Source organism: Klebsiella sp. K47 (assembly GCF_051858335.1).
Classification (GTDB): Bacteria; Pseudomonadota; Gammaproteobacteria; order Enterobacterales; family Enterobacteriaceae; genus Klebsiella; species Klebsiella pneumoniae.
In genome coordinates this window covers 3973-59742 of the sequence record NZ_JBPYUI010000019.1, presented here as the reverse complement: position 1 = coordinate 59742, position 55770 = coordinate 3973, and the positions used below count along the sequence as shown (strand labels likewise).

Here is a 55770-nt window from a genome sequence, read left to right as displayed (position 1 = left end):
AGACGGCGGACTTCCTCAACCGCGTGGCGCAGCTGGGCATGCCGCTGGTGGGCGTCGATCCGGCGCTGGTGCTCTGCTACCGCGATGAGTACAAGCAGACGCTCGGCGACAAGCGCGGCGATTTCCAGGTGCTGTTAGTCCATGAGTGGTTGCCGAAGGCCCTAACCAGCGACGCCCGTCCCGATCTGGGCGGTGAGCCCTGGTACCTGTTCGGTCACTGTACCGAAGTGACCGCGCTACCGGCGGCGACAAAGCAGTGGGCAGATATTTTTGCCCACTTCGGCGCGAAGCTGGAAAACGTCAGCGTTGGGTGTTGCGGGATGGCTGGCACCTATGGTCATGAAGTGAAAAACCACGCCAACTCGTTGGCCATTTACGCGCTCTCCTGGCAGCAGGCGATGCAGCGGCTGCCGCGAAACCGCTGTCTGGTGACGGGCTACTCCTGCCGCAGTCAGGTGAAGCGTATTGAAGGCAGCGGCGTTCGCCACCCGCTGCAGGCGTTACTGGAGATAATCGGATGATTTGGAAACGTCAGGCCACGCTGGAGCAGCTCAACCGGCTCGGTGAGGGGAACATGGTAGGGCTGCTCGATATTCGCTTTGAGACCGTTACCGACGATACGCTGGAGGCCACTATGCCGGTCGATAGCCGCACACAGCAGCCGTTTGGCCTGCTGCACGGCGGAGCGTCGGTGGTGCTGGCGGAGACCCTGGGGTCGGTGGCAGGCTATCTGTGCAGCGAAGGCGAACAAAAGGTGGTGGGGCTGGAGGTTAACGCCAACCACATCCGTTCGGCGCGCGGGGGCCGGGTGCGCGGCGTCTGCAAAGCGCTGCACGTCGGGACGCGCCATCAGGTCTGGCAAATTGAAATCTTCGACGAACAGTCGCGGTTATGTTGTTCATCACGACTAACCACCGCGGTAATATAAGCCGCATGGCGGGAGGCGAATAGCCTCCCTTTTTTTAAGGTAATAAGCGAGAGCCGGCCTGCCAGAGCCAGAGAGGTTGTCACAAGATCAGCCGGGCGTCGGCAGGGAATTATCTAATATTTATATTATTACCGATCCACTCTCGTTATTTATGCTACTCTTTTCAATACTAAATGCTTAAAGGTAACAAGAGGACGGTTAACCATGGGTATTCTTTCCTGGATCATTTTTGGACTTATTGCCGGTATTTTAGCCAAGTGGATTATGCCGGGAAAAGATGGCGGCGGATTTATCGTGACCGTTATTTTGGGGATCATCGGCGCCGTGGTCGGCGGCTGGATCAGTACCCTGTTTGGTTTTGGCAAGGTCGATGGGTTTAATTTCGGCAGCTTCGTGGTAGCGGTTATCGGTGCGCTGGTGGTACTGTTTATCTACCGGAAAGTGCGTAGCTAATTTTCAGCTGCTCAGCTGTAAATAAGTACATAAAAGCTGCCGCGATATGCGGCAGCTTTTTTATTGCTGACAGATGACAGCGTAGATCTCCCCTGGGCTATTGTCTGTCGGTTCCCTCGCCAACCGGCACCACCTCAACGTGCACTTCGTAGTGTTTCGCCTGGCCGGCGGGGATCAGCGCGGTCAGTTTGTTAATGGTTTCCGCTGGCGTATCGGTTGCTACCGTGGCTGAAAACAGCACCGGTCTGTGCGGCGGAAGCTGCGGCGGGAACGGCGGCAGGGGGCCACGATCCCTCTCCATCGGCGGGCGGACTCCGTTATCGACGACAGGCGCCGGGACGTCGGTTTTATCAGCCGCAAAGGCGCTGGCGGCGGTAACGGTGGCGATAGCGAACAGGGCAAGCAGAGCTTTTTTCATCCGGGATTCCTCAATAAGCAAGTCCCAAAAGAGTAGAGGGTGCCGGCAGGCGGAACAATCCCAGGCGGCGCGAATCCTCTGAATCTTCTTTTTTCCTCGCGAATGTGGAGGTCAGATGAGAGCGAGTGTCATTGCGTTCGGGAGCCTCTTAATTCAGCAGTACGCTCATAATCAGCAGTACGGCCATGCACATCGACATAATACTGATATCAACAATCATTCTGTACGACAAAAGCTCCAGCTAAACGGGTACGGCGGGCAGGTAAAAGCCCATCTTATAGTGGTTAAAGAGTGTACCCTGCCTACATCCATTGAACAAACGTTTATTGACTAATATTGTCGGCCTGCGTCGGCCATCGGCCACCGCCTGGAGCAACATGAGGATGGCTCATGTTGCATTGAATTTAAGTCGCTTTCCCTCCAGCGCTGACTCTGGCAAAAATAGGTTCATTAACGAATCAACAACATTTACCGGTTGAAGCGCGCCCGGCCTGACTCCGCGTCGCCAGGCTGGTGGAGAGTATTCCGCCGGGTTCGCTTTATGCCCGCCATCAGGATGGACAATCGCCATGAATAATAAATTTACCTATACGATTAAGCGCACCCGGTTTGATGAAAACTATAACCCTGCGGAAAATACGCGTATTACCACCAACTTCGCTAATTTAGCCAGAGGGGTGAACCGTGAGGAAAATCTGCGCAATACGTTAATCATGATGAATAACCGTTTTAATAGCCTGGCCCACTGGGATAATCCCCATAACGATCGCTATGCGGTGGAACTGGATATTATTTCTGTCGAGATGAATATTGCTCAGGATAGCGCCAGCTTCCCGGTGATTGAGATCCTGCAAACGCATATTGTCGATAAAAAGAGCGGGGAGCGTCATGCCGGTATCGTCGGCAATAACTTCTCCTCCTATGTGCGGGATTACGATTTTAGCGTACTGCTTCTGGAACATAATAAGGACCAGAGTCGCTTCAGCGTACCGGAAAACTTTGGCGAGCTGCACGGCAATATCTTTAAGGATTTTGTGCAATCCAGCGCCTGGCGCGCCAACTTCAGCAAGGCGCCGGTGATTTGCCTGAGCGTCTCCAGTAAAGATGTTTACCATCGCACCGGTAACGAACATCCGGTCCTCGGCATTGAATATGCTCAGGAAGGCGTCTCGCTGACCGAGCGCTATTTCAGCAAAATGGGTCTGCAGGTACGCTATTTTATGCCAAAAAACAGCGTCGCGCCGTTGGCCTTTTATTTTACCGGCGATCTGCTCAGCGATTACACCAGCCTGGAACTGATCGCCACCATCAGCACGATGGAGACGTTTCAGAAAATATATCGCCCGGAGATCTACAATGCCAACTCCCCGGCGGGGCAATACTATCAGCCCAATCTCAGCCACCTGGATCATTCATTAACAAAAATCGTCTATGACCGGGAAGAGCGCAGCCTGTTGGCGATTGAGCAGGGGAAATTTACACAACAACATTTTATCAACCCGCACAAGACGTTGCTTGAGCAATGGTCTGCTAATTTCGCGCTTTGCTAAACCCATATAAAAGGCTAATGACTATGAAAACATGGCTTCCGACATCGACCGCCGGCAGTTTACCGAAACCTTCCTGGCTGGCGCAGCCAGAGACTCTGTGGTCGCCCTGGAAACTGTCCAGCGAAGAATTACTGGCCGGCAAGCGCGACGCCTTGCGGTTATCCCTCGACGACCAGCTGCGGGCCGGGATCGATATTGTCAGCGACGGCGAGCAAACGCGGCAGCACTTTGTCACCACCTTCATCGAGCACCTCAGCGGGGTGGATTTTGCCAAACGCGAGATCGTGAAAATTCGTAACCGCTATGAGGCCAGTGTTCCAACGGTGGTGGGCGCCGTGGAGCGCCAGAAACCGGTCTTCGTGGAGGACGCTCGCTATCTACGGCAGCTCACCAGTCAGCCGATCAAATGGGCGCTTCCGGGCCCGATGACCATGATCGACACGCTGTATGACAACCACTATAAAAGCCGGGAAAAGCTGGCCTGGGAATTTGCTAAAATCCTCAATCAGGAAGCGAAAGAGTTAGAGGCTGCGGGGGTTGATATTATTCAGTTCGATGAGCCGGCCTTTAACGTCTTCTTCGATGAGGTCAACGACTGGGGGATCGCCGCCTTAGAACGAGCCACCGAAGGGCTGAAGTGTGAGACAGCGGTGCATATCTGCTACGGCTATGGCATCAAGGCCAATACCGACTGGAAAAAGACGCTGGGCTCCGAGTGGCGACAGTATGAAGAGGCTTTCCCGCAGCTGCAGAAATCGTCCCTTGATATTATCTCTCTCGAGTGCCACAACTCGCGCGTGCCGATGGATCTGCTGGAGTTGATCCGCGGTAAAAAGGTGATGGTCGGGGCGATCGATGTCGCCAGCCATGCTATCGAAACCCCGGAAGAGGTGGCTGGAACCCTGCGCAAGGCGCTGGCGTTCGTCGATGCCGACAAACTCTACCCGTCCACCAACTGCGGTATGGCGCCGCTGCCGCGCCATGTCGCGACCGGCAAACTGCACGCCCTGAGCGCCGGCGCCGAGATTATTCGTCGCGAGCTGGCGGCAAAGTAAGGCGGGGCGCGCCCGTTATCTTCCCCAGGCGGTGTACTTTATCGTCGGTTCACTTCCAGAGCGGGCTGTCGCCCGCTCTGCGTCATGTTGCCGCCAGCGGGCGACAGATTGCCCGCAGGGCGACGGCGCTGCACAGCGGAAACAGCGCCAGCAAAAGCCAGGGATAAACCGCCTGCGGCGACGGAATGAGCGCCAGGTCAAGCAAATGACCGAGCAGTAAATTCCCGGCTAACACCGCGCACCCTCCTGCGGTGGCGAGCGCTCCGTAGTGGGCGCCCAGCGTCGACTCCTCGGCGAACAGCGGGATCAGATCCTTGGCTGCGGGCACTAACAGCATCTGGCCGAGGGTGAGCAGCGTGACAAAACCAGCCGCCGGCATTAACCGCAGCCAACCTTCGGCGGGTGGGGCGGCGGCGAATAACGCCACGCTGGCAAAGGAAGCCGACAGCAGCAGAAAGCCCACCGGCAGGATGCGCACGGCGCCCATTCGCCGGGCGAAGCGGGCGAGAGGGAGCTGGAGGGTGATAATCAACAGCGAGGCCAGCATAAAGAGCGGCGCCAGATCCTGCTCGCGGCCGCCGGAACGTTGGATCTCCACCGGCAGGGCGAGGTACAGTTGGTTGTAGCTCAACAGCCATGAGCTGTAGGCGAGAATAAACGCGACAAAGCGCGGCTGGCGCAAAGGCGTCCACCATGGGACTCGTCTGCGCGTTGTTGTCGTGTGCCCGTCGGCGGGCAGACAGAAAAAGAGCACCGCCAGCGCCAGAAGAAATATTCCCGCGCCGGCGAGGGCGATATGCCGAAAGCCGATCCCGCTCAGCACGCCTCCGGCCACCGGGCCGATCACCGCTCCCAGTTCACCGCATACCGCAAACAGCGCAAACCACTCGGCGCGACTGCGTTTCCCGTTGGCCTGGCTGTGGGTACCGGCCCGCGCCAGCAGGGCCTCTATCGACGGGGAGAACAGGGCGCCGCCGACGCCGGTCAGGCAGGCGCCGAGGATAATGGGCCACAGCGACGCCCCGCACGCCAGCAGGAGAAAACCGGCGACGCGAACGACGCAGCCGGCGAGAATGATCGCCTTAGCGCCATAGCGGTCGGCCAGCGTCCCGCCGAGGATAAACATGCCCTGCTGAGAGAAGGTACGCAGCCCGAGGATCAGGCCGATAAGTCCGCCTGAGAGCAGCATGTCGTCGCGCAGGAAGAGGGCGAGGAAAGGAACGACCGCGTAAAAGCCAATATTAAAAACGAACTGGCTTCCCAGTAACACCGGAGGCCAGAGGGTTGCCGCAGGGCGCAGGGAGAAAAGAGGCATATCCGCCCAACCTAAATGATGAAATGAATGTGCTTTTTGCCGTGGTAAGGGGAGATCTCGATTTTGGTTTTCACCCGGAAAACGTCCCACAGCAGCGCTTCGGACAAAATCTCCTCCGGCGTCCCGCTGGCGAGGATCTGCCCCTGCTGCATCACGATCAGCGAATCGCAGAACATCGCGGCATGGTTAAGATCGTGAATGGCCACAATGCTGGTTACCGGCAGCTCGCTGATCAACTGCATTAACTGCATCTGATGGTGTATATCCAGATGGTTGGTCGGCTCATCCAGCAGGATTTCGCTCGGACTCTGCGCCAGCGCGCGGGCGATATGCACCCGCTGCCGCTCGCCGCCGGAGAGGCTTAACCATCCCTGTTCGCTTTTCTCCAGCATCGCTACCCGCTGCAGCGCGGCGGCAATCGCCTCGTCATCCTGAGCGCTCCAGTTTGAGAACGGAGAGTGGTGGGGAATGCGTCCCAGGCGCACGACGTCGCGCACCCGCATATTGGCCTCGGTCATGCCGTGTTGCTCGACGAAAGCCACGCGGCGGGCGAGCTGCTTTTTCGCCATCCGGGCGATATCCTGGCCGTCGAGGGTGACGCGACCTGCATCCGGGCGGCGCAGGCCCGCCAGAACGCGCAGCAGCGAGGATTTGCCGCAGCCGTTGGGCCCCAGCAGTCCGACCGTTTCGCCTCGCGGCACCCGCAGCGAGACATTATTGACGATGACCTTTTTGCCTGCCTTCCAGGTGATATTTTCAGCGCAAATACTCATCACTTATTCCTTGAGCGGTAGATAATCACGGCAAAGAAAGGCACCCCAACCAGGGCGGTTACTACCCCAACGGGCAGACTTTGCGGGGCAATCAGCAGGCGCGACGCAATGTCCGCCAGTACCATCAATATCGCCCCTGCCAGCGCGCTGGCGATCAGCAACGTTCGGTGCAGCGGGCCAAAGAAGAAACGCATCACGTGGGGCACCACCAGGCCAACAAAGCCGATTGAGCCGGCCATGCTGACGATGGTGGCGGTGATCAGCGCCGCAGTGGTGAAGAGGATCAGGCGCACGCGCGGCACAGCAATCCCCAGCGAGGCGGCGGCATCGTCGCCGAAGGTGAACGCGTCCAGCGCCCGGGCATACCACAGGCAGACCGCCAGACCCGCGAGCACCACCACAATGACCAGCTGGAATTCGGGCCAGCGAACGCCGCTGAAGCTGCCCAGCAGCCAGAACATCACATCGCGCGCCTGCTGCGCGCTGGCGGAGGTGCTGATGGTATAGGCCGTGATGGCGTTAAATAACTGCGAGGCGGCAACGCCCGCAAGAATCGTACGCTCATTGCCGCCGCGCGCGCCGTTAGTCAGCAAGGCGACAAAGGCGAAGGCGGCGAAGGCCCCGGCAAAGGCCCCGGCCGAGAGGGAAATTGCGCCAGCGCCAAGGCCCAGCACCACGATCGACACCGCGCCGGTGGAGGCCCCGGCGGAGACGCCGAGGACGTAGGGTTCCGCGAGGGCATTTTTCAGCAGGCTTTGCAGCACGACGCCGCAGATAGCGAGGCCTGCGCCGCAGCAGGCGGCGACCAGCGCGCGGCTGAGGCGGAAATCCCAGATAACGCTCTCATAGATACGGTTGAGAGGCTCAGCGGTTAAGCCGGTTCTGTTGCTGATAGCGTAAAAGACATTCTGCAGCGGGATGGCCAGCTCGCCGACGCTGACGCCCACCGCTATCACCAGCGCCAGCACGATCACGGCCAGTAAACACCAGCCGGTGAGCAGTATGCTGCGGCGCGTCTCAATCGCGGCGACGCTCATCAGTTAAGCCCCATTTTTCTCAGCTGCTCGCCCACCTGTTCCGCGCCGTAAAGCGTGCGAATGGTCGGATTCATCGCCTGACCGTCCATGACCACGATATGGCCTTTTTTCACCGCCTCCAGCTGGCTGACGGCGGGATCGCTTTTGAGGAATTTGATCTTCTCCTCGGCCTTATCCAGCGCCCAGCGGTTACGGTCCAGACTGGCGACCACGATCACATCCGGGTTGGCGGCAATAATGCTCTCCCAGCTCACCGTGGGCCACTCGGTCTCGGAGGTTATCGCATTATGACCGCCCAGCACGCTGGCGATAAAGCCGGAGGCGCTGTTTTTACCGCCGACATAGGCATCGGCCGAAGGCGAGGCGCTGGAGAACCAGAAGACGAAGGAGAGATCTTTTTTGCTTTTACCAAACTCCTGGCGCAGGTCGGCTTCACGTTTTTTGAAATCGGCAATTAGCGCCTGACCACGATCTTCGACGTTGAAAATGCGGGCGAAATCGCTAATCTCCTGATACAGCCAGGTCATATCCCACAGCTTTTGCCGGCTGCCGTACATATCGCCGGTGGCCTTTTTAGTGGCGCACATCCCCGGTGAAACGTAGCTGTTCACGCCGACGGTGGCGAGATCTTCACGCCTGGCGACTTTGCTTTCCGGCCCCAGCAGCAGCGGCAACTGGGCGGGAACGAAATCAGGATTTTGCGCCAGCACCGATTCCAGGCTCGGAATTTCCACCGTCAAGGTTTTAATCTTCGCGTTTTGCTCAGCCAGCTGCGGTAAAACGCTGGTCGGCCAGAAGGCGCTGGCGACCACCTGCTTTTGCAGCCCGAGCAGCAGCAAAATTTCGACCGTATTTTGCCCCAGCGCGACCACGCGCTCCGGCGGCCGGGTGAAGGTCTCCTGATAGCCGCAGTTTTCAATCGTCAGGGGGTAGGTTGTTGCCAGCGCGGAACTGACGGCGGTGAACATCAAGCCTAACGCGCAAAGGACCTTCTTCATTAAACGCTATCCTTGTAAACAGGCGAGTGGATGACCAGCAAATGGGAGTAATGCAAATGAAACTCATTATTGGGGCGGGGTTTTATACAATGCCATATTTACAGTGTCAATGAGTGACTATTTCCGCAGGCAATGAAATGCCCGCGCGATGGGGTGGGTCAGCTCGCCAGTGGGCCACGAATATACGCCTGCAACCCCTGGGCGAGAAAATCAAATACCCGCTTACAGGCAGGGCTGTGGCGCAGATCCTCATGCATTACCAGCCAGGTATCAAGATACAGAGAAAAGTCGGCCGCCAGCACTCGCTGCAGGGGAATAATGCCATCCGCAAGGGGCACCTGGCAGATGCCGATCCCCGCTCCGGCGCGAATCAGGCTCAACTGGGCGAGGTCGCTATCGGTCCGCATCGCGAAGGCCTCACGCTGAAAACGAGGGTAAGCCTGCAGCGCCCGGCGAACAAGTGGGGTGGCGCTATCGAAACCAATCAGCGCGTGGCTGGCCAGATCGTCGAGGGTCGTGGGCAGGCCCTGGCGCGTCAGGTAGGCGGCGGTGGCATGTAACCCAAGCTCAATCCTGCCGAGACGGCGGGCGATAAGCTGCTCCTGCTGCGGGGCGACCATCCGCACCGCGATATCCGCCTCCCGGTGAAGCAGATCCTGAAATCGATTGGAGAGCATCAGTTCGATGACGATATTCGGGCACGCCTGCCTGAGCCGGGCAACCAGCGGCGGCAGCACCTCGGCGCCGACCACCTCGCTGGCGGCCACCCGCACCACGCCACGCAGATCGGCTCTGTCGCGACTAAAGTTGGCCGCCGTGCGTTCCAGCGCCCGGGCGGTGTTGTCCATCGCCTCGGCATGCACCCGCAGCGCCAGCGCCGCGTCGGTCGCCAGCAGGCCGGTTTGCGAGCGGGTAAATAAGGCCTGGCCGAGGGCGGTTTCCAGCCCGGCAATATGGCGCCCCGCCGTCGGCTGAGTGATGTTCAGGGTGCGCGATGCGCCCGATAAAGAGCCTTCCTGCAGGACGGCGAGAAAGGTTCGGTACCACTCCCAGGGAATAGAGGTATTCATACAAATATGTATAGCCGTTCGACGATGGTATGCAATTTCATTTGATATGAGCCGCAGGTAGGCTGTCAAGCATCCATTAGCGAACGGGGAAAGAGGATGAACAGCAGCGGCAAGGTACTTATTCTGGGAGCAAGCGGGGGCATCGGCGGGGAAGTGGCGCGCCGGCTGGTGGCAGACAACTGGCAGGTTCGGGCGCTGAAGCGCGGCGCCCAGATGCGTGATCCCGAAGATGGCATACAGTGGATAGCCGGCGACGCGCTGGATGGCGGCCAGGTCGCGGCGGCGGCTGCCGGTTGCGACGTCATCGTCCATGCGGTGAATCCGCCGGGCTACCGGCACTGGCGGCAACAGGTACTGCCTATGCTGCGCAACACCCTGCAGGCTGCCGAACGGCAGCGGGCGCTTGTAGTCCTGCCCGGCACGGTCTACAACTATGGACCGGATGCCTTTCCGCTGATTGCTGAAGAGGCCGCACAACAGCCGGTGACCCGCAAAGGCGCCATCCGGGTGGCGATGGAGCTGGCGCTGAAGGATTACGTGCAGCGCGGCGGCCGGGCGTTGATTGTTCGGGCGGGCGATTTTTTTGGCCCGCGCGCCGGAAATAACTGGTTTTCTCAGGGGCTGGTCAAGCCTGGTCAGCTTCCCCGCATCATTAGCTACCCGGGGGCGATCGGCGTGGGGCATCAGTGGGCCTGGCTGCCCGACGTGGCCGCCACCATCGCCGCGCTGCTCGCCCGCAGGCGCGAGCTTGAGCCGTTCGCCCGCTTTCATATGCAGGGCCACTGGGACCCGGACGGCAGCGAAATGAGTCAGGCGATCCAGCGGGTGGTCGCCCGCTATGGCGGCAGGGCGGTAGTGAAGTCCTTTCCCTGGTGGCTGGTGAAGCTGGCGGCGCCCTTCAACGCCACCCTGCGCGAAATGGTCGAGATGCACTATCTCTGGCGTCTGCCGGTACGCCTGCGCAACGATAAACTGGTTGATTTTTTAGGCGCGGAACCGCATACCCCGCTCGACAGCGCGGTTTATCAGACGCTGCAAGGCCTGGGTTGTCTGCCCTGCGGCGCGATAAACACCGAGGCGTGACGCGGCGAAGCGGATCGCAAACCGGGGCGTTATTGTGACCAAATCATAATAACGTCACTCGTTGTCAAACGATAACGATCGCATTAAGCTAAACGGATGACGAAAAATACCCCCACCCCTGCAAGCCGTGGTCCCCATGACCACAGCGTTCGGGACCAGATTCTTGACGCGGCCATGGCGCACTTTAGTCGCTATGGCTATGAGAAAACGACGGTCACCGATCTCGCCAAAGCGATAGGCTTTTCCAAAGCCTATATCTATAAATTCTTTGACTCCAAGCAGGCGATTGGCGAGGCGATTTGCGCCAGCCGGCTGGAGAAGATCATGGTGGCCGTCAGCGAGGCCATCGCCGATGCGCCGTCCGCCAGCGAGAAACTGCGCCGCCTGTTCCGGGCGCTGACCGAGGCCGGCAGTGAACTGTTTTTCGAGGATCGCAAACTGTACGACATCGCCGCCGTCGCGGCGCGCGATAAATGGCCTTCAACGGAACAGTATGCCGGTCATCTGCAGCAGCTGATTGGTCAAATTCTTGTCGAAGGCCGCCAGGCGGGTGAGTTCGAGCGCAAAACCCCGCTGGATGAAGCGACCCTGGCGGTGTATATGGTGATGTGTCCTTTCATCAACCCGGTGCAGTTGCAATACAATCTCGACACCGCGCCCACCGCGGCGGTGCTGCTTGCCTCCCTGATCCTGAGAAGTCTCTCCCCCTGATTAGTGACTATTGACTTTATTGGTCACTAGTCTGAGAATGCGGTCACCATCCGGTCTTTTCATTAAGGTGACCCATGCTCAGGCTCAACGCCGTCCATCTTGCCGTCTGCCTCCTGCCGCTGGCCCTCGCGGGCTGCGGCGAACCTGCCGATCATGACGACCCCCGCATCCGGCCGCCGCTGGTCCGGGTGGCGACCGTCGAGCGCGCGGAGGCCGGCTCGCGGGCCTTTACCGGCGTGGTAGTGGCCCGAACCCAAAGCGACCTCGGCTTCAGGGTGGCGGGAAAAGTGCTTGAACGGCGGGTGGAAACCGGGCAGAGCGTCAAGCGCGGTCAGCTGCTGCTGCGCCTGGATCCGGCTGATCTAGCCTTGCAGGCGCAGTCTCAACAGCGGGCCGTGGATGCCGCGCGGGCGCGAGCCAAAAAGGCGGCCAACGATCTGGCCCGCTATCGCGGCCTGGTGGCGAGCGGCGCCATCTCTGCCGCGGAATTCGACCAGATTAACGCGGCAGCAGAGGCGGCGAGAGCCGACCTCAGCGCGGCCCAGGCGCAGGCCAATGTGGCGCAAAACGCCACCGGCTATGCCGGACTGCTGGCGGATGCTGACGGCGTGGTGGTGGAAACCCTCGCTGAGCCGGGGCAGGTGGTCAGCGCCGGGCAGGTGGTGATCCGCCTGGCGCGGGCGGGGCAGCGCGAAGCGCGGGTGCAACTGCCGGAGACGCTGCGCCCGGCGGTCGGCAGCGAGGCGCTGGCGACACGCTATGGCAGCGAATCTCAGCCGGTCACGGCGACCCTGCGCCTGCTTTCGGACGCGGCTGACGCCACCACCCGCTCCTTTGAAGCGCGCTATGTACTGAACGGCGCGCTGGCGAATGCCCCGCTGGGGTCTACCGTGACCCTGCGCATCGGCAACGACCAGGCGCCAGGCCAGGTGCTGGCGGTGCCCCTGGCGTCGGTCTACGATCCGGGTAACGGCCCTGGCGTCTGGCGCATTGCCTCTCGTCCGGCCACCGTCTCCTGGCAACCGGTGACCGTGCTCGGCCTGAATGATGAAACCGCGCGGGTGACCGGCCCGCTGAAGCCCGGCGAGCCGATCGTCGCCCTGGGCGCCCATCTTCTGCACCAGGGCGAGGCGGTGCGTCTGGCGGAACGACGCGAGCATAATGCCGCCGGGAGCCAGCCATGAGCGCCGGGCGTTTTAATCTCTCCGCGCTGGCCGTCCGCGAGCGGTCGGTGACCCTGTTTTTGATTATCCTTATCTCCGTCGCCGGGCTGGTGGCGTTCTTCGGACTCGGGCGAGCGGAAGATCCGCCCTTTACGGTCAAGCAAATGACGGTCATTACCGTCTGGCCCGGCGCCACCGCGCAGGAGATGCAGGATCAGGTCGCCGAGCCGCTGGAAAAACGGCTCCAGGAGCTAAAGTGGTACGATCGCACGGAGACCTATACCCGGCCTGGCATGGCGTTGATCACCCTGTCGCTGCAGGATCAGACCCCGCCTTCCGAGGTGCCGGAGCAGTTTTATCAGGCGCGCAAGAAGCTGGGCGACGAGGCGAAAAATCTGCCTGCCGGCGTCTCCGGCCCGATGATGAATGACGAATTCGCCGACGTCACCTTTGCGCTCTTTGCCCTGAAGGCGCGGGGAGAGCCGCCGCGGCAGCTGGTGCGTGACGCCGAAGCCTTACGCCAGCAGCTGCTGCATGTTCCCGGGGTGAAAAAAGTGAATATTCTCGGCGAACAGGCGGAGCGCATTTATCTCTCCTTTTCTCATGACCGTCTCGCCACTCTGGGTCTCTCGCCGGAGGCGATTTTTGCCGCGCTGAACAGCCAGAATGTGCTGACCGCCGCCGGGGCTATCGAGACCCGGGGCGGGCAGATCTTTATCCGCCTCGATGGGGCATTTGACCGCCTGCAGCAGATCCGCGACACGCCGATTATTGCCGGGGGCAGAACGCTGAAACTGGCCGATGTCGCCACGGTTGAGCGGGGATATGAAGATCCCGCCACCTTCCTGATCCGCCATCAGGGCGAACCGGCGCTGCTGCTGGGCGTGGTGATGCGCGAGGGCTGGAATGGTCTGGCGCTGGGGAAAGCGCTGGACGCCGAAACGACCAGCATCAATCAGAGCCTGCCGCTCGGCATGTCGTTGACCAAAGTGACCGATCAGTCGGTGAATATCAGCGCCGCGGTCGATGAGTTCATGATCAAATTCTTTGTCGCCCTGCTGGTGGTGATGGCGGTGTGCTTTGTCAGCATGGGGTGGCGCGTGGGCGTGGTGGTCGCGGCGGCGGTGCCTTTAACCCTCGCCGTGGTGTTTGTGGTGATGGCGGCGACCGGCAAAAACTTCGACCGCATCACTCTCGGCTCGCTGATCCTCGCCCTGGGGCTGCTGGTGGATGATGCCATCATTGCCATCGAAATGATGGTGGTCAAAATGGAGGAGGGGTATGACCGCCTCAAAGCCTCGGCCTATGCCTGGAGCCATACCGCCGCGCCCATGCTGGCCGGTACCCTGGTGACGGCCGTGGGCTTTATGCCCAATGGATTTGCGCAGTCCACCGCCGGGGAGTACGCCAGCAATGTGTTCTGGATCGTCGGTATCGCGCTGATTGCCTCCTGGATTGTGGCGGTGATTTTTACCCCCTGGCTGGGGGTGCACCTGTTGCCGGACAGAAAGCCCGTGGCGGCCGGCCACGCCGCGCTGTATGACACCCCGCGCTATCAGCGCTTCCGTCGGCTGCTGACCCGGGTTATTGCTCATAAATGGCGCGTGGCCGCCGGAGTGGTGGCGCTGTTTATCGTGGCGATCCTGGGCATGAGCGTGGTGAAAAAGCAGTTTTTCCCCACCTCCGATCGTCCGGAAGTGCTGGTTGAAGTGCAGCTGCCTTACGGGTCGTCGATTAGCCAGACCAGCGCCGCGGCGGCGAAAATTGAGCACTGGCTGCAGCGGCAGCCGGAGGCGAAGATTGTCACCAGCTATATCGGCCAGGGCGCGCCGCGCTTTTACCTGGCGATGGCTCCGGAATTGCCCGATCCCTCCTTCGCCAAACTGGTGGTGTTGACCGACGGGCAGGGTGCCCGCGAGGCGCTCAAGCGGCGGCTGCGGGAGGCGGTGGTCAATGGCCTGGCGCCGGAGGCGCGGGTGCGCGTCACTCAGCTGGTGTTTGGCCCTTATTCGCCTTATCCGGTCGCCTGGCGGGTGATGGGGCCCGATCCGCACGCTCTGCTCGACATCGCCGAGCGGGTTAAATCGGTGCTGCAGGCCAGTCCGCTGATGCGCACCGTCAATACCGACTGGGGTTCGCGGGTACCGGTGATGCATTTCAGCTTCAATCAGGACCGGCTGCAGGCGAGCGGACTCAGCTCCCAGTCCGTCGCCCAGCAGCTGCAGTTCCTGCTGTCAGGGATCCCGATCACCACCGTCCGGGAAGATATTCGCGCCGTGCAGGTGATCGGCCGCGCGGCGGGCGACATCCGTCTGGATCCGGCGAAAATCGCCGACTTCACCCTGGTGGGCAGCGGCGGGCAGCGGGTTCCCTTGTCACAGATTGGCGACGTGTCGATCAGGATGGAGGACCCGCTGCTTCGCCGTCGCGACCGCACGCTGATCATCACCGTCCGCGGAGATGTTGCGGAGAACCTGCAGCCGCCGGATGTCTCCACCGCGCTGATGAAGCCGCTGCAGCCCATTATCGACTCGCTGCCGCCTGGCTATCGCATCGAGACGGCGGGGTCGATTGAGGAATCCGGCAAGGCCACCCGGGCGATGGTGCCGTTATTTCCGATAATGATCGCCCTCACGCTGCTGATCATTATCCTGCAGGTGCGTTCGCTGTCGGCGATGGTCATGGTTTTCCTGACCGCGCCGCTGGGGCTGATTGGCGTGGTCCCGACGCTGCTGCTGTTCAATCAGCCGTTTGGCATCAATGCCCTGGTGGGCCTGATCGCCCTGTCGGGGATCCTGATGCGCAATACGCTGATCCTGATTGGCCAAATCCATCATAACCAACAGGCGGGGCTCGATCCGTTCCACGCGGTGGTGGAGGCGACGGTGCAGCGCGCCCGCCCGGTTCTGCTGACCGCGCTGGCGGCGATCCTGGCGTTCATTCCGCTCACCCAGTCGGTCTTCTGGGGAACGCTCGCCTATACGCTGATTGGCGGGACGCTGGGGGGAACCATCATGACCCTTATCTTCCTGCCGGCCATGTACGCGATCTGGTTCCGCATCCGCCCGGCGAACACGGTACAACAGACAGAGTTGCACCTTCAGAGGTAATTCCACTTTGCCGGACCTGGGCGAGGCACATGGCCAGGCCAGGTCCCGGGCAGCGTCAGGCGGGTAAGGATACCGGCACCGCATGAGTGCGGTGTTGATCCTGTTCGAGGCGATCAAGACAATCGAGGCTGATGGCCGATGGCGAGGTCGCGCCGGTGAGGGTCATGGTAACCTTCATATCCTCGGCAAATAAGCGCAGCAGATGCGCCACGCCCGCTTCGCCCGCCGCGGCCAGGGCATAAATATAGGCCCGACCGAGCAGCACGCCTTTCGCGCCGAGGGCCAGCAGACGTATAACGTCCACGCCGGAGCGCACCCCGGAATCGGCAAGCACTGTCAGATCGTCGCCGACCGCATCCACCACCCTGGGCAGCGCCCGGGCGGTGGGGATGGCGCCATCGAGCTGTCTGCCGCCATGATTCGACACCACAATACCATCGGCGCCCAGCCGCACGGCATTGCGCGCATCGTCGGCATCGAGGATCCCTTTGATGATTAATTTCCCTTGCCAGCTGTCGCGGATCCACTCCAGATCGTGCCAGGCGATGGACGGGTCGAAGTTGTTGCTGATGAACCCCATATAGTCGTCCATGGTCATTTTGTGGCCGGTGTAGGCTTCGATATTACCAAACGACAGGGGTCTGCCCGCCAGCCCGACGTTCATCGCCCAGCGCGGATGGGTGCAAGCCTGGAGATATTGTCGCAGGGTGGCGTGCGGCCCGGACATCCCTGAGCGGTTATCGCGATACCGCGAGCCGGGGATTGGCATATCGACGGTAAATACCAGGGTTTTCATGCCAGCGGCCCAGGCGCGCTCCAGCGCGTTACGCATATAGCCGCGATCTTTCAGTACGTACAGCTGGGACCAGAGCGCGCCGCTGGCGTGGCTCGCCACCTCTTCAATCGAGCAGACCGACACGGTGGATAAGGTGTACGGGATCCCGGCGCGGGAGGCGGCGCGGGCCGCCTGGACTTCGCCGCGGCGGGCGTACATCCCGGTGGCGCCGACGGGCCCCAGCGCCACGGGCATCGCCCATGGGGCATCAAGGATCGTGGTCGCCAGCGTCGGTTCGCCGGCCCCGCACAGTACGCGCTGGCGAAGAGCTACCGAGGCAAGCTCGGCGGCGTTGGCGTTCATGGTGTTTTCCGCCACCGCGCCACCGTCAATATAATCGAAAAGGAAGCGGGGCAGACGACGACGAGCGGCTTCGCGATAATCGCTGGGGGCTGAAACAATCATTATTATGTCCTTATGTTTTTTAACCTTAGTGGATGTTCTGCAGGTAAAAAAACTATAGGCTTCTAAAAACCGGTGGGGAAATGAAATATTAGCATTCCCACTATTCCCTCATGGAATAATCTGCGTTGCACTCTGTGGTTGTTATTTTCTTTTAATGCTAACCGGTAAGGACATTATTTTTTGCGCCGGGCGCGGATTGGGCACAATAAATCAGCCTTGCGCCAGGCCACAGCACTGAAAAGGGGAAGGAGAGATCAGCCCGGCGCCAGGGAATACGCGCGCAGAAAGACGTCCAGGGCGCGCTCAACCCGCTGTTTGATTTCGTCGTCGGACAGCGGAGGTCTTGCGCCAAGTTTTATCGCCAGGCTGGTCATTCCCAACCATAAACCGGCCAGTTCGTCGGCAGCCTCCTGCGGATCGCAGGCTCGTAAAGTACCGGCTTCGATCGCCTCGGCGATGATCGCTTCCAGCATCTGCTGCGCGCGCCCCGGCCCGGCGGCGTAAAAGCGGCCGGGGAGATCGGGGTGACGCACGGCAGCCGAGGCGATCAGTCGGTCCCAGCCGGTCAGTTCCCGCTGGTTGATAAAGCGGACAAAGCGATAGCCAAACGCCGTCAGTACCTCGATCAGTGGCAGATGATGGCGCTGGGCGAAATCATGGTCGCTGATGGTGAGATCCGATTCCTGGCGTAAGACCGCCTCTATCAGATGTTCTTTATCGCTGAAATTGGCATACAGGGTGGCTTTCGCCACCCCGGCTACGCGGGCGATTTCGGCCGTTGTCACCTCCAGGCCCTGTTCCAGAAACAGCTTACGGGCGGCCTGAAGTATCGCCTGCGTTTTCAATGGATCTTTTGGCCGACCTTTCTGACGAGGGGTTTCGCTCATCGCCGATAGCCTGCAAACAGCGCGCTCATAATTAATCCTCCGACCACGGTAATGTGTTCAAGCGCAATATGGAATTCCTCAGTGCGCCGGGGTTCACTGAAGGCCCAGAAGGCGTGTCCCAGCGGAATAGTGAGTAATGTAAACACAATCAGCATCCCCGATCCAATCCAGCCGTAGCCGGCAGGATTAAAAACGATCAGCGCCGAACCCGCCAGCTGGCAAAAAATCGTGCCCGCCGCGAACAAGACCGGCCACGGCAGGCCGACGGTCACCATCTCCTGAACGATCTCCGCGAAATGAAAGACGCCGTAGATGCCTGCCATCCAGAAGAAGAAGGTCACCAGGACGCGAGAGAGACAAAGGGTGATGAAAAACAAGGTCGAATTAGGCATAAGATTTTACGCAATTGATAATAAACAGACTAAGGAGTCTAAAAAATAATTTCAAGACTCACAAGTCTGTTAATTGTCCATTAGTGTTATGCCATTGTAATCAGCCGCTTAGTTTGTTTTTCTCCTGCCAGGTGCCCTGCCGCAGGCTTTGCGTCAGACGTAAAGAAGGTGAATTTGAAATTGAGCAGATGGTATCTTTTGCTAGCCTTTCTGAGGAGGACAGACGGAGCGACACCATGAAAGATAAAGATGAACAAACGGCATTGATTGGCATGGCCATCGGCGCGGCGGTCATTAGCTTAGTGGCTACACAAAAGCAGATTAATCAGGGGAGTATCGTGGATGAACTGGTGAGGCTGGGCAGACAGAAGGGGGACGGGGTAGAGGATGAGGTCTTTGTCCAGGCCGCCCGGCTGGTGAGTAAAGGCACCTAGCCAGCCGGTATCCCGCCTGGCAGCCCCGTTTGCCCGTTTTATTTTGGTTTTTATTTCCCGAACGCGGCCAGGCGAGCGGCGCTTATTCCTTTCCTGAAGCGTTACCGGCGGGCGCTTTCACTACCCGCTTTTTGCTAGCGCATGGCCGGGGCCGCGCCCCGCGCTGGCATGGTCTTTCTGTTACGTTGTCACTTTATGCTCGTCTGCAAAGGATAACCAGCAAGGTGGTCTGCCGCTATTGCATAAATCGGTATTTTCGATACATCTTTGCCATTGCGTGCGGAGATAGAATGATTTCAAAATAACATATTATAAATCAATCGATTAAGTTCTATTTGCACGCCCTGATAATCCCCGGGCGAGGGTCTATGCTTATAAAAAGCACTAAATGAGGCAATACCCCTGCTGCAGAAGGGTTGAAGTGATAATCATTATCACTAACATGGCGGTATGCCTTGATGGCGCCAACCTGGAGGTCTATCGATGGAAGTACAAGCAGGAACTTTTAATCCCGCCGATTTCAGCTGGCAGGGACTGACCATGACGCCGGCCGCTGCCGCGCATATTCGCGATCTGATGCGCAAGCAGCCGGATAAGAAAGGGCTGCGGCTGGGCATTAAAACCAGCGGCTGCGCTGGTTTTGGCTATGTGCTCGAAATGATTGCCGAGCCGGCGCCCGACGATCTGCTCTTTGAATCTGACGGGGCGAAGCTGTTTGCGCCGCTGCAGGCGATGCCGTTCATCGACGGCACCGAGTTGGATTATGTCCGGGAAGGTTTAAATGAAATCTTTAAATTTCATAACCCGAAAGCGCAGCATGAGTGCGGCTGCGGCGAAAGTTTTGGGGTGCAGGCGGAGTAACTATGTCGCGTAATACTGAAGCAACTGACGATGTCAAAACCTGGACCGGCGGCCCGCTCAACTACAAAGAGGGCTTTTTTACTCGCCTGCAAACCGATGAGCTGGCCAAAGGCATTAATGAAGAAGTCGTTCGGGCTATCTCGGCTCGCCGCAATGAGCCGCAGTGGATGTTGGAGTTTCGTCTGAATGCCTACCGGGCGTGGCTGGAAATGGAGGAGCCGCACTGGCTGAAAGCGCATTACGATAAGCTGAATTATCAGGATTACAGCTACTATTCCGCGCCCTCCTGCGGCAACTGCGATGAGACCTGCGCCTCCGAGCCTGGCGCGGTGCAGCAGACCGGGGCCAATACCTTTCTGACCAGCGAGGTGGAAGAAGCCTTTAACCAGCTGGGCGTGCCGGTACGCGAAGGGCGCGAGGTGGCGGTGGACGCGATATTTGACTCGGTGTCGGTGGCGACCACCTACCGAGAAAAGCTGGCCGAGCAGGGGATCATCTTCTGTTCTTTCGGCGAGGCGATCCACGACCATCCGGAACTGGTGAAAAAGTATCTGGGCACCGTAGTGCCGGGGAATGACAACTTCTTTGCCGCGCTGAACGCCGCGGTGGCTTCGGACGGCACCTTTATCTATGTGCCGAAGGGCGTCCGCTGCCCGATGGAGCTGTCGACCTATTTCCGCATCAACGCCGAAAAGACCGGGCAGTTTGAACGCACCATTCTGGTGGCCGATGAAGGCAGCTACGTCAGCTATATTGAAGGCTGCTCGGCGCCGGTGCGCGACAGCTATCAGCTGCATGCCGCGGTCGTTGAAGTCATCATCCATAAAGACGCGGAAGTGAAATACTCCACGGTGCAGAACTGGTTCCCCGGCGATAACAACACCGGCGGGATCCTCAACTTCGTCACCAAGCGCGCCCTGTGTGAAGGGGAGAACAGCAAAATGTCATGGACCCAGTCGGAAACCGGCTCGGCCATCACCTGGAAATACCCCAGCTGCATCCTGCGCGGCGATAACTCGATCGGCGAATTCTTTTCGGTGGCGCTGACCAGCGGCCATCAGCAGGCGGACACCGGCACCAAAATGATCCATATCGGCAAGAACACCCGCTCGACCATCATCTCGAAAGGGATCTCCGCCGGACACAGTCAGAACAGCTATCGCGGGCTGGTCAAAATCATGCCGACCGCCACCAACGCCCGCAACTATACCCAGTGCGATTCGATGCTGATCGGCCCGGACTGCGGGGCGCATACCTTCCCGTATGTTGAATGCCGCAACAACAGCGCCCAGCTGGAGCACGAGGCGACCACCTCGCGGATTGGCGAAGATCAATTGTTCTACTGCCTGCAGCGCGGGATCAGCGAAGACGATGCCATCTCGATGATCGTCAACGGTTTCTGTAAAGACGTCTTCTCCGAGCTGCCGCTGGAGTTCGCTGTAGAGGCGCAAAAATTGCTGGCCATTAGCCTTGAACATAGCGTCGGCTGATAATTAAGGAAAAAAGATGTTAAGTATTCAAGATTTACACGTCGCCGTCGAAGATAAAGCGATCCTGCGCGGGCTGAACCTAGAGGTGCGCCCGGGAGAGGTCCACGCCATTATGGGGCCGAACGGCTCAGGCAAAAGTACGCTTTCGGCCACCCTGGCCGGGCGTGAAGATTATGAGGTGACTGGCGGTCGCGTCGAATTTAAGGGCAAAAACCTGCTCGAACTCGCTGCGGAAGATCGCGCCGGGGAAGGTATCTTTATGGCCTTCCAGTATCCGGTAGAGATCCCCGGCGTCAGCAACCAGTTTTTCCTGCAGACTGCGCTGAATGCCGTGCGCAACTATCGTGGCCAGGAGGCGCTGGATCGTTTCGATTTCCAGGACTTAATGGAAGAAAAGATCAAGCTGCTGCAGATGCCGGAAGATCTCCTGACCCGCTCGGTGAACGTTGGCTTCTCCGGCGGTGAGAAAAAGCGCAACGATATTTTGCAAATGGCGGTGCTTGAGCCGGAGCTGTGCATTCTCGATGAATCGGATTCGGGGTTGGATATCGATGCCCTGAAAATCGTCTCGCAGGGAGTGAATGCCCTGCGCGACGGCAAACGCGCCTTTATCATTGTCACCCACTATCAGCGCATCCTTGACTATATCAAGCCGGACTATGTCCATGTGCTCTATCAGGGACGGATTGTGAAGTCGGGCGATTTCTCTCTGGTCAAACAGCTGGAGGAGCAGGGCTATGGCTGGCTTACCGAACAGCAGTAACGCGCTGCAGCAGTGGCACCATCTGTTTGAAGCGCAGGGCGGCCCGCGTACCCCGGAGGCCAGTCAGCATCTGCAGCAGCTGCTGCGCCTTGGGCTGCCGACGCGCAAGCACGAGGACTGGAAATACACTCCGCTGGATGCCCTACTTAACGGTCGCTTTGTCGCCGATGAGGGGGCCTCTCTCAGCGCTGAACAGCGTGATGCGCTGGCGCTGCCGCTGGACGCCTGGCGGCTGGTGTTTATCGATGGCCGCTATCATCCTCAGCTGAGCGACGATCTTGCCGCCAGCGGCGTGGAGGTCAGTGTCGATAATCAGCGCCAGCATCTGCCGGATGCCCTGCAGCCGGAGGTGTTTCTCCATCTGACCGAAAGCCTGGCCCAGACGGTGACCCGCATTCGCGTGCCGCGCAACCGCCGCCTGGATAAACCGCTGCTGCTGATGCATATCACCAGTGGCCTGGCCGGCGATGCGCTGAATACCGCCCACTATCGCCATCACCTGGCGCTGGAGAGCGGGGCGGAGGCGACGATTGTCGAGCATTACCTGAGCCTCAATGAGCAGCCGCATTTCACCGGCGGGCGATTGACCATGACGGTGGCCGATAACGCGCACCTCCAGCATATCAAGCTGGCATTTGAGAATGCCCGCAGCTATCACTTCGCCCATAACGACCTGCTGCTGGGCCGCGACGCCTCGGCCTTCAGCAGCAGTTTCCTGCTTGGCGGCCAGGTGCTGCGTCACCAGACCAGCACCCGCCTGGGCGGCGAAAACAGCAACCTGCGCCTCAATTCGCTGGCGATGCCGGTGAAAAATGAGGTCTGCGATAGCCGCACCTGGCTCGACCATCAGGTCGGCTACTGCACCAGCCGCCAGCTGCACAAAACCATCGTCAGCGATAAGGGGCGGGCGGTGTTTAACGGGCTGATCAACGTCGCGCCGCTCGCGCTGAAAACCGACGGTCAGATGACCAACAATAATCTGCTGCTCGGGCGGCTGGCGGAGGTCGACACCAAACCGCAGCTGGAAATTTACGCCGATGACGTGAAATGCAGCCACGGGGCGACGGTGGGGCGCATTGACGAAGAGCAGCTGTTCTATCTGCGCTCGCGCGGTATCGAACAGCAGGCGGCGCAGCAGATGATCCTCTACGCCTTCGCCGCCGAGCTCACCGAGGCTATCCGCAGCGACGCGCTCAGAGAGCAGGTGCTGGCGCGTATTGGACAGCGTTTGCCGGGAGGCACAGTATGACATTTTCAGTAGAACAGGTTCGCGCCGATTTTCCGGTACTGAACCGGGAGGTCAACGGTCAGCCGCTGGTCTATCTCGACAGCGCCGCCAGCGCCCAGAAGCCGGAGGCAGTGATCGGCGCAGAAGCGGAATTCTATCGCCACGGCTACGCGGCGGTGCACCGCGGCATCCATACCCTCAGCGCGGAAGCCACCGCGCGGATGGAAGCCGTGCGTCAGCAGGCGGCCACCTTCCTTAACGCCGGATCGGCGGAGGAAGTGGTGTTCGTCCGCGGCACCACCGAGGGTATCAACCTGGTGGCCAACAGCTGGGGAAACGCCAACGTCGGCGCCGGGGATAACATCATCATCAGCGAAATGGAGCACCACGCCAATATTGTGCCGTGGCAGATGCTCTGCGCCCGCGTCGGGGCTGAGCTGCGGGTGATCCCCCTGAACCCGGACGGTACGCTGCAACTGGATGTTGTCCCGGGACTGTTTGACCCGCGCACCCGCCTGCTGGCGATAACCGAGGTCTCCAACGTGCTGGGGACGGAAAACCCGCTGGCGGCGCTGATTGCTCTTGCGCATCAGCATGGCGCGAAAGTGCTGGTGGATGGCGCCCAGGCGGTGATGCACCACCCGGTGGACGTCCAGGCGCTGGGCTGCGATTTTTATGTTTTCTCCGCCCACAAGCTGTATGGGCCGACCGGGATCGGCGTGCTCTACGCCCGGTCCGAGCTGCTGCAGACGATGGCGCCTTGGGAAGGGGGCGGGTCGATGATCGCCACCGTCAGCCTGACGGAGGGCACCACCTGGAATCAGGCGCCGTGGCGCTTTGAGGCCGGCACGCCGAATACCGGGGGGATCATCGGCCTCGGCGCGGCGCTGACCTACGTCAGCCAGCTGGGACTGACGCAGATTGCCGAGTATGAGCAGACGCTGATGCGCTACGCGCTCGATGCCCTGCGCGCGGTACCGGATCTGATCCTTTACGGCCCGGCGCAGCGTAAAGGGGTAATTGCTTTCAACCTCGGTCAGCATCACGCCTATGACGTCGGCAGCTTCCTCGATAACTACGGGATCGCCGTGCGGACCGGACACCACTGCGCGATGCCGTTGATGGCCCGGTATCAGGTACCGGCTATGTGTCGGGCATCGCTGGCGATGTACAATACCACGGAAGAGGTGGACCGCCTGGTGGCCGGCCTCCAGCGGATCCGCAAACTGTTAGGGTAAAGGATGGGACAATGGCGGCACTACCGGACAAAGACAAACTGTTGCGTAACTTTAGCCGTTGCGCCAACTGGGAAGAGAAGTATCTCTATATCATCGAGCTTGGCCAGCGTCTGGCGCCGCTAAGCCCGGAAGAACATAGCGTGCAGAACATTATTCAGGGCTGTCAAAGCCAGGTCTGGATCGTGATGGACCAGGATCCCACAGGCGTGATCACCCTGCGCGGCGATAGCGATGCGGCGATCGTCAAGGGTCTGATAGCGGTGGTGTTTATCCTCTATGACCGGATGACCGCTCAGGACATCACCGAGTTCGACGTGCGTCCGTGGTTTGAAAAAATGGCGCTCACCCAGCATCTCACCCCCTCCCGCTCGCAAGGCCTCGAAGCCATGATCCGCGCGATACGCGCGAAAGCGGCAAATATTAGCTAGAATAAACAGGTAGATTTCATTCTGTTACGTCCGGCAGGGCGCTGACCCTGCCGCCGTTCAGTCTCCTGGCGTTTTATCAGCGAAAGAAGGAATCTCAGTATGAAACGCAAAATGATGATCACCTTAGCCCTTCTCAGCGCCCTTGGCGCCTCCTCGGCCGCCTGGGCCGTTGATTATCCGCTTCCTCCCGCCAACAGTCGGCTGATTGGTCAGAATCAGTACTGGACGGTCCAGGAGGGAGATCGCAACCTGCAGGCGATTGCGCGCCATTTCGATACCGCGGCGATGCTGATCCTCGAAGCCAACGATACGATTGCGCCGGTGCAGCCGAAGCCCGGCACTCAGGTCCTTATCCCTTCTCAGATGCTGCTGCCCGACGTGCCGAGGGAGGGCATTGTCGTCAACCTCGCCGAACTGCGGCTGTATTACTTCCCGCCGGGAGAGAATCAGGTGCAGGTCTATCCGCTGGGCATTGGCCAGTTAGGTCTGGAAACGCCGGAGATGACCACCCGCGTGGGGCAGAAGATCCCTAACCCTACCTGGACGCCTACCGCCGGCATCCGCGCGCGCTCGCTGGAGAAAGGGGTGACGCTGCCAGCGGTGGTCCCGGCCGGACCGAACAATCCCCTGGGCCGCTATGCGCTGCGTCTGGCCTACGGTAACGGTGAATATCTCATCCACGGAACTAACGCCCCAGACAGCGTTGGTCTGCGCGTCAGCTCGGGCTGTATGCGGATGAACGCTGATGACATCAAAGCGCTGTTCAGCCAGGTGAAAACCGGGACGCCGGTACGGATTATCAATCAGCCGGTGAAGTTTGCCGTCGAGCCGGATGGTAAACGCTATGTCGAAGTCCACAGGCCGCTTTCGCAGACCGAAGGGGAAAACACCCGGACCATCGCTTACACGCTGCCAGCGGCGTTTCACGCCTTCGCAGAGGATAAAGCAGTGGATGACCTGCAGTTGAAAAAAGCGATGTCGAGAAGGGCGGGGTATCCGGTGGTGGTGTCGGCTGGGGCAGGTAGCACGGCGACGTCGCTGTCGGCGCAGAATAGTTCGTCTGACAACGGTCTGCTTACCCAATAGCCCTCATGCTGAGGGCAAAAAAAATGGCGCACAGAGTGCGCCATTTTTATTACCAGAACTCTTACTTACGGTAAGAGTGAGCCTGGTTGTCCAGACGCTGGTTAGCGCGAGCTGCGTCGTCTTTAGCAGCCTGAACGTCGGAACGCATTGCGTTCACGTCGTTGCTCAGCTGGTCAACTTTAGCGTTCAGAGTCTGAACGTCAGAAGACAGCTGATCGATTTTAGCATTGCTGGAGCAACCAGCCAGCAGAGTAGAACCCAGGATTACCGCGCCCAGTACCAGTTTAGTACGATTCATTATTAATACCCTCTAGATTGAGTTAATCTCCATGTAGCGTTACAAGTATTACACAAAGTTTTTTGGGATGAGAATATTTTTTTTACCTGAACGCACTTATTTTTGATCGTTCGCTCAAAGAAGCATCGAATTGCTCAGAATCGCTGAAAAAGGCGAGTGAAAACAGCGCGCTTCCATCGGATTCATCTTAGATAATCCCTTATTAAATAGTAAATTCCGATTTGCATTTTTAATAGGAAGAGCTAATCAATGAATAAAAAAAAGCGCCCCGCGAGGCGCTTTATTAAAAAAAACCAATTAACCTGTAAATTATTACAGCACGTGTACGGAAGCGGTATTAGTCGTGCCGCTCGGCACTAATGCGCCGGAAACCATCACCACTACGTCGCCTTTACGCGCGAGGCCGCTCTTCAGCGCCAGGTCTTTGCCCAGATGATAGAAATCATCGGTAGAGGCAATCTCTTCCACCAGCTGCGGTACCACGCCTTTGCTCAGCACCAGCTGACGAGCGGTGGTTTCGTTGGTGGTCAGCGCCAGGATGGTGGCATCCGGGAAGTATTTGCGCACAGCGCGTGCGGATTTACCGCCCTGGGTGGCGACCACGATCAGCGGCGCTTCCAGTTTCTCAGCGGTTTCTACCGCGCCGCGGCACACCGCTTCGGTGATGCGCAGTTTACGGTTGTCGTTGTTGAAGTCCAGGCGGCTGGTCATCACGCGGTCGGTACGTTCGCAAATGGTCGCCATGATGGTGACCGCTTCCAGCGGGTATTTACCTTTCGCGGATTCGCCGGACAGCATCACCGCATCGGTGCCGTCGAGGATGGCGTTAGCCACGTCGCCGGCTTCAGCGCGGGTCGGACGCGGGTTCTTGATCATGGAGTCCAGCATCTGGGTGGCGGTGATAACCACTTTACGCGCGCGGATACATTTTTCGATGATCATTTTCTGGGCGAAGATAACTTCTTCAACCGGGATCTCCACGCCCATGTCGCCACGCGCAACCATGATGCCGTCAGACGCTTCGAGGATTTCGTCGAAGTTGTTCAGGCCTTCCTGGTTTTCGATTTTGGAGATGATCTGGATGTTTTCGCCGCCGTGGGCTTTCAGGTGCTCACGGATCTCGACGACGTCGGAACGTTTACGGATGAAGGAGGCCGCGACGAAGTCCACGCCCTGTTCGCAACCGAAGATCAGATCCTGTTTGTCTTTCTCAGCCAGCGCCGGCAGGGCGATGGAGACGCCCGGCAGGTTAACGCCTTTGTTCTCGCCAAGATCGCCATTGTTCAGCACTTTACAGATAACTTTGTTGCCTTCGATAGCCGTGACTTCCATGCCGATCAGGCCATCGTCCACCAGGACGGTGTTGCCGACGGCGAGGTCGGAGGTGAAGCCTTCATAGGTTACCGCAACGATTTCGTTGTTGCCGATGACGGATTTATCGGTAGTGAAGGTGAAGGTCTGGCCTGCTTTCAGGGAGACGTCGTTGCCGCCTTCCAGCTTGATGGTACGAATTTCCGGCCCTTTGGTGTCCAGCAGAATAGCGGCTTTCTTACCGGTTTTGCTCATCACATTGCGCAGGTTCTGGATGCGCTGACCGTGTTCCGCATAGTCACCGTGGGAGAAGTTCAGACGCATCACATTCATGCCGGCTTCCAGCATTTTGGTCAGCATCTCTTCAGATTCGGTTTTCGGACCGATGGTGCAAACAATTTTGGTCTTTTTCATGACAGTTTTAGTCTTTAAGTTGTGAAGGATATGGAATTCTCGCTCCGCGGGCGCACTGCCGGGGAGCCAAACCTGTATTACGAAAGTTGCTAAGCCACGCCCTAAGGATAGGTGACAACCCTGAAGCGTGCAGAAGAATGTGTGCTGGCGGTTCAGCCCATGAAATGTGGCAAGGTGTTATGCGTTTTATCATGCAGTCCAATGCGCTGAAACCATTCAAGAAAGAATCGAAGCGCATTATACGCTGCCGAAATCAAAAAGGAAAATAAAAACCTCGTTTCAAATTATGGACAAAACGCGTAACAAAACCGGCACGTTATGCAAAAATCTACGCAACACACTTTTTCGTCACCGGCTATGAAAAAGAGTAAAAGAAATGGATTATTTCGCCATCATGAGCCGGTAAAATGCGTCATTGAACCTTTAAAGTGGCGATGGTTTGCGTTGTGCGGGAAATCTATCAATAATGATTTGATTGATAATGATAAAATACGAGCTAAATTCTATGGGAAATAAAGCGAAAGACGACGACCTGTACCAGGAAATGTGCCGCGTGGTGGGTAAAGTCGTGCTGGAAATGCGTGACCTGGGTCAGGAGCCGAAACACATTGTCATTGCCGGTGTGCTGCGCACCTCGCTGGCGAACCGCAAAATTCAGCGTTCGCCGCTCACCGTGGAGGCTATGGAGAAAGTCATTCATGCGCTTTCCGGGCACTGATCCCTTACGCCGGCGGGTCAGGAAATCACGAAGCGGATCACCGCCCTGACGGCAATGTCACAATGGTGAGCCACCATCGCTTCATCGTCGATGGCGGGTAGCGGATCGTCAAGATACAGGCTGCTGAAGGTGTAGAAGTTCGACACCTGATAAAAGCTGAAGCTGCTGATTAACCGGTGGACATCGCGCGCGTCGAGCCCCGCCTGAAAGACGCCCTGCTGCTGGCCGCGCAGTAAAATGTCTTCCAGAATCGACAGGGCGGTACGATTCAGCGGCTTCAGTTCACCCGAGCTTTTTAACCACTTGCCGCGCTGCATATTCTCCATGCAAATGACGCGCATATAGTCCGCATGGGTGGCGTGATAGCGCACGCTCCAGCGCACCAGCCGCACCAGCGCCTCCACCGGCGGCACATTCTCCAGCCCCAGCTGCTGCTCGGTTTCGCGGATCCGCGCATACACATGCTGCAGCACCTCCTGATAGAGCTGTTCTTTGCTTTTGAAGTAGTAAACCACCATGCGTTTGGTGGTCTGCGCCTCGGTGGCGATCTGCTCCATGCGGGCGCCTGACAGCCCGTGTTCAGCAAAGACAGCGATAGCGGCGCTGAAGATCCGCGCCTTCAGGGATTGTGCTTCATCATGGGCAACGACGGTCATGGCAACTCCTTTTTCTTGGGTGACAAAAAATACACATAATGATCACAATTTAGCAACCCGGTATGGCGCAAATGAACCAAATGATACATATTCAAGGCTTACGTCAGCTGTTGACCCGAGGACCTTATGCTGCGCTCTATCGCCACCGTTTCGATTTCCGGCACCCTGCCTGAGAAGCTGCACGCTATTGCGGCGGCGGGGTATCAGGGGGTGGAAATTTTCGAGAACGATCTGCTCTATTATACGGGGACGCCGGCGGAAATCCGCCAGCTTGCCGCCGATTTAGGGTTAAAAATCACGCTTTTTCAACCCTTTCGCGATTTTGAAGGCGCCAGTCGGGCGCAGTTTGCGGCGAATATGGCCCGCGCTCGGCGCAAGTTTGCTCTGATGCGCGAGCTGGGCTGCGAGACGCTGCTGTTGTGCAGCAATGTACAGTCGGACTGCTCGGCGGATAGCGAATTGCAGGTCGCGGACCTGCGGGCGCTGGCCACGCTGGCGGAAGAGGAGGGGATCGCTATCGGCTATGAGGCCCTGGCCTGGGGAACCCATGTGAACCGCTGGCAGCAGGCCTGGGAGCGGGTGCGGCGGGTGGACAGCCCGGCGTTGGGCCTGGTGCTAGACAGCTTCCATATTCTGGCCCGCGGCGACACGCTGGACGCGCTACCGTCGGTGCCGGTGGAGAAAATCACCTTTGTACAGCTCGCCGATGCGCCGTATATGAAAATGGATTTGCTGGAGTGGAGCCGCCACTTCCGCTGCTTTCCCGGACAGGGGGAGCTGCCGCTGGAGGTGTTTGCCGAGCAGATCACCCGCTGCGGCTACCGCGGCCCCTGGTCGCTGGAGATCTTTAATGACGGTTTTCGCGCCTCGCCGAACGGCGCGACGGCCAAAGATGGTTATCGTTCGCTGCTGTGGCTGGAGGAGCAAACCCGCCGTCGGCTCCCGACGTGCGATGCCGATCTGTTTTCACCGCCGCCGCTGCCGGTCTACCAGGGACTGGAGTTTATCGAATTCGCCGCCAGCGCCGCCGAGGCGCAGCGCCTGGGGCAACATCTGCAGGCGCTGGGTTTTCAGCACGAGGGAAGCCACCGCTCCAGACAGGTGACGCTGTGGCGCAACGGCGGGGCGCGGATCGTCATCAACCATCAGCCGCACAGCTGGGCCGACCATTTTTATCAACGCCACGGGGTATCGCTCTGCGCGATGGCGCTGCGGGTCGAGCACAGCGCGTCGCTTGTCGCCCGCGCCCGCGCGCTGGGGTATGCCACCTGGCAGGGCGACGCCGGGCCGAACGAAACGCCGATCCCGGCGATCTGCGCCCCCGACGGCAGCCTTATCTATCTCATCGACGCCGGGGAGGCTATCTACGAGCGCGATTTTCATCTGCGTGATGGCGTGACGGTGCGCGAGGATTATCTCGGTATCGATCATCTGGCGCTGGGAATGGAGGCCGACAGCCGCGATAACTGGGTGATGTTCTTCCGTACGGTGTTTGGTTTTTCCCTTGAGCATGAGCAGACGCTGCCGGACCCGTATGGACTGGTGCGCAGCCTGGCGGTGCGCAGCCCGCAGGGCGATATCCGTCTGGCGCTGAATATTTCGCAGAGCCGGGCGACGCAGATCGCCCGCTCCGTCGCTTGCTACCAGGGGGCGGGGCTGCAGCATGCCGCCTTTGCCTGCCGCGATCTGCCGGCCGCCTGCGACCAGCTTGCCGAGGTTGCCCGCCATACGCTGCCGATCCCGGCCAATTATTATGACGATCTGCTGGCGCGCTTTGGCGGCGAGCTGGACGTCGGGCAGCTTCAGCGCCAGCAGCTCCTCTATGACCGCGATCCGCAGGGGGGAGATTTCCTGCATCTTTACACCCGGCCGTTTACCGCCGGCCGCTTTTTCTTTGAGTTAACCGAGCGCCGGGCTGGCTATGCGCTCTATGGCGCAGCGAATGCGGCCGTCCGTCTGGCGGCGATGCAGTATTGTTAGCCTGAATCAAATGGTTCATTATGCGTTAAACACAATAACAACACCCTCTGTACCCGAGACAGGAACCGACTATGAGCTCATATAGCCCTAACCCGACGGCTGCCGCCCAGCCAGCCGTCACCGTGCGCCGCTCCCGGCGGCGTATCGGCATTCTTGCGCTGTTGGCCATTGGCACCATGATCAACTATCTCGATCGCACCGTACTGGGGATCGCCGCCCCAAAGCTCACCGCTGAGCTGGGGATCGACCCGGCGATCATGGGAATCCTCTTCTCCGCCTTCGCCTGGACCTATGCTCTGGCGCAGATCCCCGGCGGACTGTTTCTCGACCGCTTTGGCAACAAAGTGACCTACTTTTTGTCACTGACCCTGTGGTCGCTGTTTACCCTGTTCCACGGCATGGCGGTGGGGCTGAAGACGCTGCTGCTGTGCCGCTTCGGGCTCGGCATTAGCGAAGCGCCGTGCTTTCCGGTCAACAGCCGGGTGGTCAGCGCCTGGTTCCCACAGCAGGAGCGGGCGAAGGCCACGGCGGTGTACACCGTGGGGGAGTATCTCGGGCTGGCCTGCTTTGCGCCGCTGCTGTTCTGGATCATGGACGGTTTCGGCTGGCGGGTGCTGTTCGTCAGCGTTGGCGCCGTCGGCATTCTGTTTGCCCTGGTGTGGTGGCGCTGCTACCGCGAACCGCATGAAGATCCGCGCCTTAGCCAGCAGGAGCGCGAGCATATCGAAAACGGCGGCGGCCTCAGCGCCCCGACCGACCAGCAGGTGGCGTTCAGCTGGCCGCTGGTCCGCCAGCTGCTGAGCAAACGGCAGATCATCGGCGCCAGCATCGGCCAGTTTGCCGGCAATACCGTGCTGGTGTTTTTTCTCACCTGGTTCCCCACCTGGCTGGCCACCGAGCGGCATATGCCCTGGCTGAAGGTCGGCTTTTTCTCCATCCTGCCGTTTGTCGCCGCCGCCGGCGGGGTGATGTTTGGCGGCTGGCTCTCCGACAAGCTGCTGAAAGCCACCGGGTCAGCCAACCTCGGTCGTAAGCTGCCGATCGTTGCCGGCCTGCTGATGGCCAGCTGCATCATCACCGCCAACTGGCTGGAGAGCGACCTGGCGGTGATCCTGGTGATGTCGTTTGCCTTTTTTGGCCAGGGGATGGTGGGCCTCGGCTGGACGCTGATCTCCGATATCGCTCCGAAGGGGCTGGGCGGTCTGACCGGCGGCCTGTTTAACTTCTGCGCCAACCTCGCGGGGATCCTCACCCCGCTGGTGATCGGCTTTATCGTTGCCGGGTTCGGCAATTTCTTCTACGCCTTGATCTACATCGGCGGCGCCGCGCTGCTGGGCGTGGTGGCCTATCTGTTTATCCTCGGCGACGTCAAACGTATCGAGTTATCGCAGTAAGCAAAGGAGCAAGGCATGGTGATTAGTGGGAATACGCGGCTGATAGCGCACCTTGGCTATCCGACCGCCAGTTTTAAGGCGCCGATGATCTACAACCCGTGGTTCGTTGACCAGCAGGTGGACGTGAAGGTGGTGCCGATGGGGGTCAGGCCGGAGGACTACGCCGCGTTTATTCCGCCGCTGTTTACGATGACCAACATCATCGGCGCGCTGGTGACGATGCCGCATAAAATCGCCACCTGCGATCTGGTGCAGCGCCTGAGCCCGACGGCGGCCATCGCTGGCGCCTGCAATGCCATCCGCCGCGAGGCTGACGGTAGCCTGAGCGGAGACATGTTCGATGGCGAGGGATTTGTGCTGGGCCTGCGTCGTAAAGGGTTTAACCCGCAGGGGACGCGGGCGCTGGTGGTTGGCAGCGGCGGGGTGGGATCGGCTATCGCCGCCTCCCTCGCGGCGGCGGGGGTCAGCGCCCTGACCCTGTACGATACCCGGCCCGAGGTGGCGTACGCCCTCGCCGGGCGGCTGCATCAGCACTATCCGCAGCTCGATATCACCCTGATGCAGCCCGATCCTGCCGGACACGAGCTGGTGGTCAATGCCACCCCGCTGGGGATGAAGGCCAGCGATCCGCTGCCGCTGGACGTTGACCGTCTGGCGCCAGGCGCCTGGGTGGGGGAAGTCGTCATGACTCAGGAGTACACCCCGCTGCTGAGGGCCGCTCAGGCACGACAGTGCCACATCCAGCGCGGGACCGACATGCTGTTTGAAATGATCCCTGCCTATCTGCGCTTTTTTGACCTACCGGTAGCCACCCCCGAGCAGCTGCGGACCCTGGCAGAAATTCGCTACTGACGCGACGGCAAACCGGGTAATATAGCGCTATATTATCCGGTTTATAGCGACCTCTTATGACAAACACCACTCTCACGCTGCTGGCGGCGGGAAGCCTGAGAAGCGCTTTCCTGCCGCTGGTGGCGCACTTTCGGCAGCACACTGGCCTGGCGGTCGATGCGCAGTTTGGCCCTGCCGGCCTGCTGCGCGAGCGGATCGAAGCCGGGTCGCCGTGCGCGGTTTTTGCTTCCGCCAACGCGGCGCACCCGCAGGCGCTGCTGCAGGCGGGTCTGGCGCAGGAATGCCAGGGATTTGCCAGCAACCAGCTGATGCTGACCGCCCGGCGGTCGCCGGATAACGATGGCCTGGACTGGCTGGCGCTGCTCAGCACGACCCGCCTGCGGTTGGCGACCTCCACGCCGGGCTGCGATCCGTCGGGAGATTATACCTGGCAGCTGTTCGCCCGAATTGAGGCACGCTATCCAGGGTTGGGCAACGCGATGGCCGGGCGGGCGCAGCAGCTGGTCGGCGGCAGAGACTCACTGAGCGTGCCGCCGGGAGAGATAGCCGGCGCGTGGCTTATTCGCCAGAATCTGGCGGATCTGTTTATCGGCTATGCGCACTATGGCCCCGCGCTGGCCACCTGCGACGATCTGCGTACCCTGACCATCCCGGCGCCGTGGAATATTCGCTGCGATTACCAGCTGGCGCGTCTCAGGGCCGACCCCGCCGCGCTGGCCCTGTATCGCTTTATCCTCGGCGACGTTGGTCAGGGGTATCTCCGGCAGGCGGGTTTTATGCCGTTCAGCGACGCAGCGTAAACCCCGGCGCCAGCAGAGGGAACGCGGAGGCGGCATGGCGGATCAGGCGTACCGGCAGGCCGTACGCTTGCCGGAGATGCGTTTCGCTCAGCACGTCGGCGGTCTCACCCGCCAGCCACCGGCCCTCCGGCAGCAGAAGCAGCGTATGGCTGGCCACCTGTAGGGCGTGGTTGGGATCATGGGTGGTGAACAGGACGGTGCGCGCCTGGCGGTGGGCGAGGTCGCCGATCAGCTGCAGCACCACCTGCTGGTTACCGAGGTCCAGCGCCGAGCAGGGCTCATCCAGCAGGATATTCTGGCTGGCGCTGACCAGCGCGCGGGCAATCAGCACCAGCTGCTGCTGGCCGCCGGAGAGGGCGCCGAAGTCATCTTCGGCCAGGGCGGCAATCCCCAGCTGCGCCAGCGCCTGCTCAACCCGCCGGGCATCCTCCTCGTCCGGCTGGGCAAAGAGATCCACGTGCCGGGCCCGGCCCATCAGCACCACATCGCTCACGCGCCAGCGAAAAGCTGGACGAAACGACTGCGGAACCAGGGCCACGCCGCCCTCGCACTGCATCTCGCCGCCCAGCGGCGGCAACACGCCGGTCAGGGTATCCAGCAGGGTACTTTTTCCCCGGCCATTGGCGCCCAGCACCGCCCAGATCTCACCGGGCCGGCAGGCCAGCGTGAGCGGGGCGAAGAGCGGCTGACGGTGGCCATAGCGTAGCGATTGCAGCGATAATGAGCTGTTCATCGGGTCGTACTCCGGCGTCGGGATTGCACCAGCAACACGGTAAACAGCGGCGCCCCGAGCAGGGCGGTGATGATCCCGATCGGGATCTCCGCCTGGGTCAGCGTGCGCGCCAGATCGTCCACCACCAGCATCAGCGCGGCGCCGAGCCAGAAGGCGGTGGGCAGCAGGCGACGATGGTCAGCCCCTACCAGCAGACGGGCGAGGTGCGGGACCACCAGACCCATCCAGGCGATGCTGCCGCTGACCGCCACCTGGGCTGCCACCAGCACCGCGCAGCAAACCAGCACGCCGCGACGCAGCGCGGCCACCGGAACGCCAAGACTGCGGGCATCCCGTTCCTCCAGGGCCAGCAGGTTGATACGCCAGCGCAGCTTCCACAGCGCCCCGGCAGCCATCGCCAGGGGCAGAGACATAAGCAGTACCTTATGCCAGCTGGCGGTCGCGAAGCTGCCGAGCAGCCAGAAAACGATGTTCGGTAACGTCTCTTCGCTGTCGGCGAGGTACTGCATCAGGCTGACCAGCGCGGCGAAGAAGCCGCTGAGAATGATCCCGGACAGAATCAGCCCCAGCGTGCTGTCCCGCCCCTGGAGGGCGGCGAGGGCGTAAATCAGCCCCAGCGCGACGAGGCCGAAGAAAAAGGTCGAGGCCATCATCAGCAGACTGCCGACGCCCAACAGGATCGCCAGCGTGCCGCCGAAGGCGGAGCCGGCGGTCACCCCGATGATGTGCGGATCCACCAGCGGGTTCTGGAACACGCCCTGCAAGGTGGCGCCGCACAGCCCCAGCGCGCCCCCGACCAGCAGGGCCATCACCACGCGCGGCAGGCGAACCGACCAGACGATCTGCCCGATCACCCCTTCACCTGGCGGCAGATGGACCAGGGTGTGGCCAACGGCGCTCAGGCTTAACGGGTACTGGCCGAAACAGAGCGAGGCGACCGCGATCGCCAGCGTCGCCAGCGCCAGGCTTCCCTGCACCAGCCAGGGCTGAGAGTTAGCGGGCATCTGGCATCCACGCCACGCGGTAAAAACGCTGATAATAATCCCTGGCTTTACTGTCCACATCGATGCTCTGGTAGCGCGCGGGATAGAGTTTTTTCGCCATCCACAGCTCACCCAGCGCCAGGGCCTCTGGCATCGGGTAACCCCAGGCTTTGGCATACTCCGGCATCAGCCACACGCGGTGATGTTTCACCGCATCGATCGTCTGCCACTGCGGGTCGTTCTCTATCTGTTTGACCACCTGCGGATAACGGTCCTGGACGAAGATCACCTGGGGGTTCCACTCCAGCACCTGCTCCAGCGACACCTGGCGGGCGCCTTTTACGCTGGCGGCCGCCACGTTCAGCGCCCCGGCGTGCGCCATCATCAGCCCGGTGTATTTGCCAGCGCCATAGGTATTCAGATCGGGGTTGACCATGTACACCCGCACCCGCTGGTTCGGTGGAATATCGGCCACCGGCGCATTGGCTTGCTTGCGCGCCTCGAAGGTGTAGTGAATCAGCGCCTCGGCCTCGGGCTGGCGCTCGACCACCTCGCCGATAAGGCGGATCCCCTCCATCAGCCCGGCGTTATAGGCCTGCTCTTCGTCAGCCATGGTGGGGTTCATTTTATTTTTTTCCCCGGCGGCATCGTGACGCAGCGAGATGGCCACCACCGGGATCCCGGCCTGTTGGATCTGCGCGATCATTGCCGGCGGCGCATAGTTGGCGACGAAAACCACCTGCGGACGCAGCGCCAGCAGGCTTTCAATATTGACCTGGGTGAGATCGCCCGGGGTCGCCAGTTGCCCGATCTCGGGCATAAAGCGGGCGAACTGCGGCCCGAGCTGTTTCTTCCAGCTGCTTAAGACGCCGACGATATCCTCGGCGGCATGCAGTTGTACCAGCAGGTTGAGCGTCTGATGCTGCAGAACCACAACGCGGGTGACGTGGTCGGGGAGGGTGACCTGGCGACCCAGCTGGTCGGTGACGGTGCGGTCGGCGAAGGTCTGGCCGGTGAACAGGCTGGCGCTGAGCAGCGTCAGGCCCAGCAGTAAGGGGTGTTTTGACATGGTGTGGCCCGAATGGCGTGAAAATTCGTTGTGTATTAAATTATATAACGAAGCCGGGCGCAATGGTTGATCGCATTTATCCTCATCACGATCAGGGCTTTTCGTACCACACTTCTTCATCCTCCATGCGGGCTTCTATCTGCCTCGCCACCCTCTGCAGCGCAGGGAGATGCTTCTGCGCCGCCTGCTCAATGGTCATTGCGCTGGCGATATAGACCAGGTTCAGGCAGCCGATAACCCGCTGCTGACTGCAGACCGGCACGGCGATCGAGGCGATTTTCTCCTCCTGCCGCCAGCCGCGGAAGTTTTCGCCATAGCCGTTCTGGCGGGTGCGGGCGAGGATCGCCGCCAGCCGTTCCGGTTCGCGGGCCAACTGATACTCAGCTTCCGGACGGGCGGCCAGCATGCTGACGATGGCGTCGCGTTCCGCGTCGGGGGCAAAGGCCAGCCACGTCAGTCCGGAGGCGGTGAGCAGCAGCGGCAGCCGCCGTCCGACCATCGCGCGGTGAAACGACAGTCGGCTGAAGCGGTGGGTAGTCTCGCGCACCACCATGGCGTCGACGTCGAGGGTGGTGATGTCCGTTGGCCACTGCACCTCGCGCAGCAGCTCGCCGAGCAGCGGCGTGGCGAGGGCAGAAATCCAATGTTCGTCACGAAATCCATCGCTCAGTTGGCGGACGTTAATGGTCAACCGGAAGCTGTCATCGGAGCGGCTGCGGCGGACAAAACCCTCCTCCTGTAGCGTCTCCAGCAGCCGGCGCACGGTGGTGCGATGCAGGCCGCTAAACTCCGCCAGCAGGCCCGGCGTCGCGCCGCCGTCGAATTTATTTAACAATTTTAATAACAATAAACCCCGGCTTAATCCGCGCACCGTTTTGTACGCTGCGGACTCATCGTCACGCATAAATCCTCCATTAAAATGCTTTAAAAACAGCGTTGTGCACCTGGTGCACATTCGATGATGTTTTGATTGTAGCCGAAAACCCCCGCCCTATACTCAGCCCATTATAAAAATACGTTTACACATGATTAACAAATTGCCTGTCAGCCGGGCAGTTTCCGAGTCGTGAGGTCGCTGAGAATGACAACATCTACACCCGATATTCAACCCGCCGTGCAGCATACCGCTCAGGTCGCCATCGTTGGCGCCGGTCCGGTTGGTCTGATGATGGCCAACTACCTTGGCCAGATGGGCATCAGCGTGCTGGTGGTGGAAAAGCTCGCCACACTGATCGATTACCCGCGGGCCATCGGCATTGACGATGAATCCCTGCGGGCGATGCAGGCGGTGGGGCTGGTGAATGACGTGCTGCCGCATACCACGCCGTGGCACGCCATGCGTTTTCTCACCCCAAAAGGCCGCTGCTTTGCCGATATCCAGCCGATGACCGATGAGTTTGGCTGGTCGCGGCGCAACGCCTTCATTCAGCCGCAGGTCGATGCGGTGATGTATCACGGTCTGCAGCGTTTCCCGCAGGTCCGCTGCCTCTTCTCCCGCGAAGTGGAAGCCTTTAGCCAGACCGGTGACGGTGTCACGTTAAATCTTAAAGGACCGGACGGCGAGCGGGAGACGGTGCGCGCGGACTGGCTGGTGGCCTGCGACGGCGGCGCCAGCTTTATTCGCCGTACGCTGAACATCCCCTTCGAAGGTAAAACCGCGCCGAATCAGTGGATCGTCATCGATATCGCTAACGACCCGCTGGCCACCCCGCACGTTTACCTGTGCTGCGACCCGGTGCGACCCTACGTTTCCGCCGCGCTGCCCCACGGCGTGCGCCGCTTTGAATTTATGGTGATGCCCGGCGAAACCGAAGCTCAGCTCAGCGAACCGCACAATATGCGCCGCCTGCTGAGCAAAGTGCTGCCGGACCCGGATCGCGTCGAGCTGATCCGCCAGCGGGTCTATACGCATAACGCCCGCCTTGCCGAGCGCTTTCGCATCGACCGCGTGCTGCTGGCCGGCGATGCGGCGCACATCATGCCGGTCTGGCAGGGGCAGGGATATAACAGCGGCATGCGCGACGCCTTCAACCTGGCGTGGAAGCTGGCGCTGGTGGTCAATGGCAAAGCGGGAGAGACGCTGCTCGACAGCTACCAGCAGGAGCGCCGCGACCACGCGAAAGCGATGATTGACCTGTCGGTTACCGCCGGCCATGTGCTGGCCCCGCCGAAGCGCTGGCAGGGGGCCGCGCGCGACGGCCTCTCCTGGCTGCTGAACTACCTGCCGCCGGTGAAGCGCTACTTCCTCGAAATGCGCTTTAAGCCGATGCCGCAATACCGCGAGGGGGCGCTGCTGACCGACGGCGCCAGCAAAACCTCGCCGGTGGGCAAAATGTTTATTCAACCGCAGGTGACGCTGGAGAGCGGCGAGAGCGTGCTGCTCGACGACGTCATCGGCGCGAATTTCGCCATTATCGGCTGGGGCTGCAACCCGCAGTGGGGGCTCGACGCCGGGCAGATCGCCCGCTGGCGCGCGATTGGCGTGCGCTTTATCCAGGTGGTGCCCGAGGTGCAGATCCATCGCGAGCAGGATAACGCCCCCGGCACGCTGCGGGTGGGCGACAGGCAAAATCGCCTGAAGAGCTGGTTTGCTCAGCATAACACCGCCATCGCCGTGGTCAGACCGGACCGCTTTGTCGCCGCTCTCGCCATCCCGCAGACCCTCGGCGCGCAGCTGACCGCTCTGGCGGAAAAAATGGCCCTCGCAACCGGGGATACCGCCCACGCTGAAGAGAAGGTGGCCTGATATGCATGCCTATTTGCACTGTCTCTCCCACACCCCGCTGGTGGGATTCGTGGACCCGGAGCAGGCGGTCCTCGATGAAGTGAACGGGGTGATTGCCGACGCCCGGCGGCGGATCGCTGAATTCGATCCAGAGCTGGTGGTGCTCTTCGCCCCCGATCACTACAACGGTTTTTTCTATGACGTGATGCCGCCGTTCTGCCTCGGGGTCGGCGCCACCGCGATTGGCGACTTCGCCAGCGCCGCCGGCGACCTGCCGGTGCCCGCCGAGCTGGCGGAAGCCTGCGCCCACGCCATCCTCAACAGCGGTATCGACCTGGCGGTGTCGTACAACATGCAGGTGGACCATGGCTTCGCCCAGCCGCTGGAGTTTCTGCTGGGTGGCCTGGACAGCGTGCCGGTGCTGCCGGTGTTTATTAACGGCGTCGCCGCGCCGCTGCCGGGTTTTCAACGCACCCGGCTGCTGGGCGAGGCGATGGGCCGCTTTCTCAATACCCTCAATAAGCGGGTGCTGATCCTCGGCTCGGGCGGACTCTCGCACCAGCCGCCGGTGCCGGAGCTGGCGAAGGCCGACGCCCATCTGCGCGATCGCCTGCTCGGCGGCGGAAAACAGCTGCCGCCGGACGAACGCGAACGGCGCCAACAGCGGGTGATCAATGCCGCCCGACGGTTTACCGAAGACCCCCACTCGCTCCATCCCCTCAACCCGGTCTGGGACAACCGCTTTATGAGCCTGCTGGAGCAGGGGCGGCTGAGCGAACTGGACGCGATCGGCAATGACGAGCTGTCGGCGATGGCCGGCAAATCGACGCACGAAATTAAGACCTGGGTGGCCGCTTTTGCCGCGCTATCCGCTTTTGGCCGCTGGCGCAGTGAAGGCCGCTATTACCGGCCGATCCCCGAGTGGATCGCCGGATTCGGCTCGCTGAGCGCCACCACCGAGATTTGATTAACCGGGAGACTAACATGAGCTATCAACCGCAAACTGAAGCCGCCACCAGCCGATTCCTCAATGTCGACGAGGGGGGCCGCACGCTGCGTATCCATATCAATGACTGCGGCGACGGGAAAGAGACCGTGGTCATGCTGCACGGCTCCGGGCCGGGGGCCACCGGCTGGGCCAACTTCAGCCGCAATATTGACCCGCTGGTCGAGGCGGGCTATCGCGTGCTGCTCCTCGACTGTCCGGGGTGGGGCAAAAGCGATGCTATCGTCAACAGCGGCTCGCGTTCGGACCTCAACGCCCGCATTCTGAAAAGCGTGGTCGATCAGCTGGGGATCGATAAAGTCCATCTGCTGGGCAACTCGATGGGCGGCCATAGCGCGGTGGCCTTCACCCTGAGCTGGCCGGAGCGGGTGGCTAAGCTGGTGCTGATGGGCGGGGGGACCGGCGGCATGAGCCTGTTCACGCCGATGCCGACCGAGGGCATCAAGTTGCTGAACGCCCTGTACCGCGAGCCGACCATTGAAAACCTCAAAAAGATGATGAGCATCTTCGTCTTCGACACCCGCGACCTCACCGAGGCGCTGTTCGAGGCGCGTCTCAACAATATGCTGTCGCGTCGCGATCATCTGGACAACTTCGTCAAAAGCCTCGAAGCCAACCCGAAGCAGTTTCCTGACTTTGGCCCGCGGCTGGGCGAAATCACCGCGCCAACCCTGATCGTCTGGGGACGCAATGACCGCTTCGTGCCGATGGACGCCGGGTTGCGCCTGCTCGCCGGGATCGCCGGTTCGGAACTGCATATTTACCGCGACTGCGGCCACTGGGCGCAGTGGGAACATGCCGACAGTTTTAATCAGCTGGTGCTCAATTTCCTCGCACGGGCTTAAGGAGTAAATGATGACTTTTTCTCTTGACGCGCTGGCCCGGCAGCTCCGCGACGCGGAACAGAGCGGCCAGGCGATCGCCCCGCTGCGCGATATTCTCGGCGTCGACAATGCCGACGCCGCCTATGCCATCCAGCGTCTGAACGTCCAGCACCACGTGGCCCATGGCCGGCGGGTGGTGGGCCGCAAAGTGGGCCTGACCCATCCCAAAGTGCAGCAGCAGCTGGGCGTCAATCAGCCGGACTTCGGCACCCTGTTTGCCGACATGTGCTACGGCGACAACGCCGAGGTGCCGTTTGGCCGCGTGCTGCAGCCCAAGGTGGAGGCCGAGATCGCCCTGGTGCTGAAGCAGGATCTGCCGCATGCCGATACCACTTTTGATGAACTGTATAACGCCATCGAATGGGTATTGCCGGCGCTGGAGGTGGTGGGCAGCCGGATTCGCGACTGGTCAATCGGCTTTGTCGACACCGTCGCCGATAACGCCTCCTGCGGCCTGTACGTCATTGGCGGCCCGGCGCAGCGTCCGGCGGGACTGGATCTGAAGCAGTGCGCCATGCACATGACCCGCAACCAGGAGCTGGTCTCCAGCGGCCGCGGCAGCGAGTGTTTGGGGCATCCGCTGAACGCCGCAGTCTGGCTGGCGCGCAAGCTGGCGAGTCTCGGCGAACCGCTGCGGGCGGGGGATATCGTGCTGACCGGGGCGTTAGGCCCGATGGTGACGATTAACGAGGGGGACAGCTTTGTCGCCCATATCGAAGGTATTGGCTCAGTCGCGGCACGCTTCGTTGCCGCCGGAGAAGGAGATCGTGATGCGTAAACGTAAAGTCGCCATTATCGGCTCCGGGAATATCGGCACCGATTTAATGATTAAAATCCTGCGCCACGGCCAGCATCTGGAGATGGCGGTGATGGTCGGCATCGACCCGCAGTCGGATGGCCTGGCCCGCGCCCGGCGCCTGGGCGTTGCGACCACTCACGAAGGGGTGGGCGGCCTGATGCAGATGGCGGAATTTGCCGACATCGATTTTGTTTTTGACGCCACCAGCGCCGGGGCGCACATCAAAAACGATGCCGCGCTGCGCGAAGCGAAGCCGGGGATCCGCGTTATCGACCTGACGCCGGCGGCGATTGGCCCGTACTGCGTACCGGTGGTCAACCTCGCGGACAATCTCCATCAGGGCAACGTCAATATGGTGACCTGCGGCGGGCAAGCGACCATCCCGATGATCGCCGCGGTCTCGCGAGTGGCGAAGGTGCATTACGCGGAGATTGTGGCCTCGATCGCCAGTCAATCCGCCGGGCCGGGCACGCGGGCCAATATTGACGAATTCACCGAAACCACCTCGCAGGCGATTGAAAAAGTCGGCGGGGCGGGCAAGGGCAAAGCGATTATTGTACTGAACCCTGCGGAGCCGCCGCTGATGATGCGCGATACCGTCTACGTCCTGAGCGAGCTGGCGTCGCAGGAGGCCATTGCCGCCTCGATCGTCGAAATGGCGGCGGCAGTGCAGGCTTACGTCCCAGGCTACCGGCTGAAGCAGCAGGTGCAGTTTGAGGTTATCCCCGAGGACAGGCCGGTCAACCTGCCCGGCGTCGGCTGTTTTTCCGGCCTGAAAACCGCGGTGTACCTCGAAGTGGAAGGGGCGGCGCACTATCTGCCAGCGTACGCGGGCAACCTCGATATTATGACCTCGGCGGCGCTGGCGACGGCGGAGCAAATGGCCGGGGCAATGCACAGCGCGGCGGGAGCGACAGCATGAACGGTAAAAAACTTTATATCTCGGACGTGACGCTGCGCGATGGTATGCACGCCATTCGTCACCAGTATTCCCTGGCGCAGGTGCAGCAGATCGCCAGCGCGCTGGATAAGGCCGGGGTCGACTCCATCGAAGTGGCCCATGGCGATGGCCTGCAGGGATCCAGCTTCAACTATGGCTTTGGCGCCCACAGCGACATCGCCTGGATTGAAGCGGCAGCGGATGTCGTGAGCCAGGCGAAAATCGCCACCTTACTGCTGCCGGGCATCGGCACGCTGCACGATCTGAAAGCAGCGTATCAGGCCGGGGCGCGGGTGGTGCGGGTCGCCACCCACTGCAGCGAAGCGGACGTCGCCGCGCAGCATATTGCCTTTGCCCGCGAGCTGGGGATGGACACCGTCGGTTTTCTGATGATGAGCCATATGATCTCCCCGCAGGCGCTGGCGCAGCAGGCGCTGAAGATGGAATCTTATGGCGCGACCTGTATCTATGTGGTGGATTCCGGCGGGGCGATGAACATGAACGACATTCGCGACCGCTTCCGCGCCCTGAAGGCGGTGCTGAAGCCGGAGACCGCCACCGGGATGCATGCCCATCATAATCTGAGCCTCGGGGTGGCGAACTCGATCGTCGCGGTGGAAGAGGGGTGCGATCGCATTGACGCCAGCCTGGCCGGGATGGGGGCGGGGGCGGGCAATGCGCCGCTGGAGGTGTTTATTGCCGCCGCCGACAAGCTCGGCTGGCAGCATGGCACCGATCTCTACGCCCTGATGAACGCGGCCGATGAGCTGGTGCGGCCGCTGCAGGATCGCCCGGTGCGTGTCGACCGCGAAACGCTGGCGCTGGGCTACGCCGGAGTCTACTCCAGCTTCCTGCGCCACAGCGAAGCGGCGGCCAAGCGCTATGGCCTCAGCGCGGTGGATATTCTCGTCGAGCTGGGCAAGCGGCGGATGGTCGGCGGCCAGGAGGATATGATCGTCGACGTCGCGCTGGATCTGCTTAACCGCAATAAATAACTAAGAACGTGCGGCTGACAAAGCATCAGCCGCCAGTCACCTGCTCCGTTTGTTCGGCTATCGCCAAGGTACCCTATGACCAAGATAACGACTGCAACCCCCTCGCGCCTGGTGGTCACCATCGGGCTCTGTTTTATGGTGGCCCTGATGGAAGGGCTGGATCTGCAGGCGGCGGGGATCGCCGCCGTCGGCATGGCGCAGGCCTTTGCGCTGGATAAAATGCAGATGGGCTGGATCTTCAGCGCCGGGATCCTCGGCCTGCTGCCCGGCGCGCTGGTGGGCGGCATGCTGGCGGACCGCCACGGGCGTAAGCGCATTCTGTTGGGGTCGGTGCTGCTGTTTGGCCTGTTCTCGCTGGCCACCGCGCTGGCATGGAGCTTCCCGACGCTGCTGCTGGCGCGCCTGCTCACCGGCGTCGGGCTCGGGGCGGCATTGCCGAACCTGATTGCCTTAACCTCGGAAGCCGCTGGCTCACGTTTCCGCGGCCGGGCGGTAAGCCTGATGTACTGCGGCGTACCCATTGGCGCCGCGCTGGCGGCAGCGCTGGGCTTTTCCGGTCTCGCCGCGGCCTGGCAGATTATTTTCTGGATTGGCGGCGTGGTCCCGCTGCTGCTGATCCCGTTGCTGATGCGCTGGCTGCCGGAGTCGCAGGCGTTTCAGCGCGCGGAGGCCAGCGTGCCGCTGCGCACCCTGTTTGCCCCGGGCCAGGCCGCCGCTACGCTGCTGTTGTGGCTGGGTTATTTTTTCACCCTGCTGGTGGTCTATATGCTGATCAACTGGCTGCCGATGCTGCTGGTGGGCCAGGGATTCCGCGCCAGCCAGGCGGCGGGGGTGATGTTCTCTCTGCAGATCGGCGCCGCCTGCGGCACGCTGCTGCTGGGGGCGCTAATGGATAAGCTCACCCCGCTGCGGATGTCGCTCCTGATCTACAGCGGCATTCTGGCGTCGCTGCTGGCGCTGGGCAGCGCGTCGTCGCTGACTGGCATGCTGCTGGCGGGGTTTGTCGCCGGGCTGTTCGCCACCGGCGGACAAAGTGTGCTTTACGCTCTGGCGCCGCTTTTTTATCCCGCGGCCATCCGCGCCACCGGGGTGGGCACCGCCGTGGCGGTGGGGCGTCTTGGGGCGATGAGCGGCCCGCTGCTGGCCGGCAAGATGCTGGCCCTCGGCACCGGCACCGTCGGGGTGATGGCGGCCTCGGCGCCGGGCATTGTGCTGGCCGGCGTGGCGGTGTTCTGGCTGATGCATCGCCAGCAGCGCGCGGCCATGGTCTGATATGCATCCGGCGGTCTGGTAAAAAAATGCCGGGCCGCCGCCTTGCCTGTCCGCGTCCCCTGGCCTAAGGTAAGACATCATTCCCTGACGCTTATCGTCCCTATGGCTTACACCTCCCGTTTGCTCAATGCGATCCCTGGCATCCGCCACGCTTTTCTTGATGTCCATGAAACCGCCGCCTTTCCCTATGCCGAGCTGGCTCCGGTGAAGCTGGTGCATGGTAATGAGGTTCATCATTATCAGCAGCCGCTGCCGACGCGCCCGCACGCCGACGCGGTGTTTACCGCGGTAGCCGGGCAAAAGGTGGGGGTGGTGACCGCCGACTGTGTGCCGCTGCTGATCGCCTCGCGCGACGGTCGCTACGTCTGCAGCGTGCATGCCGGCTGGCAGGGGCTGGTCAGCGGTATTGTCGACAACAGTCTGGCCTGTTTTCGCCAGCAGGGGGTGGCATTGGCCGATCTGGTCATCGCCGTGGGGCCGCATATTCACCCCTGCTGTTACGAAGTCTCCGCCGGATTCTATCAGCAACTGCTGGACCAGCCCGGCGGTGACCGGGTGGCCCGCCATCGCCAGCGGCTGTTCCATTCCCGTTCGGGCCCGGTCAGCGATCCGCTCAAAGCCGCCGCACGCGGCAGCGATAATCTGTGGTTTGATCTGCGCGCCTTTGCCGAAGCGATCTTCGCAGAGGCGGGGGTGGCGCCGGCGAGCGTTGAATGGCTGGGGAGTTGTACCTACTGCACCCCGCAGTCGCTGGGCTCCTACCGGCGCCGGACCCATTTTCCGGCGCCGAAGAGCTTTCAGTATTCGTGGATCATGCGCGAAGCCTGAGGCGGGCTCGCGCTAGAGCACCCGAAAACCGTGGGTGCCGTCGCGGGCCAGCTGATCCACCAGGCCATACTCCCACTCCAGATAGGCCTGCATGGCCTCGGCGGAATTATCGGTTCCTTCGTACGGACGACGATAGCGGTCACGGCGCTCGACGGCGAGGCCGCTGTCGCCATGCGCCAGCGGCAGACCGGCGGCGATCCACGCCAGCGTCCCGCCGGTAAGCAACTGCACCGGTTTACCGGTCAAGGCCGCCACCTCCGGCACCGCGTAGCGGGCCAGCAGACTGCTGCCGCAGGTCACCACGTAACGTTGGGCGGGAGGGATCACGTCCAGGGCCTGGCGCAGCTGCGAGCGCGTTAGCCACCACGCGCCGGGGATATGGCGAGCGACAAAGTTGGCGCTGGTGGTAAAATCGAGCACCACCGTACCGGGTTCTTCCAGCTGTTGCGCCAGCTGCGCCGGGCTTATCTCCTCCGCCTGCGGGCCGGGCGGCACCTCGGCGGCTGGCACCCCGCGTTCGCTCAACTGGCTGGTCGACAGCGCGCTCAGCCGCGCCGTCTCCCAGCCCATCTGCGCCAGCCACGAGCCGGTTATCGCCGCCCGGATGCCATCGTCATCCAGCAGCACAATGCGCGCACCTCGAACGCTGGCGAAGTGGTCGGTCTCCTGCACCAGCTGGCCGCCTGGCGCGCTCAGGCTGCCGGGATAGTGACCCGCCGCGTACTCTTCGGGGCTGCGGACATCAAACAGGAAGGTGGTGCGGTCGTTCTGCTGCAGCCAGCGTTGCAGCGTGGCCTCATCGATGACCGCCACCCCGGCCCGTTCGGCAAAATGCGCCACCTCAGCGGCCCGGGCGCCGGAGGCGCGGGCGGCGGGATCGTATTGCCGCTGTTGCTGGTGCGCCAGCGTCTGGCCGGCCAGCGTCCAGCCGATAGTGCCATTGCGCAGGGCATGGACCGGGTTTGGCACGCCGGCGTTGATCAGCGACTGGGTGCCGATGATGCTGCGGGTGCGTCCGGCGCAGTTGACGATAACCGGCGTCTGCGGGGAGGGCGTCAGGCTCTCTACCCGCAGGGCCAGCTCGCCGCCGGGCACGCTGATGCTGCCGGGGATGCTCATGGTCTGGTACTCATCGAAGCGCCGGGCGTCGACGATCACCACCTCCTGCCGGCTGTCGATGAGCGCCTGAACCTCCTGGGCGCTGAGCGACGGTGTGTGACGCACGCTTTCCACCAGCTCGCCAAAGGCTTTACTGGCGGAGTTGACGTCCTGAAACAGCTCGCCGCCGCTGCGGCGCCAGCCGGCGAGACCCTCGGCCAGCAGGGCCACATCCTGATAGCCCCAGGACCGCAGCCGTTCGACGGCGATCTCCGCCAGACCCTCGCCGTTGTCGTAGACGGTGAGCGGGGTGGTGAAGCGCGGTATCCGCCGGCGGACCTCGAGCTCCAGTTTGCTGAGCGGCAGATTGACGGCAAACAGCGGATGAGCGGTGGCGAAATCGGCCTCTTCACGGACGTCGATCAGCGCCAGTTCACGACGGTCGAGCAGCGCCTGGCGGATCCCGGCGGCCTGGCGATAAGCGTAGGTGGACATAGTGGTTATCCTTGATGTTCGCGGGAGGAATCCCAGATATTGGGTAAATGGCGGTTAGAGTAGCCGGAGATAAACGGTTTCTGCTGCCCTTCCGGGGTATACACGGCGCGCTTCACCGCGCCGATATTGCCGCCGTAGACATGAATGCTGATGGAGACGCGATCCGCCAGCGCATTGCTGACGCGATGAATATCGCCATCGTCAGCGGAGACTTTCTCCACCTGGCCTGCTTCCAGAAGCGTGGCGGCGCCCAGCGCGCGCGGTATGCCATCGGCATCCAGCTGGTAGCGCTGGTTTTCCTCCGCGCCGCGCAGCATCCCAATGGCCCCCCACACCCGGTGATCATGGATCGGCGTCGCTTGCCCCGGTCCCCAGACGAAGCTGACAATCGAGAAGCGCTCCCCGGAGTCGGCATGCAGCAGATACTGCTGATAATGGTGCGGATGCGGCAGGGTGTACTCTTCCGGCAGCCAGTCGTCGTAACGCACCAGCGCCGCCAGCCGCTGCGCCACGGCGTCAAGCAGCGGGGCGGTCTGGTGGTGTTCGCGGTGCAGGCGGTCTACCTCATGAATGAAATGGCGTAATTTTTCCAGTCGTGGTGCAGTCATGTGTGGTTCCTGTCAGAGGGACTGGTCAAAACGCTAACAGAGGCGTTAATATTATTTAAATGCAATTTACGCATATATTAATATGCAAATTTAACATAAGGATCCTATGCGCATTGACGATATCGACGCTTTGCTGGCCACGGTGCAGTTTTCCTCCCTCAATCAGGCCGCGGAATATCTGGGGATCACCCAGTCGGCCATCACCCGGCGCCTGCAGCGTCTGGAACAGGAGCTGAACGTCACGCTGTTAGTGCGCCAGACCCGCCCGCTGACCCTGACCGCCGCCGGACACCGGGTGTACGAGCAGTGTCTGAGCATTAAGCGTGAGACGAAAAAACTCTACAGCCTGTTGGATCCGGAAGGCGAGCCGCGCGGCGCGCTGCGTCTCGGCGTGCCACAGAGTCTCAGCGAGATTGCCCTGCCGGCGGCGCTGTCGGCGCTGAGCCAGCAGTTTCCCGGACTGTCGCCGCAGATCACCTGCGGCTGGAGCGGACAGCTGCAGCGCCGGCTGGAAAACGGCGAGCTGGACGGCATGCTGGCGATGGGGCCCGCCCAGCAAAGCTTCGCCGAGGGCTACAGCGGGCGCCTGCTATGTCCCCTGGAGGTGGTGCCGATCGTCGGCCGGCGTTTGAATTTGCGCGCGTCATCCCTGCGGGAGTGCGCCGAACGGGGCTGGATCCTTAACCCCGACGGCTGTGGCCTGCGCGCCGGGCTCATTCGCGAGCTGCAGAGCCAGGGATTGCGGTTGACGCTCAACGTCGAGAGCGCGGGCGCGCAGCTGCAGATAGCGCTGGTGGCGCAGGGGCTGGGGCTGGGTCTGGTGCCGAGGGCGGCGCTGGCCAGCAGCCCGTGGCGGGACGAGGTCGCGGTCCTCAGCCTCAGCGATTTTCAGCCTGCGGTCTCACTGTGGCTGATCCACGCCCAGTATCTGGCGAACCTGCAGCCGCCGCTGACCTTTTTTGCCAGCAAAGTGATGCAGCAGCTGACCGTATCCGACTGAAAGCAAAATGCATTTTTGTTTAATGCTAATTAAGCATATTAAGATATGATAAAAATGCATTTTGCTCATTAACACGCTCTGTATAGGGTAATGACCAGCGCCGCTGTCGCGGCCACTCCATTACCCTGACGCAAGGAGTTGTTCATGAGCATTCAGTTTCTCGGCATGATTGGCCACCGCCTCTCTTCCGAAACGATTGCCCCGGTGGGGCCGATCTTTGACCGCGACTATATCGTTCGCTTTGCGCAAACCCATGAAGCCGCCGGGTTTGATCGTCTGCTGGTCGGCCACTGGTCCGATCAACCCGACGGCTTTCTGGTGACGGCCCTGGCCGGACTGTCGACGCAGAAAATTCAGTACCTGCTGGCCCATCGTCCCGGTTTTGTTTCCCCAACCCTTGCCGCGCGCAAATTCGCTACCCTTGAGCACCTGCTGGGGGGCCGCTTGGCGGTGCATATCATCAGCGGCGGCAACGATGCCGAACAGCGCCGGGATGGCGACTATCTCGACCACGACCAGCGCTACGCCCGCACCGACGCCTTCCTCGACACCGTGCGCCAGGTGTGGACCAGCGAGCAGCCGGTGGATATTCACAACGATTTCTATCAGGCCGAGCAGGCCTGGTCCGCCATTCGCCCGCTGCAAAAGCCGCATCTTCCCATCTACTTCGGCGGCTCGTCGGAAGCGGCCATCACCGTCGCCGGCAAACATGCCGACGTCTTCGCGCTGTGGGGCGAGTCGCTGGCGCAAACCGGCGAGACCATCCAGCGGGTGCGCGCCGAAGCGGCGAAACACCAGCGTGATATCGGCTTCAGCGTCTCGTTCCGGCCGATTATCGCCGACAGCGAAGCCGAAGCCTGGGAGAAAGCCGAGCATATCCTGCACGTCGCCACCGAGCAGGCGGCGCAGCGCGGGGGCGGGTTCAAAGCCAAACCGGACAGCATCGGCGCCCAGCGGCTGCGGGCTACTGCGGCGCAGGGCAGAGTGGTGGACAAACGCCTGTGGACCGGCATCGCCCAGCTGGTGGGCGGCGGACATAACTCCACCGCGCTGGTGGGCACCCCGGAGCAGGTGGCGGATGCGCTGCTCGACTACTACGACCTCGGGGTGCGTAACTTCCTGATCCGCGGCTTCGATCCGCTGAACGACGCGGCCGACTATGGCCGGGCGCTGCTGCCGATCGCCCGGGAAAAAGCCGCGCGGCGTGCGGTGGCGGAGCGCGCATCGTGATCCATCCTGAGCGCGACGACTGGGCCCGGCAGCTGACGGCGCTTCGCCAGCAGATGGCGGAGCAGGCGGCCAGCCTTGACGCCAGCGGCGAGTTTCCCTGGCGTAATATCGACCATCTGCGTGCGGGGGGCTGGTTAAGTCTCGCCGTGCCGCCATCCTGCGGCGGCGCGGGCGCCAGTCTGGCCCAGCTGCAGCAGGTCATCGCCGCCATCGCCTGGGGAGAGCCGGCGACAGCGCTGATCGTCTGCATGCAGTATCTCCACCATTTGCGGCTGGCGGAAAACGACGCCTGGCACGCGCCGCTGCGCCAGCAGGTTTTTCACGATGCTGTCGAACACGGTGGCCTCATCAACAGCCTGCGCGTCGAGCCGGAGCTGGGCTCCCCGGCGCGGGGCGGCCTGCCGGACACCGTGGCGACCCGTCGCGCGGAGGGCTGGGACATCAGCGGCCATAAAATTTATACCACCGGCATTGAAGGGCTGCGCTGGCTGGCGGTGTGGGCCAGAAGCGATGATAACCCGCCGCTGGTGGGTACCTGGCTGGTGCCTGGCGACAGCCCGGGTATCACGGTGGTGAAGAGCTGGGATCACGCCGGGATGCGGGCCACCGGCAGCCATGAAGTTATTTTTAACCACGTGCGGGTGGCGGCAGAGCACGCGGTGGATGTCTGGCCGACCGATGCGCCACCCGCCGCCCAGGCCGAACCGTTTCGCCTGTTCGCCAACCGGCAGACGGCGCTGCTGGCGGCGATCTATGACAGCATTGCCCACGCCGCTTACGACTGGCTGGTGAGATGGCTGGCGGGGCGGGTGCCCGCCGGTCTCGGCCATCCGCTCTCTCGTCTGCCACGGGTGCAGGAGAAAGTCGGGCAGATCGCCGGGCTGCTGCTGGTCAACCGCAGCCTGCTGGAGCAGGCCGCCGCGCTGCGCTTTTCCGCCATCGAGGCCAATCTGGCGAAAGTCACCATCACCGACAACGCCATTCAGGCGGTGAATATCGCGCTCGAGCTGACCGGCAATCATGGTCTCAGCCGACAAAACCCGCTGGAACGCCACTACCGCAATGTGCTCTGCGGACGGGTACATACCCCACAGAGCGACAGCGCCTGGCTGGCAGCTGGCAACTTCGTCTTTCAATCACAAGGATAATCACGATGCGTCTATCATTTTCAGGCCGGGTGGCGGCCGCGCTGATGCTGCTGGCGCTGGGCGGCTACGCGACAGCGCAGGAGCGGCTTACCCTGCGTATCGCCGATCAAAAAGGCGGCATGCGTTCGCAGCTGGAGGCGGCCAACGCCCTGCAAAATCTCCCTTACGACATTAAGTGGGCCGAGTTCCCGGCCGCCGCGCCGCTGGCGGAAGCCCTCAACGCGGGCGCCGTGGACGCGGGGATCATCGGCGGTGCGCCGTTGCTCTTCGCCCTGGCCAACGGTGCGCCGGTCAAAGCTATTGCCGTGGATAAAAGCAACCCGGCGGGGACCGCGGTGCTGGTATCACCCGGCAGCACGTTAAAAAGCGGCGCTGATTTAAAAGGCAAACGCATCGCCACCGGTAAAGGGTCGATTGGTCATTTCGTGGCGCTGAAAGCGCTGGAGCAGGCGGGGATTTCACCGAAGGAGGTGCAGTGGGTGTTCCTCGGCCCGGTGGACGCCAAAGTGGCGTTGCTAAACGGTTCGGTGGATGCCTGGGCGACCTGGGAGCCCTACACCACCCAAATGGTGAAGACCAACGAGGGGCAGATCCTGATGAGCGGCAAAGGGCTGCTGCCGGGGAATACCTTCCTCGCGGCAACGGATTCCGCGCTTAACGATCCGCAAAAACGCGCCGCGCTGCAGGATTATCTCCAGCGCCTGGCCGGCGCCGAGCGCTGGGCCTACGCCAATCTCGACAGCTACGGCAAAACGTTGGGGGAGATCATCCGCTTCCCGGCGGAGATCGCCCGCGCGCAGTTTGCCAACCGCCAGTCGCAGTGGCAGCCGCTGGCCGAGGAAACAGTGGCCCAGCAGCAGGCAACGGCGGACTTTTATCTCGCCAACGGCCTGATCCGCACCCGGCTGGACGTGAAGCCGACCTTTGACCGCCGTTTTAGCGTGCCCGCCGCCGAGGTGACGCCATGACCAGAACCACTTTTTCCCGCCGCCGTTTTTTACAGCTCAGCGGCGGCCTGGCGCTGGCCGGGGTCTCTCTGCCGCTGTGGGCTCATGATATGGCGGACATGGCCGGCGGCGATGCCCATCCGGCGCTGCGCCTGCCAGAGCCCTACAAGATCAAGCTGGCGATCAACAAAAGCGCGGTATGCCTCGCGCCGGTCGCCGTCGCCGAGCAGCAGAAGATATTCAGTAAATACAACCTCGACGTTGAGTTTGTTAACTTCGGCAGCTCCACCGATGTGCTGCTGGAGGCGATCGCCACCGGTAAGGCCGACGCCGGGGTGGGGATGGCGCTGCGCTGGCTGAAGGCGCTGGAGCAGGGCTTTGACGTCAAGCTCACCGCCGGGACCCACGGCGGCTGTCTGAACCTGCTGACGGCTAAAGACTCGCCGTTCGGCGGCCTCGAGAGCCTGAAGGGTCAAACCATCGGCGTCACCGACATGGCCGGACCGGATAAAAACTTCTTCGCCATTCTGCTTAAGCGCCACGGTATCGACCCGATCAGCGACGTGCAGTGGAAAGTCTACCCGGCGGATCTGCTCAGCGTGGCGCTGGACAAGCGCGAAATCGCCGCCATCAGCGGCAGCGAGCCGTTCAGCTATCGTCTGCTGGAGACCGGTAAGTATCAGCTGATCGCCAGCAATATGACCGGGGATTATGCCAACCTCAGCTGCTGCGTGCTGGGGGTGAGCGGGAGCCTGGCGCGGGACCATAAACCGGCCGCCGCGGCGCTCACCCAGGCGATCCTTGAGGCGCACAGCTATGCCGCTGCGCATCCGGAAAGCGTGGCGCAATCCTTCCTCGCCCATGCCCTGAATACCAGTGAAGCGGAGGTGAGCGGCATCCTCCACGGGCAGGGCCACGGCCATCACGCGGTGGGCGAAGCGTTCGTGAAAGAGCTGACGCAGTATGCGGTCGACCTGCAGCGGGTGCAGGTGATCAAGCCGGGTACCGATCCCCATCAGTTCGCGGAGAGTATCTATGCCAACGTATTCGCCTGAGCAGGCTCTGGCGCGCCCCACCGGCCGCGCGCCGCTGTGGGGAGAAGGGCTGCTGGCCGCCACGCTGTGGCTGCTGGGCGGTCTGTTTACTCTGACCTGGCCCGACGCCGGGCGGCGCTGGCCGTTTAGCGAAGGCTGGGCGCTGGCGCAATTCACCCTCGGCGGCGGCTTGCTGCTGCTGGCGCTGAGCTATCGCTACTGGCGGGCGCGCGGCGCGCGTGTGCTGCATGCCGGCAAGTGGCTGGCGCTGCTGCCGGTGCTGTTTGCTGTCTGGGAAGGGCTGACCGCCAAAACTGCCGTGTTGCCGGTACCATTCTTCGCGCCGCCGCAGGCGCTGATCGAGGTGCTGCACGACGACTGGCCGCGCCTGCTCGACAGCCTGCTGCACTCCCTGGGGCTGCTGGGGCTCGGTGTGCTGCTGGGTACCAGCAGCGGGTTCATCACCGGTCTGGCCATCGGCTGGTCGCAACGGATTGGCTACTGGGTGCATCCGGTGTTACGTCTGCTGGGGCCGGTGCCCTCCACCGCGCTACTGCCGCTGTGCCTGTTTATTTTTCCCTCGAGCTTCGGCGCCAGCGTGTTTTTGATCGCGCTGAGCACCTGGTTCCCGGTCACGGTGCTGACCTGGTCCGGAGTGATGGGCATTGATAAGGCGTGGTACGACGTGGCGCGGACCCTCGGCGCCAGCCAGCGTTTCCTGATCCTGCGGGTGGCGATCCCCGCCGCGTTGCCGAACGTCTTTGTCGGCCTGTTTATGGGGCTCGGCGCGTCGTTTTCGGTGCTGATTGTCGCCGAAATGGTCGGGGTGAAGTCGGGGATCGGCTTTTACCTCCAGTGGGCCCAGGGCTGGGCGGCCTATCCTAATATGTATGCCGCGCTGCTGGTGATGGCCTTGTTATGTTCCGGCCTGATAAGCGGATTATTTATGCTGCGTGACCGTCTGCTGAGCTGGCAGCGAGGAGGGATGCAATGGTAACCGAGACGATAGCGCGCGGCGCGGCGGTATCCATCAGCCATCTTCATCATGCGTTTACGCTTGGCAAACAGACGGTACCGGTGCTGGAGAATATTAGCCTGCAGCTGCGCCCGGGGGAAAGCGTGGCGCTGCTGGGCCCTTCCGGCTGCGGTAAATCAACCCTGCTGCGGCTGCTGGCGGGGCTGGAAGCGCCGCAGAGCGGACAGATGCAGATCGACGGCGCGGCGCTCGGCGCCCCGGGGCCGGAGCGAATTCTGGTGTTTCAGGATCCGACGCTCTATCCGTGGCTGACGGTGCGGCAGAACGTGCTGCTGGGCCCGCAGGCGCAGGGGAAAAAGGGGCTGGAGGCGAAGGCAGACGCGTTGATTGACCGCATCGGGCTGCAGGCCTTCAGCGAGGCGTGGCCGCGGCAGCTGTCCGGAGGGATGGCACAGCGTGCGGCGCTGGCGCGCGCCTTGTTGAACGAACCGCGTCTGCTGCTGCTCGACGAGCCGTTGGGCAAACTCGATTCGCTGACCCGCATCAGTATGCAGCGGGAGCTGATCGCCCTCTGGCAGCAGCAGGGGTATACCAGCCTGCTGGTGACCCACGATATCGAAGAGGCGCTGCTGCTGTGCGAGCGGGTGCTGGTGATGTCGCCGCGTCCAGGGCGGATTATCGCCGAGTTTGCGCTGCCGCTGGCTTTTCCCCGTCATCGCGATAACCCGCAGCTGCTGCAGCATCGTCAGGATATATTGCGCATCCTCGGCCAGGAGGCGGATTGGTAAGCTGAACGCATTCCCCGGTGGCGCTGCGACAAATGTCACGGAAACGTAGGCCGGCGCAAGCGCAGCGCCGCCCGGCAA

At 61.5% G+C, this 55770-nt stretch carries 58 protein-coding genes and 1 pseudogene (1 of these 59 only partly in view); 39 read left to right on the top strand and 20 right to left on the bottom strand.

What is annotated here, in order from left to right; translation table 11 throughout:
- The 3 genes from ydiJ to RRF55_RS18255 all read left to right on the top strand — a co-directional run.
- Positions 1-521, top strand: partial view of a D-2-hydroxyglutarate dehydrogenase YdiJ gene (gene ydiJ / locus RRF55_RS18265; RefSeq protein ID WP_004175614.1) — the final stretch only. 2536 nt of this gene lie to the left of the window's left edge; only the last 521 of its 3057 coding nucleotides appear in the window; its start codon lies beyond the left edge, outside the window; the stop codon is at positions 519-521.
- Positions 518-928, top strand: coding sequence for a 1,4-dihydroxy-2-naphthoyl-CoA hydrolase (gene menI, locus RRF55_RS18260; protein WP_002909015.1), 411 nt, complete (start codon positions 518-520; stop codon positions 926-928). Before ydiJ ends, menI begins: the two co-directional genes overlap by 4 nt.
- A gap of 204 nt (positions 929-1132) precedes the next feature.
- A complete protein-coding gene (locus RRF55_RS18255) occupies positions 1133-1381 on the top strand; it encodes a GlsB/YeaQ/YmgE family stress response membrane protein (protein ID WP_002909014.1) in 249 nt (82 codons plus the stop codon).
- A 97-nt stretch (positions 1382-1478) separates the two neighbouring features.
- Here RRF55_RS18255 and RRF55_RS18250 read toward each other — a convergent pair whose 3' ends face one another.
- Positions 1479-1799 carry a hypothetical protein gene (locus tag RRF55_RS18250; protein WP_004184563.1) on the bottom strand — a complete coding sequence of 107 codons (321 nt, stop codon included), beginning with the start codon at positions 1797-1799 and terminating at the stop codon, positions 1479-1481.
- 569 nt (positions 1800-2368) lie between these two features.
- On the opposite strand from RRF55_RS18250, the gene RRF55_RS18245 reads away from it, so the two are divergent.
- Together RRF55_RS18245 and RRF55_RS18240 are read left to right on the top strand one after the other, a co-directional pair.
- Complete coding sequence (locus RRF55_RS18245) at positions 2369-3349, top strand: DUF1852 domain-containing protein (RefSeq protein WP_002909008.1); 981 nt, start codon at positions 2369-2371, stop codon at positions 3347-3349.
- Positions 3350-3372: 23 nt separating this feature from the next.
- Positions 3373-4404 (top strand): methionine synthase, encoded by a 1032-nt coding sequence (locus tag RRF55_RS18240; RefSeq protein ID WP_002909005.1) that lies wholly within the window; start codon positions 3373-3375, stop codon positions 4402-4404.
- Positions 4405-4486: 82 nt separating this feature from the next.
- On the opposite strand, the gene RRF55_RS18235 is transcribed toward RRF55_RS18240, so the two are convergent.
- The 5 genes from RRF55_RS18235 to RRF55_RS18215 all read right to left on the bottom strand — a co-directional run bounded on the left by RRF55_RS18235 (position 4487) and on the right by RRF55_RS18215 (position 9597).
- On the bottom strand, positions 4487-5674 hold the full coding sequence (locus RRF55_RS18235; protein WP_014343176.1) for an MFS transporter: 1188 nt from the start codon (positions 5672-5674) through the stop codon (positions 4487-4489).
- Between the two features lie 56 nt (positions 5675-5730).
- Complete coding sequence (locus RRF55_RS18230; RefSeq protein ID WP_048993261.1) at positions 5731-6492, bottom strand: ABC transporter ATP-binding protein; 762 nt, start codon at positions 6490-6492, stop codon at positions 5731-5733.
- On the bottom strand, positions 6492-7529 hold the full coding sequence (locus RRF55_RS18225; protein ID WP_064153497.1) for a FecCD family ABC transporter permease: 1038 nt from the start codon (positions 7527-7529) through the stop codon (positions 6492-6494). The genes RRF55_RS18230 and RRF55_RS18225 overlap by 1 nt, the downstream gene beginning before the upstream one ends.
- Positions 7529-8527, bottom strand: a complete 999-nt coding sequence (locus RRF55_RS18220) for an ABC transporter substrate-binding protein (protein ID WP_004200258.1) — start codon at positions 8525-8527, stop codon at positions 7529-7531. The genes RRF55_RS18225 and RRF55_RS18220 overlap by 1 nt, the downstream gene beginning before the upstream one ends.
- 158 nt (positions 8528-8685) lie before the next feature.
- Entirely contained in the window at positions 8686-9597 is a 912-nt protein-coding gene (locus tag RRF55_RS18215; protein WP_004200256.1) for a LysR family transcriptional regulator, read from the bottom strand.
- Between the two features lie 96 nt (positions 9598-9693).
- Here RRF55_RS18215 and RRF55_RS18210 point away from each other — a divergent pair, with 96 nt between their 5' ends.
- The 4 genes from RRF55_RS18210 to RRF55_RS18195 all read left to right on the top strand — a co-directional run bounded on the left by RRF55_RS18210 (position 9694) and on the right by RRF55_RS18195 (position 15664).
- Positions 9694-10680 (top strand): NAD-dependent epimerase/dehydratase family protein, encoded by a 987-nt coding sequence (locus RRF55_RS18210; protein ID WP_130974812.1) that lies wholly within the window; start codon positions 9694-9696, stop codon positions 10678-10680.
- A 96-nt stretch (positions 10681-10776) separates the two neighbouring features.
- Positions 10777-11391, top strand: a complete 615-nt coding sequence (locus RRF55_RS18205) for a TetR/AcrR family transcriptional regulator (RefSeq protein ID WP_002908963.1) — start codon at positions 10777-10779, stop codon at positions 11389-11391.
- 74 nt (positions 11392-11465) lie between these two features.
- On the top strand, positions 11466-12575 hold the full coding sequence (locus RRF55_RS18200) for an efflux RND transporter periplasmic adaptor subunit (protein WP_439419152.1): 1110 nt from the start codon (positions 11466-11468) through the stop codon (positions 12573-12575).
- Positions 12572-15664 (top strand): efflux RND transporter permease subunit, encoded by a 3093-nt coding sequence (locus RRF55_RS18195; protein WP_087791390.1) that lies wholly within the window; start codon positions 12572-12574, stop codon positions 15662-15664. Before RRF55_RS18200 ends, RRF55_RS18195 begins: the two co-directional genes overlap by 4 nt.
- 55 nt (positions 15665-15719) lie before the next feature.
- Here RRF55_RS18195 and lldD read toward each other — a convergent pair whose 3' ends face one another.
- The 4 genes from lldD to RRF55_RS18175 form a co-directional block, all read right to left on the bottom strand.
- Complete coding sequence (gene lldD, locus RRF55_RS18190) at positions 15720-16904, bottom strand: FMN-dependent L-lactate dehydrogenase LldD (protein WP_004151846.1); 1185 nt, start codon at positions 16902-16904, stop codon at positions 15720-15722.
- 254 nt (positions 16905-17158) lie between these two features.
- A complete protein-coding gene (locus RRF55_RS18185; protein WP_002908882.1) occupies positions 17159-17791 on the bottom strand; it encodes a TetR/AcrR family transcriptional regulator in 633 nt (210 codons plus the stop codon).
- The gene (locus tag RRF55_RS18180) at positions 17788-18183 is read right to left on the bottom strand and encodes a DoxX family protein (protein ID WP_004143228.1); all 396 of its coding nucleotides are present in this window, start codon (positions 18181-18183) and stop codon (positions 17788-17790) included. The genes RRF55_RS18185 and RRF55_RS18180 overlap by 4 nt, the downstream gene beginning before the upstream one ends.
- Positions 18184-18283: 100 nt before the next feature.
- Positions 18284-18421 (bottom strand): hypothetical protein, encoded by a 138-nt coding sequence (locus RRF55_RS18175; RefSeq protein WP_014343173.1) that lies wholly within the window; start codon positions 18419-18421, stop codon positions 18284-18286.
- Between RRF55_RS18175 and RRF55_RS18170 the strand changes: the two genes are divergently transcribed.
- The 8 genes from RRF55_RS18170 (at position 18420) to ldtE (ending at position 25711) form a co-directional block, all read left to right on the top strand.
- On the top strand, positions 18420-18617 hold the full coding sequence (locus RRF55_RS18170) for a hypothetical protein (RefSeq protein ID WP_002908880.1): 198 nt from the start codon (positions 18420-18422) through the stop codon (positions 18615-18617). The genes RRF55_RS18175 and RRF55_RS18170 overlap by 2 nt on opposite strands.
- Positions 18618-19100: 483 nt before the next feature.
- Positions 19101-19478, top strand: coding sequence for a Fe-S cluster assembly scaffold SufA (gene sufA / locus RRF55_RS18165; RefSeq protein WP_004143232.1), 378 nt, complete (start codon positions 19101-19103; stop codon positions 19476-19478).
- 2 nt (positions 19479-19480) lie between these two features.
- Positions 19481-20968, top strand: a complete 1488-nt coding sequence (gene sufB / locus RRF55_RS18160; protein WP_002908877.1) for a Fe-S cluster assembly protein SufB — start codon at positions 19481-19483, stop codon at positions 20966-20968.
- 16 nt (positions 20969-20984) lie between these two features.
- On the top strand, positions 20985-21731 hold the full coding sequence (gene sufC, locus RRF55_RS18155; RefSeq protein WP_002908876.1) for a Fe-S cluster assembly ATPase SufC: 747 nt from the start codon (positions 20985-20987) through the stop codon (positions 21729-21731).
- Entirely contained in the window at positions 21706-22980 is a 1275-nt protein-coding gene (gene sufD / locus RRF55_RS18150; RefSeq protein ID WP_002908869.1) for a Fe-S cluster assembly protein SufD, read from the top strand. Before sufC ends, sufD begins: the two co-directional genes overlap by 26 nt.
- Complete coding sequence (sufS, locus tag RRF55_RS18145; RefSeq protein WP_002908867.1) at positions 22977-24197, top strand: cysteine desulfurase SufS; 1221 nt, start codon at positions 22977-22979, stop codon at positions 24195-24197. Before sufD ends, sufS begins: the two co-directional genes overlap by 4 nt.
- An 11-nt stretch (positions 24198-24208) precedes the next feature.
- On the top strand, positions 24209-24625 hold the full coding sequence (gene sufE / locus RRF55_RS18140) for a cysteine desulfuration protein SufE (protein ID WP_002908865.1): 417 nt from the start codon (positions 24209-24211) through the stop codon (positions 24623-24625).
- 99 nt (positions 24626-24724) lie between these two features.
- Positions 24725-25711 carry a L,D-transpeptidase LdtE gene (ldtE, locus tag RRF55_RS18135; RefSeq protein ID WP_032103915.1) on the top strand — a complete coding sequence of 329 codons (987 nt, stop codon included), beginning with the start codon at positions 24725-24727 and terminating at the stop codon, positions 25709-25711.
- Between the two features lie 61 nt (positions 25712-25772).
- Here ldtE and RRF55_RS18130 read toward each other — a convergent pair whose 3' ends face one another.
- From RRF55_RS18130 to ynhH, 3 genes are all read right to left on the bottom strand, one after another.
- A complete protein-coding gene (locus RRF55_RS18130; RefSeq protein ID WP_002908860.1) occupies positions 25773-26009 on the bottom strand; it encodes a major outer membrane lipoprotein in 237 nt (78 codons plus the stop codon).
- Between the two features lie 312 nt (positions 26010-26321).
- Complete coding sequence (pykF, locus tag RRF55_RS18125; protein WP_002908859.1) at positions 26322-27734, bottom strand: pyruvate kinase PykF; 1413 nt, start codon at positions 27732-27734, stop codon at positions 26322-26324.
- A 7-nt stretch (positions 27735-27741) separates the two neighbouring features.
- On the bottom strand, positions 27742-27927 hold the full coding sequence (gene ynhH / locus RRF55_RS18120; RefSeq protein WP_418133804.1) for a protein YnhH: 186 nt from the start codon (positions 27925-27927) through the stop codon (positions 27742-27744).
- On the opposite strand from ynhH, the gene RRF55_RS18115 reads away from it, so the two are divergent.
- From RRF55_RS18115 to fumD, 3 genes are all read left to right on the top strand, one after another.
- Complete coding sequence (locus tag RRF55_RS18115) at positions 27872-28003, top strand: hypothetical protein (protein WP_004217210.1); 132 nt, start codon at positions 27872-27874, stop codon at positions 28001-28003. The genes ynhH and RRF55_RS18115 overlap by 56 nt on opposite strands.
- 88 nt (positions 28004-28091) lie before the next feature.
- A complete protein-coding gene (locus RRF55_RS18110) occupies positions 28092-28250 on the top strand; it encodes a hypothetical protein (protein ID WP_014343172.1) in 159 nt (52 codons plus the stop codon).
- Positions 28240-28452, top strand: a complete 213-nt coding sequence (fumD, locus tag RRF55_RS18105; RefSeq protein WP_004180357.1) for a fumarate hydratase FumD — start codon at positions 28240-28242, stop codon at positions 28450-28452. Before RRF55_RS18110 ends, fumD begins: the two co-directional genes overlap by 11 nt.
- Before the next feature lie 17 nt (positions 28453-28469).
- On the opposite strand, the gene RRF55_RS18100 is transcribed toward fumD, so the two are convergent.
- A complete protein-coding gene (locus tag RRF55_RS18100; RefSeq protein ID WP_002908844.1) occupies positions 28470-29108 on the bottom strand; it encodes a TetR family transcriptional regulator in 639 nt (212 codons plus the stop codon).
- Positions 29109-29234: 126 nt separating this feature from the next.
- Between RRF55_RS18100 and RRF55_RS18095 the strand changes: the two genes are divergently transcribed.
- The 4 genes from RRF55_RS18095 (at position 29235) to RRF55_RS18080 (ending at position 34134) form a co-directional block, all read left to right on the top strand.
- Positions 29235-31088, top strand: a complete 1854-nt coding sequence (locus tag RRF55_RS18095) for a bifunctional sugar phosphate isomerase/epimerase/4-hydroxyphenylpyruvate dioxygenase family protein (protein ID WP_130974810.1) — start codon at positions 29235-29237, stop codon at positions 31086-31088.
- Positions 31089-31159: 71 nt separating this feature from the next.
- Complete coding sequence (locus tag RRF55_RS18090) at positions 31160-32482, top strand: MFS transporter (RefSeq protein ID WP_004148701.1); 1323 nt, start codon at positions 31160-31162, stop codon at positions 32480-32482.
- A gap of 15 nt (positions 32483-32497) precedes the next feature.
- Positions 32498-33334, top strand: a complete 837-nt coding sequence (locus tag RRF55_RS18085; RefSeq protein WP_117024806.1) for a shikimate dehydrogenase family protein — start codon at positions 32498-32500, stop codon at positions 33332-33334.
- Positions 33335-33390: 56 nt separating this feature from the next.
- Positions 33391-34134, top strand: coding sequence for a substrate-binding domain-containing protein (locus RRF55_RS18080; protein ID WP_023278901.1), 744 nt, complete (start codon positions 33391-33393; stop codon positions 34132-34134).
- Here RRF55_RS18080 and RRF55_RS18075 read toward each other — a convergent pair.
- The 4 genes from RRF55_RS18075 to RRF55_RS18060 all read right to left on the bottom strand — a co-directional run bounded on the left by RRF55_RS18075 (position 34118) and on the right by RRF55_RS18060 (position 37823).
- A complete protein-coding gene (locus tag RRF55_RS18075; protein ID WP_004184407.1) occupies positions 34118-34867 on the bottom strand; it encodes an ABC transporter ATP-binding protein in 750 nt (249 codons plus the stop codon). The two genes, RRF55_RS18080 and RRF55_RS18075, sit on opposite strands and share 17 nt — an antisense overlap.
- Positions 34864-35871: a FecCD family ABC transporter permease gene (locus RRF55_RS18070; protein ID WP_023301815.1), complete on the bottom strand. Its 1008-nt coding sequence runs from the start codon at positions 35869-35871 to the stop codon at positions 34864-34866. Before RRF55_RS18070 ends, RRF55_RS18075 begins: the two co-directional genes overlap by 4 nt.
- Complete coding sequence (locus RRF55_RS18065) at positions 35861-36919, bottom strand: ABC transporter substrate-binding protein (RefSeq protein WP_130974809.1); 1059 nt, start codon at positions 36917-36919, stop codon at positions 35861-35863. Before RRF55_RS18065 ends, RRF55_RS18070 begins: the two co-directional genes overlap by 11 nt.
- A gap of 91 nt (positions 36920-37010) precedes the next feature.
- Positions 37011-37823 (bottom strand): DNA-binding transcriptional regulator, encoded by an 813-nt coding sequence (locus RRF55_RS18060; RefSeq protein ID WP_048974560.1) that lies wholly within the window; start codon positions 37821-37823, stop codon positions 37011-37013.
- A 177-nt stretch (positions 37824-38000) separates the two neighbouring features.
- Between RRF55_RS18060 and RRF55_RS18055 the strand changes: the two genes are divergently transcribed.
- From RRF55_RS18055 to RRF55_RS18020, 8 genes are all read left to right on the top strand, one after another.
- Complete coding sequence (locus tag RRF55_RS18055; RefSeq protein ID WP_048974559.1) at positions 38001-39665, top strand: bifunctional 3-(3-hydroxy-phenyl)propionate/3-hydroxycinnamic acid hydroxylase; 1665 nt, start codon at positions 38001-38003, stop codon at positions 39663-39665.
- A 1-nt stretch (position 39666) separates the two neighbouring features.
- Entirely contained in the window at positions 39667-40611 is a 945-nt protein-coding gene (gene mhpB / locus RRF55_RS18050; RefSeq protein ID WP_004151838.1) for a 2,3-dihydroxyphenylpropionate/2,3-dihydroxicinnamic acid 1,2-dioxygenase, read from the top strand.
- Between the two features lie 17 nt (positions 40612-40628).
- Entirely contained in the window at positions 40629-41495 is an 867-nt protein-coding gene (gene mhpC, locus RRF55_RS18045; protein ID WP_046881214.1) for a 2-hydroxy-6-oxonona-2,4-dienedioate hydrolase, read from the top strand.
- 10 nt (positions 41496-41505) lie between these two features.
- Entirely contained in the window at positions 41506-42312 is an 807-nt protein-coding gene (mhpD, locus tag RRF55_RS18040) for a 2-keto-4-pentenoate hydratase (protein ID WP_002908598.1), read from the top strand.
- The gene (gene mhpF, locus RRF55_RS18035; protein ID WP_014343168.1) at positions 42305-43255 is read left to right on the top strand and encodes an acetaldehyde dehydrogenase; all 951 of its coding nucleotides are present in this window, start codon (positions 42305-42307) and stop codon (positions 43253-43255) included. Before mhpD ends, mhpF begins: the two co-directional genes overlap by 8 nt.
- Positions 43252-44268 (top strand): 4-hydroxy-2-oxovalerate aldolase, encoded by a 1017-nt coding sequence (gene mhpE / locus RRF55_RS18030; protein WP_004180340.1) that lies wholly within the window; start codon positions 43252-43254, stop codon positions 44266-44268. Before mhpF ends, mhpE begins: the two co-directional genes overlap by 4 nt.
- A 75-nt stretch (positions 44269-44343) precedes the next feature.
- Positions 44344-45540, top strand: coding sequence for a 3-(3-hydroxy-phenyl)propionate transporter MhpT (gene mhpT / locus RRF55_RS18025; RefSeq protein ID WP_004148691.1), 1197 nt, complete (start codon positions 44344-44346; stop codon positions 45538-45540).
- 102 nt (positions 45541-45642) lie between these two features.
- A complete protein-coding gene (locus RRF55_RS18020) occupies positions 45643-46368 on the top strand; it encodes a polyphenol oxidase family protein (RefSeq protein WP_032438297.1) in 726 nt (241 codons plus the stop codon).
- Between the two features lie 12 nt (positions 46369-46380).
- On the opposite strand, the gene RRF55_RS18015 is transcribed toward RRF55_RS18020, so the two are convergent.
- The gene (locus RRF55_RS18015) at positions 46381-47961 is read right to left on the bottom strand and encodes a rhodanese homology domain-containing protein (RefSeq protein WP_032438299.1); all 1581 of its coding nucleotides are present in this window, start codon (positions 47959-47961) and stop codon (positions 46381-46383) included.
- 5 nt (positions 47962-47966) lie between these two features.
- Positions 47967-48569 carry a cysteine dioxygenase gene (locus RRF55_RS18010; RefSeq protein WP_002908526.1) on the bottom strand — a complete coding sequence of 201 codons (603 nt, stop codon included), beginning with the start codon at positions 48567-48569 and terminating at the stop codon, positions 47967-47969.
- Positions 48570-48675: 106 nt separating this feature from the next.
- Here RRF55_RS18010 and RRF55_RS18005 point away from each other — a divergent pair, with 106 nt between their 5' ends.
- The 7 genes and pseudogenes from RRF55_RS18005 to RRF55_RS17975 all read left to right on the top strand — a co-directional run bounded on the left by RRF55_RS18005 (position 48676) and on the right by RRF55_RS17975 (position 55692).
- Positions 48676-49569, top strand: a complete 894-nt coding sequence (locus RRF55_RS18005; protein WP_117098820.1) for a LysR family transcriptional regulator — start codon at positions 48676-48678, stop codon at positions 49567-49569.
- Between the two features lie 144 nt (positions 49570-49713).
- Positions 49714-50809: pseudogene (locus tag RRF55_RS18000) on the top strand (LLM class flavin-dependent oxidoreductase).
- On the top strand, positions 50796-51947 hold the full coding sequence (locus tag RRF55_RS17995) for an acyl-CoA dehydrogenase family protein (RefSeq protein WP_032415106.1): 1152 nt from the start codon (positions 50796-50798) through the stop codon (positions 51945-51947). Before RRF55_RS18000 ends, RRF55_RS17995 begins: the two are co-directional and overlap by 14 nt.
- Before the next feature lie 5 nt (positions 51948-51952).
- Complete coding sequence (locus RRF55_RS17990; protein ID WP_032415105.1) at positions 51953-52915, top strand: ABC transporter substrate-binding protein; 963 nt, start codon at positions 51953-51955, stop codon at positions 52913-52915.
- Positions 52912-53949, top strand: coding sequence for an ABC transporter substrate-binding protein (locus RRF55_RS17985; protein WP_023282699.1), 1038 nt, complete (start codon positions 52912-52914; stop codon positions 53947-53949). The genes RRF55_RS17990 and RRF55_RS17985 overlap by 4 nt, the downstream gene beginning before the upstream one ends.
- Positions 53930-54925 carry an ABC transporter permease gene (locus RRF55_RS17980; RefSeq protein ID WP_016532314.1) on the top strand — a complete coding sequence of 332 codons (996 nt, stop codon included), beginning with the start codon at positions 53930-53932 and terminating at the stop codon, positions 54923-54925. Before RRF55_RS17985 ends, RRF55_RS17980 begins: the two co-directional genes overlap by 20 nt.
- Complete coding sequence (locus tag RRF55_RS17975) at positions 54919-55692, top strand: ABC transporter ATP-binding protein (RefSeq protein WP_002908439.1); 774 nt, start codon at positions 54919-54921, stop codon at positions 55690-55692. The genes RRF55_RS17980 and RRF55_RS17975 overlap by 7 nt, the downstream gene beginning before the upstream one ends.
- Positions 55693-55770 lie beyond the last annotated feature (78 nt).

Coding starts and splice junctions, on each gene's coding strand:
- RRF55_RS18180 (WP_004143228.1), bottom strand. CDS start 18,183: ATGCCTAATTCGACCTTGTTTTTCATCACCCTTTGTCTCTCTCGCGTC.
- mhpD (WP_002908598.1), top strand. CDS start 41,506: ATGACTTTTTCTCTTGACGCGCTGGCCCGGCAGCTCCGCGACGCGGAA.
- RRF55_RS18245 (WP_002909008.1), top strand. CDS start 2,369: ATGAATAATAAATTTACCTATACGATTAAGCGCACCCGGTTTGATGAA.
- RRF55_RS18070 (WP_023301815.1), bottom strand. CDS start 35,871: ATGCCCGCTAACTCTCAGCCCTGGCTGGTGCAGGGAAGCCTGGCGCTG.
- RRF55_RS18060 (WP_048974560.1), bottom strand. CDS start 37,823: ATGCGTGACGATGAGTCCGCAGCGTACAAAACGGTGCGCGGATTAAGC.
- RRF55_RS18170 (WP_002908880.1), top strand. CDS start 18,420: ATGAAAGATAAAGATGAACAAACGGCATTGATTGGCATGGCCATCGGC.
- mhpF (WP_014343168.1), top strand. CDS start 42,305: ATGCGTAAACGTAAAGTCGCCATTATCGGCTCCGGGAATATCGGCACC.
- RRF55_RS18130 (WP_002908860.1), bottom strand. CDS start 26,009: ATGAATCGTACTAAACTGGTACTGGGCGCGGTAATCCTGGGTTCTACT.
- ynhH (WP_418133804.1), bottom strand. CDS start 27,927: ATGATAAAACGCATAACACCTTGCCACATTTCATGGGCTGAACCGCCA.
- RRF55_RS18250 (WP_004184563.1), bottom strand. CDS start 1,799: ATGAAAAAAGCTCTGCTTGCCCTGTTCGCTATCGCCACCGTTACCGCC.
- RRF55_RS18085 (WP_117024806.1), top strand. CDS start 32,498: ATGGTGATTAGTGGGAATACGCGGCTGATAGCGCACCTTGGCTATCCG.
- RRF55_RS18080 (WP_023278901.1), top strand. CDS start 33,391: ATGACAAACACCACTCTCACGCTGCTGGCGGCGGGAAGCCTGAGAAGC.
- RRF55_RS17990 (WP_032415105.1), top strand. CDS start 51,953: ATGCGTCTATCATTTTCAGGCCGGGTGGCGGCCGCGCTGATGCTGCTG.
- RRF55_RS18020 (WP_032438297.1), top strand. CDS start 45,643: ATGGCTTACACCTCCCGTTTGCTCAATGCGATCCCTGGCATCCGCCAC.
- mhpT (WP_004148691.1), top strand. CDS start 44,344: ATGACCAAGATAACGACTGCAACCCCCTCGCGCCTGGTGGTCACCATC.
- mhpB (WP_004151838.1), top strand. CDS start 39,667: ATGCATGCCTATTTGCACTGTCTCTCCCACACCCCGCTGGTGGGATTC.
- sufB (WP_002908877.1), top strand. CDS start 19,481: ATGTCGCGTAATACTGAAGCAACTGACGATGTCAAAACCTGGACCGGC.
- mhpE (WP_004180340.1), top strand. CDS start 43,252: ATGAACGGTAAAAAACTTTATATCTCGGACGTGACGCTGCGCGATGGT.
- RRF55_RS18015 (WP_032438299.1), bottom strand. CDS start 47,961: ATGTCCACCTACGCTTATCGCCAGGCCGCCGGGATCCGCCAGGCGCTG.
- lldD (WP_004151846.1), bottom strand. CDS start 16,904: ATGATTGTTTCAGCCCCCAGCGATTATCGCGAAGCCGCTCGTCGTCGT.
- RRF55_RS18055 (WP_048974559.1), top strand. CDS start 38,001: ATGACAACATCTACACCCGATATTCAACCCGCCGTGCAGCATACCGCT.
- RRF55_RS18240 (WP_002909005.1), top strand. CDS start 3,373: ATGAAAACATGGCTTCCGACATCGACCGCCGGCAGTTTACCGAAACCT.
- RRF55_RS18100 (WP_002908844.1), bottom strand. CDS start 29,108: ATGACCGTCGTTGCCCATGATGAAGCACAATCCCTGAAGGCGCGGATC.
- ldtE (WP_032103915.1), top strand. CDS start 24,725: ATGAAACGCAAAATGATGATCACCTTAGCCCTTCTCAGCGCCCTTGGC.
- sufS (WP_002908867.1), top strand. CDS start 22,977: ATGACATTTTCAGTAGAACAGGTTCGCGCCGATTTTCCGGTACTGAAC.
- RRF55_RS18230 (WP_048993261.1), bottom strand. CDS start 6,492: ATGAGTATTTGCGCTGAAAATATCACCTGGAAGGCAGGCAAAAAGGTC.
- RRF55_RS18010 (WP_002908526.1), bottom strand. CDS start 48,569: ATGACTGCACCACGACTGGAAAAATTACGCCATTTCATTCATGAGGTA.
- fumD (WP_004180357.1), top strand. CDS start 28,240: ATGGGAAATAAAGCGAAAGACGACGACCTGTACCAGGAAATGTGCCGC.
- RRF55_RS18255 (WP_002909014.1), top strand. CDS start 1,133: ATGGGTATTCTTTCCTGGATCATTTTTGGACTTATTGCCGGTATTTTA.
- sufD (WP_002908869.1), top strand. CDS start 21,706: ATGGCTGGCTTACCGAACAGCAGTAACGCGCTGCAGCAGTGGCACCAT.
- RRF55_RS18090 (WP_004148701.1), top strand. CDS start 31,160: ATGAGCTCATATAGCCCTAACCCGACGGCTGCCGCCCAGCCAGCCGTC.
- RRF55_RS18215 (WP_004200256.1), bottom strand. CDS start 9,597: ATGAATACCTCTATTCCCTGGGAGTGGTACCGAACCTTTCTCGCCGTC.
- sufC (WP_002908876.1), top strand. CDS start 20,985: ATGTTAAGTATTCAAGATTTACACGTCGCCGTCGAAGATAAAGCGATC.
- RRF55_RS18210 (WP_130974812.1), top strand. CDS start 9,694: ATGAACAGCAGCGGCAAGGTACTTATTCTGGGAGCAAGCGGGGGCATC.
- RRF55_RS18005 (WP_117098820.1), top strand. CDS start 48,676: ATGCGCATTGACGATATCGACGCTTTGCTGGCCACGGTGCAGTTTTCC.
- RRF55_RS18110 (WP_014343172.1), top strand. CDS start 28,092: ATGAAAAAGAGTAAAAGAAATGGATTATTTCGCCATCATGAGCCGGTA.
- RRF55_RS18220 (WP_004200258.1), bottom strand. CDS start 8,527: ATGAAGAAGGTCCTTTGCGCGTTAGGCTTGATGTTCACCGCCGTCAGT.
- RRF55_RS17980 (WP_016532314.1), top strand. CDS start 53,930: ATGCCAACGTATTCGCCTGAGCAGGCTCTGGCGCGCCCCACCGGCCGC.
- RRF55_RS18185 (WP_002908882.1), bottom strand. CDS start 17,791: ATGAGCGAAACCCCTCGTCAGAAAGGTCGGCCAAAAGATCCATTGAAA.
- sufE (WP_002908865.1), top strand. CDS start 24,209: ATGGCGGCACTACCGGACAAAGACAAACTGTTGCGTAACTTTAGCCGT.
- pykF (WP_002908859.1), bottom strand. CDS start 27,734: ATGAAAAAGACCAAAATTGTTTGCACCATCGGTCCGAAAACCGAATCT.
- RRF55_RS18205 (WP_002908963.1), top strand. CDS start 10,777: ATGACGAAAAATACCCCCACCCCTGCAAGCCGTGGTCCCCATGACCAC.
- RRF55_RS17975 (WP_002908439.1), top strand. CDS start 54,919: ATGGTAACCGAGACGATAGCGCGCGGCGCGGCGGTATCCATCAGCCAT.
- menI (WP_002909015.1), top strand. CDS start 518: ATGATTTGGAAACGTCAGGCCACGCTGGAGCAGCTCAACCGGCTCGGT.
- RRF55_RS18115 (WP_004217210.1), top strand. CDS start 27,872: ATGTGTGCTGGCGGTTCAGCCCATGAAATGTGGCAAGGTGTTATGCGT.
- RRF55_RS18175 (WP_014343173.1), bottom strand. CDS start 18,421: ATGGTGTCGCTCCGTCTGTCCTCCTCAGAAAGGCTAGCAAAAGATACC.
- sufA (WP_004143232.1), top strand. CDS start 19,101: ATGGAAGTACAAGCAGGAACTTTTAATCCCGCCGATTTCAGCTGGCAG.
- mhpC (WP_046881214.1), top strand. CDS start 40,629: ATGAGCTATCAACCGCAAACTGAAGCCGCCACCAGCCGATTCCTCAAT.
- RRF55_RS18065 (WP_130974809.1), bottom strand. CDS start 36,919: ATGTCAAAACACCCCTTACTGCTGGGCCTGACGCTGCTCAGCGCCAGC.
- RRF55_RS18195 (WP_087791390.1), top strand. CDS start 12,572: ATGAGCGCCGGGCGTTTTAATCTCTCCGCGCTGGCCGTCCGCGAGCGG.
- RRF55_RS18200 (WP_439419152.1), top strand. CDS start 11,466: ATGCTCAGGCTCAACGCCGTCCATCTTGCCGTCTGCCTCCTGCCGCTG.
- RRF55_RS18095 (WP_130974810.1), top strand. CDS start 29,235: ATGCTGCGCTCTATCGCCACCGTTTCGATTTCCGGCACCCTGCCTGAG.
- RRF55_RS17985 (WP_023282699.1), top strand. CDS start 52,912: ATGACCAGAACCACTTTTTCCCGCCGCCGTTTTTTACAGCTCAGCGGC.
- RRF55_RS18075 (WP_004184407.1), bottom strand. CDS start 34,867: ATGAACAGCTCATTATCGCTGCAATCGCTACGCTATGGCCACCGTCAG.
- RRF55_RS18225 (WP_064153497.1), bottom strand. CDS start 7,529: ATGAGCGTCGCCGCGATTGAGACGCGCCGCAGCATACTGCTCACCGGC.